Source organism: Pseudonocardia sp. (genome assembly GCF_029263155.1).
GTDB lineage: Bacteria > Actinomycetota > Actinomycetes > Mycobacteriales > Pseudonocardiaceae > Pseudonocardia.
The window spans coordinates 1-56,251 of record NZ_JAJCYB010000008.1 but is presented as its reverse complement, the minus strand read 5'-3'; the positions used below and the strand labels follow the sequence as shown (position 1 = coordinate 56,251).

Below are 56,251 nucleotides of genomic sequence, written 5' to 3'. Positions count from 1 at the left end.
CACCGGTCTTCGTCCCGGTTCCGGCAAACATCGGCGCGCGACTGCATCCCGCAGACAGGTTCGCGACGGCGCTCCGGCGGCGGCTGTCCGCCCGGGCCGCGCCACGGGCGGCCGTCGCGTTGGTCGGACAGGACAAGGCCGTTGTCCCGGCGGGCCAACAAATCTGCTGACCTGCGCCCAACGGGACTAGCTTCCGTTCCAGGTCACTGCTGTGACCGGCCCCACACCGCTGTGTCGGTCGGGAGCCGTCCAAGAGGATCGAGGAAGGGAATCAGATGAGGGTCGGAGACCAGGAAATCCTCATTCCTACATCGATGGTCGGGAACTATCCGAACCCGCGCTGGTGGGACGCAGGACCGGTCCGCAACTGGACGGGTGATCAGGAGCCGCCCGACTCGTTCAACCAGGAGGCGTTCCAGGACGCGATGGCCTCACTGGTCGCCGACCAGACGATGGCCGGGCTGGACATCATCACCGACGGCCGCCTGCACGGCGACAACTACGCCGACCAGGCCCTGTACTACTACTACCGGCGGCTCGGCTACGACCTGAAGGGCGGCTACCTCGGCTTCCCGATCTACTCCCGGCTGCACGCAGGCACCGCGACCCACGAGATCAGGCGCCACGGCGCGATCATGGTGGAGCAGGCTCGGGCGCTGAAGCGGGCCACGAACAAGCCCACCAAGGTGCAGTACACCGGCATCCAGGTGCTCGCCCAGGCCACCAACGACCTGCACTACGACAACGGCAGGGACCGCGCGCTGGCCATCGCCGCCGCGATCAACGAGGACATCCTCGAGGTCGACGCGATGGGCGTCGACTTCATCCAGCTCGACGAGTTCACCTGGCCCTACTTCTACGAGGACTGGGCCATCGAGGCCTTCAACCGCGCGGTGCAGGGCGTGCAGCACGCGCAGATCATCTGTCACGTCTGCTGGGGCAACTGGGGTGGTACGCCCGCCTACATGCCCGACGACAGCGCGGCGGCCGGGGAGATCTTCGACCTGACGCAGCGGAAGGGTGAGGCGCCGTCGGCCACGGCGTCGATCATCCCGAAGGCGTATGAGGGCAACATGAACGTGTTGAACCTGGAGAACTGCGGCCGTCGCTCCGACGACCTCTCCGGGCTCGACGTGATCAAGAACCACCCGCTCCCGGAGAACATGATGTTCTGGGCCGGAGTGATCGACGTGAAGTCGACGATCACCGAGACCGCCGAGCAGGTCGCCGACCGGATCCACCGGTTGCTGGAGTACATCCCCGCCGAGAAGCTGGGGGTCACCACCGACTGCGGCCTGATCCTGCTGCAGCGCTACATCGCCATCGACAAGCTGCACGCGCTGGCGGCAGGCGCCGAGATCGTCCGGAAGCAGCTGGGAGGCTGATCCCGTGCCGGTGCTGGAGCTGTGCTGCCCGGACTGCGGGCACGAGTTCCGGTCACTGGTGATGGAGGGGGCGAAGGTCCCCACGGTGTGGGTGTGCTCGGTGTGCGGAAGCCGCCGGGCACACCCACAGCGGACCGTCGAGGTCACCGATCACCCGTGGTCGGGCGGGCAGTCGTGCCGGTGCTGCGGCTGATATCCCGCTTGTCCGAACGGGATCAGATCAGCACCATCACCTATCCCGCCGGGACAGCAGCCGGGGTGAGGTGAACGGGTAGCGTTCGGGCGGTCGAAAGGGGTCAACGATGAGTCTTCCGGTCGCCGCGGACGACAGGTACATCGAGCTGTCGCTCGAGTCTGTGCTGCTGCGCGTCGCCGACCACGTCGGGGTCTTCTACCGGGGTGACGAGGAGCGTGACGCTTTCGTCACGCCGCTGGTCGCCGCGGCGCTGGCCGCGGACTGCGGCGTGATCTACGTCTGCGACCGGAGCGCGCCCGATCAGGTCGCGCAGCGGCTCATCGGCGCCGCGGTGGACGTCGAGGAGGCCCGGCGGCGGGGCCAGATCCGCATCGTGGCCTCCACCGAGGTCTACCTCGCCGGTGGGTGTTTCGACCCCGCGCGCACCGTCGACTTCTACCAGCGGGCGTCGGTGGGCAGCGACCAGCGGGGATATCCGGTCGTGTGCGTCATCGGTGAGATGAGCTGGAGCCTGCGCGGCTGTCCGGGCACCGAGCGCCTGCTCGAGTACGAGGCCCTCTACGCGCGCGAGTTCGGCACCGCGGCGGCCATCACGCTGTGCCTCTACGACCTGGAGCAGACCCGCGGGGAGCAGATCTTCGACCTGCTGCGGCTGCACCATCGCGTGGTCCTCAACGGCATCGAGATGCAGAACCCGTGCGTCGATCCGGGGGTTCTTCTCGGCGGCGCGGCGCCCTGACCGCCGGCTGCGGATATGGAGCTGTCGTGACACCCGACATCCGAAGTGCCGCGGCCGGCGGGGACGAGGGCCTGCAGGGAACGGTCGCCGGGCTCAACGCCGTGGTCATGCTCGGGTCGTTCATGCACGCCGCGCCCAGCGCCGAGAAGACCGCCGAGCTGTCCGCAGGCGGGCTCGCGGCGCTGACCCGCCTCCCGCTGGCCGCGGTGGCCTGGTACGCCGACGGCCCGGACGGCCTGCTGCGCGTCGCGGGCCGCTGCGAGGGCGGCCCGGGCATCAGCGCAGGCGTGGCGACCGCCCTGCGCCGGATCGGCACCGACCTTTCGGTGTTCCGCCCTACCCGGCGGACCGCCGCCGAGCTGCCGCGGACCCTGCGCCGGGCCGGGGTGGAGGAGCTCTTCGCGCTCCCGTTGCGGGTCTCCACCGACCACTTGGGTTTCCTGCTGGCCGGCGGCGAGCCGGGCTCGCTCCCCGGCGATCTCACCCTCATCCAGGCGCTGGGCGCGCAGACCTCGACGGCGTTGTACGTGGCACGCCTGCACGAGTCCGAAGCGCTGCGCCTGCGGGAGCTGCGAGACCTCGCCGCCGAGCTGCGGGCGCAGGGGGAACTGCTGTCCCGCGCGTTGCGTCTGCAGGAGGAGCTGATCGCCCTGGTGCTGCGGGGCAAGGACGCCCATACCATCGTCGACCACGTCGGTCGGCAGCTCGGCGCCCCCGTCTGGCTGCTCGACTCCGAGCGGAACACGATCGCCCACGCGACCGGCGACGGGGCGACCGCAGGCGCGTTGCCCCGCCCCTCCGAGCTCGCGCGGGCGATCGGAACGCACCACCCGGACCGTGACCCTCGCACGGTCGAGATGGCCACCGCGACCGGGACGCGGTCCTTCCTGGTGCAGAGCGTCGCCACGGACCGGGAGGCGTTCGGCTACCTGCTGGTCGGCTCGACGTCGCTCGGTGCCGTGGACCGCACCACGTTCCAGGGCGGCAGGCTGGTGCTCGCGCTGCGGCTGCTCATCGAACGCAGCGTGGCCGACGCCGAGGAGCGGCTGGGCCGCGATCTTCTCCAGGACGCGCTGCTGCACCGCGGCGGGAAGCTCACCTCGGCGGGTCTGGCCGGCCGGCTGGGCTACGAGGTCGACGGGCCCGCGGCCGTGATCGCGATCAGGACCCGTTGCCGCGCAGGAAACACCGCCGCGCCGGACGCCTCGACGCGCCGGGTCGCCGCGGAGGTACGGGAGCAGCTGCGCAACGGCCCCCGCGGCCTGGCCGGGGTCATCGGGGCCGAGACGATCGTGATCGTGCGGGCCGACGCCGTGCAGGAGTGCGCGCGCCGCCTGCTGGAGCGGATCCGGGCGTCGGTGCCTGCGCTGCACGTGGCGATCGGGATCAGCGACACCCGTCCCGGTCTCGACGATCTCGAGCCCGCATACCGGGAGGCGCTGGTCGCCGTGGCGATGGCTCAGCGGTCGATGACGGAGCGGTCCGGGGCAGGCCTGCTCCGGTTCGCGGACCTGGGGCTGCACCGGATGCTGTTCGACGTGGATCATGTCGAGCGGGTGGAGGAGCACGTCGAGCGCTGGATCGGCCCGTTGCTGCGCTACGACGCCGACCACCGCGCCCGGCTGGTCGAGACGTTGAGCGCCCACCTGATGGGTGACGGCCAGCAGTCGATCGCCAGGGCGTTGTGGATCCACCCGTCCACGCTCAAGTACCGGCTGCGGCGGATCCGGGAGATCCTCGGGGCCGACTTCGCGCAGTCGGACATGCGGTTCAACATCGAGCTCGCCCTCCGCCTCAACGAGGGACTGGTCACCATCCGCAACGGCGCGCCCCCGGATCGCTGACCGGGATGCAGCCGACCCGCTCCCATCTGGGGTTGCTGCAGTCCGCGTCGTTCGTCAGCAGCTATGACCGGTTCGCCATGGCACCGCTGCTGCTGGTCATCGCCGCTGATCTGGGCGTCTCGCTGGGTGCTGCGGCGGCCGCGGCGAGCGTCTACTACCTCGCCTACGGGCTGATGCAGCCGGTGTGGGGGACCCTGAGCGAGCGGATCGGCCGGGTGCGGACGATGCGGTTGGGCCTGGCCGTCGGCGTGCCAGCCGGGATCGCGTCCGCGGTCGCCCCGGACCTGATCACGCTGACGCTGACCAGGGGCGTGGTCGGTGGCTGCTTCTCGGCGGTGATCCCGGCCGCGCTCGTGTACGTCGGGGATTCATGGCCTGCGCACGTGCGGCAGCGACCGCTGAGCGACGTGCTGGCGGCCACCGCGCTGGGCACCGCGGGCGGCACGGTGGGCGCAGGTCTGATCGCCGACGTCTCCACGTGGCGCCTCGCACTCGCGGCCTCGGCGGTGGCCGGTGGTGCGCAGTGGATCGCGCTGCGCAGGCTGCCCGAACCGGCCGGTCAGCGCACGGCCGACCGGCCGCGACTCCTGGTCGCCCGGGTGCTCACGCGACCGTGGGCGGTCGCCGTTCTGGCGCTGGCGTTCGCCGAGGGCATCGCGATGGTGGGGATGTTCGTCTACCTCGCGCCCGCCCTGCAGTCCGCGGGCGCGACGGTCGGGGTCGCCGGCGTCGTGGTCAGCCTGTTCGGTGTCGGTGTGCTGGCCTCTTCGTGGCTGGTGAAGGCACTGGTCGGGCGGCTCCCACCGGCCGGCCTCGCCGCGATCGGCGGAGTCCTGATCATGTTGGGCTGGGCCGTGGTGTCGGTCGAGGTCGGCCTCGCGACGGTGCTGGCCGCGTGCGCGCTGCTCGGTGCCGGGTGGGCGTTCTTCCACTCCACCCTGCAGGGCTGGGCCACCGACGTGGTGCCGACGGCGCGCGCGACCGCCGTGTCGCTGTTCGTCGCCGCCCTGTTCGTGGGTGGTGCGGTCGGCACCGCGCTTGCGGCGCCGCTTGCCGACGCGCGCGCCTTCGTCCCGATGTTCCGGATCGCGCTGGTGCTGGCCCTGCCGGTGACGGTGGCGGTGGTCTGGGGCCAGTCCCGGTACGAGCGGGCCCGTTCCGCGGAACGGCGTTGAACGGCACCACGACGCTTCGTCCCGGGCGTGCTAGTCGGAGCCCCGGCTTCGCACGGCCAAGACCAAGACCCGCCGCTCACCCCCTCCCTACGATCGAACCCGCTGTAGTCGCCTTCGACACCGGCGCCCGCCGACGCGGCAGGCGCCGGTCGACGGCTGCCGGATCGTCGGTGAGCGCCCGTCACCCGAGCTAGCGAAGGAGTCAACGATGAAGGTCCGAGGCCAGGACGTCCTGCTGCCCGCCACGCTCGTCGGGGCCTACCCCCGGCCGATCTTCATGGAGGGCAAGGTCTTCCCCGTCGGCGTGCACGAGCCCGAGTACGTCAGCTACCGGATGCGCGAGCTCTACCAGCACGCCGTCTCCTCAGCCGTGCACGACATGCTCGACGTCGGCCTGGACATCGTCACCGACGGCGGCCAGTACTACGAGAACGAGACCGGCTACGAGTACGCCGAGCTGTTCCACGCGATGGCCCACAAGCTGGGGGGCTACGCCGGCTACGGCGACCGGATCCAGGTCGGTGCGTTCGACTTGCCGATCTACAAGCCGACCGTGCTCGGCGACGTCGCATGGCGGCGCCCGGTGTTCAAGCCGGTCGCCGAGGCCGTCCGCGAGGTGACCGATGCCCCGTTGAAGATCAACGCGTCACTCGGCCCGGCCACGCTGGCCGCACTATCGACCGATCAGCACTACCACGACCTCAAGGCGCTGTCCCAGGACGTCGCCAAGGCCTACAACGCGGAGTTCAAGGACCTCGAACGCCGGGGCGTCGACATCATCCAGATCACCGAGCCGCTCACCTTCTTCGAGCCAGAGGACTGGATCATCTCCGCCATCAACACCGCGTTCGACGGCGTGAACGCCTACAAGCAGGTGCACATCTGCTACGGCCACGAGGAGGGCCAGCCCGGCATCCTCGACCTGAAGGCCGACCGGCTGTTCCCCTGGGCGTTCGACCTGAACTGCGACCAGATCCACTTCCAGATGGCCAGCCACGAGTTCGCCGAGGTGGACTCGCTGCGGGGCTGGCCTGCCGACAAGGACCTCGGCGTCGGGGTGGTGGACATCGAGCTGCTCCGCGTGGAGACGCCGCAGCAGATCGCGGGCTGGCTGCACCGGCTCTTCGACGCCGTCCCGCCCGAGCAGGTGTCGGTCTCCACCGACTGCGGCATCGCGTCCATGCGGCGCAACGTCGCCAAGGCCAAGCTCGGCGCGATCGTGGCAGGGCGCGATCTCGCCAGGGCGCAGCTGACCGGGAGCTGATACCGGGCGGCCTCGACGCTATTGGCCTCGATCCGGTCCTGGGTGGGCGGGCCACGGCTCGGGCTGCAGCAGGTGCATGGCGCGTCAGTTGCCGGCCGACCAGCCGGGTCGGGTGACCGCTCGTCCGAGTTCCAGCCGGTGCCCGGCCGATCCCCGACCATGATCATCGGCCACACGGAGCTGCTTGGAGTCGGTGCTGCCAACGGGTTTGCCTCCGCGCGGTGCCGGGCCACGAGAACATCGCCGTCTCGGTACCGGGAGCCGCGGTTTCGAGGGCTTGATCATCGGCCGGGTACCGGGGCCCGCGTATTTCGCGGTTCGGGCCCGAGCTGGTGATCAAGGGGGCCGCCGGCATCCATCGGCGACGGGTCCCGCCTGCGCGTCGCGACCGGGCAACGCGCTCGGATCGCGGTCCGGCGGCCCCGATCGTTGATCATGATGCTTGGTCGGGGCACCGACCCGAGGAGACACCACGGACGTCGACCTGGGTGGCGAGCACCGCGAGGCGGTCGGCGACGGTGCGGTCGCCGAAGCAGACCGCGGTGGGCAGCGCGACCACCTCCACCGCGGGCTGGGCCTGGGAAGCGGCCAGGTTGGCGGCCTGCCTGGCGAGCGTGGTCGCCTCGCCGGTGGCGCCTTCGGCTGCGGCGACCCACGCGCGGGCGAGCACCAGGTCGGGCTCGCGGAACACCAGTGACGGGTGTCGCTGGGCCTCCATGTCGGTGGCGGCTTCTCGGGCCGCAGCAGCGTCACCGGCCATGCCGAGCGCGAGGGTGAGGCTCAGGGCGCGATGTAGGACCAGGCCGGTTCCTTATCCCGCAGTTCGGCACCGGCCTCCCGGAACCAGCGCGCTGCGGTGCAGCAGCTCGGCCAGCCCGGGCGTGAGCTGCGGGCGGCCCGACCACCGCCACACCCCGCCCACCTTCTCCAACCGGCCGGCGTCCAGCTCGCCGTCGACGAGCTGCTGCAGGTACGGCGTGTTGCCGCGGGTGATCGTCCACAGGTCGTGGGCGGCGGCGCTGCCCACCGGCCCGCCGAGCACGCCTTCCAGCAGGGAGGCGGTCTGCTCGGCCGCCAGCGGGCGCAGCTCCAGGCGGTGCAGGTGCCCGTCCTTCCACAGCCCGGTCACCGCGTCCGGTGCCGGCTCGCCGCTGCGCAGGGTGAGCACGACTGTGGCTTCGCGGCGCAGTACCAGTTGGTGTACGAGCGTCGCGGACAGCTCGTCGAGGAGGTGGGCGTCGTCCACCCCCAGTACCGCGCCGCCCCGCCCGGCGCCGGACAGCAGCGCCTCGCCTGCCTGCCGGAGCAGCAAGGTCGGGTCCGAGCCGACCGCGCCCAGCGTCGCGGCGAAGGCGCCCAGCGGCAGCCCGCGCGCCGAGGCCGTCGCAGCCGCCCACCGGGTGACCGCCCCGCGCTGCTCGGCCGCGGCCAGTGCCGCGCGGGCCAGGCGGGTCTTGCCCACCCCGGGTGCCCCGGCGAGCACGACCCCGGACGGACCGTTCCCGCGAACGGTGAGCCCACCGATGAAGCGCAGCTCCTCGGCCCGCCCGATCAACGGCCACCCCGCGGGCACGCGGCCATCGTCAGCCGGAAGGCACCCGCTCGGGGAGAGCTCGGCGCAGGGGCTCCTCGGGACCCCGGGCCCCGGACAACTGACCACGGAGCTCAACGGGACCCAGGATTTGGTCTGGATCGGACGACGCCGCTGGCCTGGAGGCGTTCCTACGATCGGCGGAGCCGACTGCCGGGTCGGGAACCGCCCGGGACCGATGGGGAGCTGCGGATGAGGACACTCGACCTGTCGACGGAGGAACGCGTCGTTCCCGGTGACCTCATCGCGACGCTCGACGCGCGCGCTGCGGACGAGGGACCCAACCCGACCGAATGGCCCGGCCTCACCGTGTACCGCTTCACCCGCCCGACGCCACCGCAGTGGGACGACGTGGGCGGCCTGTCGCTGTGCGTCGTGGCGCAGGGGCGCAAGGCGGTGACGGTGCACGACGTCGAGCACCGCTACGACCCGTTCAACTACCTGGTGCTCAAGCGGGGGCTGCGGTTCCAGGCGCAGATCCTCAGCGCCACTGCCGAGCTCCCCTTCCTGTCCTTCGTGCTGCAGATCGACCCCGCGATGGTCCGGCGCGTCTGCGCCGACATGCTCGAACGGACGGCCACCACGTTCCACCGGCCGGTGGCCCACGCGTCCGGCGACGCCTACGTCTCCCCGCTGGACCTCGACCTGGTCGGCGCGGCGCTGCGGTTCGTCAAGGCCGTCGGCAGGGGCACAGACCGCCGGGTGCTCGCACCCATCTACCTGCAGGAGATCGTCTACCGGCTGCTGCAGTCCGAGCAGTGCGACCGCCTCGTCCGCGCGGCCGCCGAGGAGAGCGGGAAGAACCCCGTCGCCGACGTCATCCAGTACGTCACCGAGCGGATCTCCGAGCCACTGACCATCGCCGACCTTGCCGAGCACGTCTCGATGAGCCCGTCGACGTTCGCCCACCTGTTCCGGGAGGTCACCGGGATGTCGCCGTACCAGTTCGTGAAGCGGCTACGCCTCGACCGCGCCCGCACGATGCTCGTGGAGGGCGACAGGAACGTCAGCGAGGTGGCCCGCGGGGTCGGGTACGCGAGCCTGTCGGCGTTCATCACCGAGTTCAAGCGGCACTTCGGGGTGACGCCGCGGGCCTACACGGAGGCGCAGCGCGGCGGGGTTGCGCTCCGCGTGGACCGGGCGACCGCCCCGATCTGAGCAGGCCGCAGGAATCGGCAACTTCTCCGCAGGAATCCCGGTAACCCGCCCGCCGCGCCGTTCCTAGTGTTCCCGATCACATCGCCACCCAGTGACGGGAGCACACCATGCCGCGACTGCTCTACCTGGTTACCAGCGCCCGCGAGATGCGACTCGCGGACGGGACACCGCACGAGACCGGCTTCTTCGCCGAGGAGGCGGCCGTCCCGTACCGGCGGTTCGTCGCGGCCGGGGTCGACGTCGTCGTCGCGACGCCGGACGGTCGGGCGCCGCACGCCGACTCGTACGGCCTGCAGCCGATCTTCCACATGCCCGACGAGGACGAGGACTTCCTCGGCTCGATCACCCGGACCTTCGCGCCGGACGTCGACGACATCCGGCTGACGCTGCGCCAGCTCACCGGGCTCGGGCTGGGGGCGTCCCGGCGGATCGTGCTGGCGATGCGCGATGCCGGGACGCCGGTCGAGGAGGCTCGCTCCCTCGTCGCCCGGGCCGCCCGCACCGCGTGGCGCGAGGACCGCCAGCTCGCCGACGTGCTCACCGACGACGGCTTGGGCAGCTCGCTGACCCGGGCGGAGGTGGATGCCGCGGTCGCCGCGCATCATGCCGCGAGCCAGGCGATCTCCGACTCGCTGGCCGCCGAGCTCGCCGCCATCCCGGGATTTCAGGCGCCGGTGGACCTCTCGACCATGTCCGACGCGGAGATGGGCACCTTCGACGCCGTGTTCGTCCCCGGCGGTCACGGCCCGATGATCGATCTCGCCGACAACCCCGACGTCACGCGGCTGCTGCAGATCCTGCACCGCCGGAATGCCACCGTCGCGTCGTTGTGCCACGGGCCGGCCGCGCTGCTTGCCGCGGGGGGTCGCGACGACGGCCAGTGGCTCTTCGAGGGCTACCGCCTCACCTGCTTCACCGACGAGGAGGAGGACCAGACGGTGGCCGGGCAGCTCGGTATGCCCTGGTACCTCGACACCGCGCTGAAGAACGCGGGCGCGGTGTTCGACGACGCCCCGTCGGCGTGGGTGTCGCACGTGGTGGTCGACCGCAACCTGATCACCGGGCAGAACCCCGGCTCGTCCGACGCCGTCGCCGACGCCGTCCTCAAGTCACTCGCCGCGCTGTGACCGTTCTCGACGCACTCCGCCGGCTCGTGAGACGGCGGACCACCACTGAGGAGCCGACGCCCATGCCCACGCCTGCCGACGTCGTCAGCAGCTTCTTCCACGCTCTCGGCGCCAGGGACACCGGCGCCGCGCTGGCCCTGCTCGCCCCCGACGCCGAGGTGGAGGTGCTGCCCGCCGCAGGGCAGACCTCGATGGACCCGGCGGCGTCGGGCCGCGCGTTCTTCGCCGCCACGGTCGAGGCGTTCCCCGACCTGTTCGTCACCGTGCACCGCACGTCCGACCTCGGCGACGGCGTCGTGCTCGCCGAGATCTCGGTCGAGGGCACCCAGGCCGCCGACTACCTCGGCGCCGTCAACCAGGAGAAGCACCTCGACCTGCGCCAGGCCTGGCTGCTGACCGTGCGCGACGGCCTGATCCACACCGTCAAGGGCTTCTGGGACGAGAACCAGCTCTTCCGGCGCCTGGCCGTCAAGCGCCTCGACCGGATCGCGATCGTGGCCATCACCGATCGACAAGGAGCCCCGGCATGACCACTGCCATGACGACGATCGAGGTGCGCATCCCCACCCAGACGGTGGAGGCGTTCTTCGACGCCTACCGCCGCCACGAGGTGGACGAGATGGTCGACCTCTGCACGCCGAACGCGGATTTCTCCTACGTGCCCGTGGAGATCTGGGGCCGCCAGCGGGTCGTCCGTGGCGAGGGCAAGGTCGCCACGATCGGCAAGACGCTGTGGACCGGGCTGATCACCTCGTTCCCGGACCTGTGGAACACCGTCGCGTCGGTGCGGGCGGGCGCATCCGTGGAGGGTGGCAGCGTGGTGGCCGTCGAGGTGACCATCGGCGGCACCCAGGCCAGCGCGTGGGCCAACATCTCCGCCCGCGGTGGCAGCTTCGCCGAGCCGCACCTGTTCGTGTTCCGGTGCCACGACGGGCTGATCGACGGCATCACCGCCTACTGGAACAACGCCAGCATCAGCCGCCAGCTCGCCCACCTCGAGATCGACTGAGGAGTACAGATGACCCTGTTGAAGCGCGAGGAATGGCAGCACCTCGTCCGTGACGTCGACTGGACGTTGTCCTATGTGGATGACGAGGCGGTCTATCCGGAATGGATGTCGGGCACCGGCAAGGTGCCGCGCGAGGCGTGGGCGGCGTGGGAGGAGGACTACAAAGTCTCCTACCCGGAGTACGTCGCCACCCAGCGGGAGAAGGAGAGCTCGGCGTACGCCGTGAAGGCCGCGCTGCAGCGCTCCACCGCGTGGGAGAACCTGTCCGAGGGCTGGAAGTCCTCGACGAAGATGCACTTCGGCGGCGTGACGCTCGTCGAGTCGGAGGCAGTGCTCGCCGAGCTGAAGATGGCCCGCTTCGGGCTCAACGGATCGTGGCGCAACATGGCCACGTTCGGCGCGCTCGACGAGATCCGGCACGCACAGATCACGCTGTTCTTCGGCCACGAGTTCGTCGGCAAGGACCCGCAGTACGACTGGACCCAGAAGATGTTCCACACCAACGACTGGGTGGCCATCTCGCTGCGGAACCTGTTCGACGGGATGTGTGTGACGTCCAACGTCGTGGACATCGCGATCCAGCTCCCTCTGACCTTCGAGACCGGGTTCACCAACCTGCAGTTCATCGCGCTCTCGGCCGACGCGCTCGAGTCCGGCGACGTCAACTTCGCCAACATGATCAGCTCGATCCAGACCGACGAGGCCCGGCACGCCCAGCAGGGCGGCCCGACGCTGGAGATCCTCGTCGAGCACGATCCGGTCCGCGCCCAGTGGGTGATCGACAAGGCGTTCTGGGGTTCGGCCCGCGCCTTCGCCGCCCTCACCGGACCCGCGATGGACTACTACACCCCCGTCGAGCACCGGAAGCAGTCCTACCGGGAGTTCATGGAGGAGTGGATCATCGACCAGTTCGTCCGCACCATCGAGGACTACGGGCTGAAGAAGCCGTGGTTCTGGGACGAGTTCATGAAGGGCCTCGACACCTGGCACCACGCGCTGCACATGGGCCTGTGGTACTGGCGCCCGACGCTGTGGTGGAAGCCGACGGCCGCGGTGAGCAAGGACGACCGGGACTGGCTGCGCAGCAAGTACCCCAACTGGGAGACCGTCTACGGCGACAAGTGGGACGTGATCATCGACAACGTCAACGCCGGCAACATGGAGGCGACGCTGCCGGAGACGCTGCCGTGGCTGTGCAGCATGTGCCACCTGCCGTGCTGCGTCGCGACGCTGGGGTACGACAACCGGTGGCGGGTGCGCGACTACCCGCTGAAACACAACGGCGTCACCTACCACTTCTGCACGGCGGGCTGCCGGCAGATCTGGTGGAAGGACCGCGACAACCTCAACCACCCCACCGTGATCGACCGTTTCGTGGCAGGCGAGATCCAGCCGATGGACGTCGGCGGCATCCTCGGCTACATGGGGCTCACCCCCGACGTCATGGGCGACGACCCGGACTACAGCTGGGCGGCGGACTACAAGGACCGGCTGATCGTGCCCCGCGTCGCGGTTGCGGGGTCCTGACGATGACGACAACCGAGCCCCAGCTGGTGCCGCTCAATGCGATCTTCGCCGAGGACTTCGTGCAGATCCTCGTGCCCGTCATGTCGAACAACACGATCGCCGAGCTGGCCGGAGCGGTCGCGCACCACACCGAGGGCAGGCGGGTGCCCAAGCGCGACCTGCCCCACGTCGTCTTCCACAACGGGAAGCGGCTGGACCCGTCCCTGACCGTGGCCGAGGCCGGAATCGGGCCCCTGGACCACGTCCGCGTCGAGTATGAGGAGACCTGATGGATCACCCCGTGGGGCCGGTGCTCCGCATGTGCGACGAGGTCGAGTCGGTGATCGCGGCGATCCGCGACGACAACCCCGACATCGACATCGACGTGGTCGATCGCGGTTCCTACGTCCGGGTGCAGGGCCCGGGCCGGGTGCGGGTGACCGAGGCGTCGTTGCAGCGCCACCTCGGTCCGGCGTTCGAGCTGCGCTCGCTGCAGACGATGCTCTCGTCCTTCGCGGGCCGCATCCACACGAGCAGCGACGAGATCTCCTGGGAATGGGCCACCAAGCGTGAAGGAGCGACGGCATGACAGCGACCCCGAAGCGACGGCGGACCTGGAGCGCGTTCGGCGAAACCCGCCGCGTCCCCAGCGAGTACGAGGTGATGACCCACGAGACGAACTGGACACTGCGGGAGGGCCGGAAGGTCCCGTTCGAGCAGAACCCGTCGTCGCCGGCGAACCTGTGGTTCCTGACCTACCGTGAGGGCTCGCCGCTGAAGGTCGAGGACTGGAACGCGTTCCGCGACCCCGACCAGCTGACCTACCGGACCTATGTCGGGCTCCAGGACGACGAGGAGACCAAGGCCGAGGGGCTGCTCACGCAGTACGCCGAGGCCGGCGCCGACGCGACCCTGTCCGAGGGGTGGGTGTCCGTCCTCGGACGGGTGTTCGCCCCGGCGCGATACCCGCTGCACGGCGCCCAGCAGGTACAGGCCTACATCGGCCACATCGCGCCGTCGTCCTACATCACGAACGCGTCCGCGTTCGCGACCGCCGACCTGCTGCGGCGGGTCAGCCGCATCGCCTACCGCACCCGCGAGCTCCAGCTCGCGCGGCCCGGCAGTGGGATCGGCGAGCGGGAACGGGCGATCTGGGAGGACGACCCGGCCTGGCAGGGCGTCCGCAGGGCCGTCGAGACCGCGCTGATCGCCTACGACTGGGCGGAGGCGTTCACCGCGATCGACCTCGTGCTGCTGCCCACCCTCGACGACGTGCTGCTCACGCAGTTCGGCAGGGTGGCGCGGGCCAACGGTGACGAGCTGGCCTGGCATCTGTCCAGCCTGCTCGCCGCCGATGCGCGGCGCCGGGAGCGGTGGAGCGCCGCGCTCGCCGCGTTCGCGATCGACCAGCGGTCGGGCAACATCGACGTGCTCCGCAAGTGGATCGACCGGTGGTCGGTTCGCGCCGACGAGGCCGTCGCCGCGCTCGCGCCGGTGCTGGCGTCCGCGCCGCAGGGGGCCCCGTCCGTCGACGACGTCCTGGCCTCGGCGCGGGCGGCCAGAGCACGGGTGCTCGACGCCGCCGGCCTGGGTCTGCATCCGGCTGTCCCCGCCGCGGTGGTGTGAGGTGGAGGCGGTGACCGCGAGCTGGCTGCCCGCGCTGGCCCTCGACGAGCTCTGGGAAGGGGAGATGATCGCCGTCACGGTCGCGACGACCAGCGTGCTGCTCGTCAACGTCGACGGGGACGTGCGGGCCTACCGCAACCGCTGCCCGCACCAGGAGTGGGCGCTCGACGAGGGCGACTTCGACGGCGAGGTCATCACCTGCTCCCGGCACCTGTGGGAGTTCGAGGGGTGCAGCGGGCAGGGCCGCAACCCGGCCACCGCCTCGCTGACCGGATTCCCGTGCCGGGTGACCGAGGACGGGATGATCCAGGTCGACGTGGGGCCGGGATGACCCGGCGGTTCGTGATCGTCGGAGCGGGGGTCGCCGGGGCGACGGCCGCGGCGACCCTACGCAGCGAGGGGTTCGCCGGCGAGGTTCTGCTCGTCGGTGACGAGCCGGACCTCCCCTACGAGCGCCCGCCCCTGTCGAAGGCATGGCTCGGCGGGAAGGCCCCGGACATCGCGGTCCACCCGGCGGAGTTCTACGCCGAGCAGTCGATCGAACTGCTCACGGGCACCCGGGCGACGGACCTCGACTGCGCGGCGCGGCGCGTCACGGTCGGTGGCCGCAGCGTCGGCTACGACGCGCTGCTGCTCGCGACCGGCGGGCGGGCCCGGCGGCTGCCGGGGCTGGCCGGGAACCGCGTGCACCACCTGCGCAGCCGCGCCGACGCCGACGCGCTGCGTCGGGCCATGGTGCCGGCGGAGCGGCTCGTCGTGCTCGGCGGCGGGTTCGTCGGGTGCGAGGTCGCGGCCACGGCGCGCGGGCTCGGCGTCGACGTGACGGTGCTGGAGATGGGCGCGGTCCCGATGGAGCGGGCGGTGGGCACCGAGATCGGGCAGCTGTTCGCGGACATCCACCGGGCCGCCGGGGTGGATCTGCGCTGCGGGGAGCGCGTCGAGGCCGTGCAGCAGATCCATGGCGGGCTGCTGGTCCGCACCGACCGGGACGTCATCGAGTGCTCGGTCCTGCTGGTCGCGGCCGGCGTGGTGCGCGAGACGGCGCTGTTCGAGGCGGCCGGAGTGGGCTGCTCGGACGGCGTGCTCGTCGACGCAGGCTGCCGTACCGCGGTGCCGGGCGTGTTTGCGGCAGGCGATGTCGCCGCGCACGCCCATCCCCGCTACGGGCGGCTGCGGGTCGAGCATCACGACAGCGCCAAGCGGCAGGGTGCGGTCGCGGCCCGCGCCATGCTCGGCGAGGACGTGGCCCACGACGAGCCGCACTGGTTCTGGTCGGACCAGTACGAGCACACCTTGCAGAGCTGCGGGCACCCCGGCGGCGCCGGAGCCGACGAGGAGGTCGTCCGCGGCCGGATCGACGAGGCGTCCTTCGTGCGGTTCGGGCTGCGCGACGCGCGGGTGGTCTCGGTGCTCGGTCTCGGCAGGCCACAAGAGGTGATGGCCGGGCGGAGGCTGCTGCGCGCCGGGCATCCGGTTACCGCCGACCAGCTGCGCGACGAGTCGATCGACCTGCGCCGGGTCACCCGACCGGCACCGGCGTGACGGGGAGGACGCGGTGGAGATCAACATCGGACCGGGGCTCGTCGTCGCCGAGGCGCCGCAGGCCCGGATCGCCAAGGCCGCGGCGGCGCGGGCGCTCGACCGGGTTCACGGGATGTCCGCAGCCGAGGCACTGGCGGTGCTGACCCGCCAGGGCGCCGCCACGTGCGAGCCCGTCGCGCGGGTCGTGCAGGGTGCGGTGTCGGCTGCGGCGCACCGGTTCGGATCACCGGCGGGGGACTGGGTGCTGCACGGCGGCGAGATCGGGGACGGCGAGCCGGTCGTCAGGGTGCGCCGGAAGGCACACGGCCTGGCCACCTGGATCACGACGGAGACGACCCGGATCCGGGTGGAGCTACGGGTAGCGGCGTACGACGGAGGAGGTACGGTCGGATGACAGCAGTACAGGCGGTCGAGGTCTCGGAGGCCATCGTTCTGGAGGCGCTGCGGGAGGTGATCGACCCCGACCTCGGGGTCAACGTCGTCGACCTCGGGTTCGTCTACGAGCTGGACCTCGCGGGGGCCCCTGCCGTCCTCACCATGACGCTGACCTCGCCGGCCTGCCCGCTCACCGGGGTGATCGAGGACCAGATCCGGACAGCACTCGGCCCGATCCTGACCGCCTACGAGGTTCGCTGGGTCTGGCGCCCGGCGTGGACGCCGGCCCGGATCACCGAGGACGGCCGCGAGCAGCTGCAGGCGATCGGGTTCACCCTCTGACGGCCGGCGTCAGCCGGGATCGGGGCGCCCTGCCCGCATGTCCAGGATCTCCAGCGCCATCTGGGCGTTGAAGCGGTCCTCCTGCCTGGCCACCGTGATGCCGGTCAGTGCCTCGATCCGGCCGAGCCGGTAGCTCATCGTCTTCGGGTGGATGGAGAGCGACCCGGCGGCGCGCTGCACGTGGCCGTCGCACCGCAGGTAGGCGCGCAGGGTGTTGACCAGGTCGGCGTCGTGGTCGCGGTCGTAGGCGAGCAGCACGCCGAGCTGCTGCTCCGCGTAGCGGTCCAGGTCCTCGCCGTGTGCGGGTTCCAGGAGGAACTGCACGGCGCCGAGATCCTCGAACACCGCGACGGGTGCGTCCGGCGGACGGGTCGCCGCCTTCGCGTAGCCTGCCTGGCGCCCGGCGACCAGGTACTGCGAGATGGTCTGGACGGGCGCGCTGACGCCGAGGGAGAGCTCCCGGTCCAGCTCGGGGCCCAGCGCACAGAGCTCGTGGCCCCACCGGCGGGCGACGTCGGGTGCCCGGTCCGGGACGAGCACGGCCAGTGTCTCGCCGCGCCAGCCCATCGGGGCGTGCACCCCGTGGCCCGCCAGCAGGCGTGCGGTGCGCCGGGTCAGCTCCGTGCGAAGGCGTTCGACGCCCTCCGGCGAGCCGACTCGGGTACCGGTCGCGGACATCAGGATCACCCGCGCCGGGGCCGGCAGCTCGCGGGCCAGCTGGCGGGAGCGCACCATCGCGTCCGCCCCGTCGACGATGCGGCCGTCGAGCAGGTCCCAGACGAACTCCGACTCCAACCGCCGCCCGGCCCCGGCCACGGCGTCGCGCTGGGACAGCAGCAGCGCACACGCCACCGCGGCCTGCTCGGTTGCGACCACGTCCCGGGTCGCGACCGGCAACCGGGTGGCGACGGCCAGCTCACCCCAGCGCAGCGCCGCGGACCGCACCGTCACCGAGATCGCGTGCCGGCCCGCGGCGTCCGGGCCGAGCAGCACCGCCTCGGCGCCGAGCTGCTGCGGTTCCCTCGTCCGGGGCATGGCCAGCAGCGCTTCGAGCCGGCCGCCGGACCCGACGGAGGTGCCCTCGACGCCCGCGAACCGGACCTCCTGGTCGGTGATGCCGTGCAGCGCTTCCACCACCGACTCCAGGTCGGCGCCGTCGGCCACCAACCGGACGAGCCGCTGGTGGATGTCGAGGGTCTGCCTGGCGTCGTCGTACCGTTGCGACAGCTCGTCGTTCGCCGTCAGCAACTGGTCCGAGAGCTGCCGCAGGCGTTCCTCGGCGAGCGTGCGCTGCACGCCGAGCGCGGCGAGGTCGGCCAGTGTGCCGATCAGCTCGACGTCGTCGTCGGTGAAGTGCGACCGCCTGCGCCGCCAGGCCGCGAGCACGCCGGACGTCGTGCCGTCGACCCGCATCGGTGCCCCGATCGCGCCCTGCGTGCCCTCGACGGTGGCGATCGGGACCAGCGCCTGGCTGATGACGGGATCGGTCGTCCAGTCGTCGGAGCGGTAGACCTCGCCGCTCTCGAAGATATGCCCGACCATGCTCTCGCCCCTGGCCAGCCGCAGCCGCGCGGTGCCGATCGACCGGTTGCCCACCACGGCCTTGGCCTCCACCCCCGATCCGTCGGGGGTGGCGAGGAAGACCCCGGCGATCTCGGCACCCAGTACGTCCGCGGTGGCCGTCGCGAGGCCGAGCAGCATCTCTTCGCGATCGACCGAGGCGAGCAGCTGCCGGGCGACGCCGTAGAGCGATGACAGGGCCGCGCGGGCCCGCCGGGACGCCGCCGCGGCGAGCGCGGCGAGCAGCCGCAGCTCCTCCAGGCGCTCCGCGCTCGGCGTGTCGCCGCCGCCCCACCACACGACCAGATCGGTCTCACCGCGCACCACGAACGAGGCCACCGACCTGTCGGCCGCAGCGGTGACGCCCTCGGCGATCCGGCGGGCAGGCAGCGGCAGCGCGGCACCGCTGACGGCAAGCGGCGCCGGACCCGTCGGCTGCCAGTGGACGACGCTCGCGCCGTCGGCGCCGGTCAGCCTGCGGGCGGCGCCTGCGAGCAGCGCGAACACGCGGTCGGCACCCTCGGCGCCTGACTCGAGGATCTGCAGGCAGGTGGTGGCCCACTCGGCGGATCCGTCGGCGGCCACCGGACCATCCTGGTCGTCCGGCTGCCGCCGCGACAGGTCAGGGGTCGACAGTTCAGGGCCGTGCATGGGACGGCCACCGCGCACGGGTCCTCTCGCGTGCACGGTGGCCGGTCGGTGTGCCTCGCCCGACGCGGGGCTCAGAGGTGGATCAGCTTCGACTTGCCCGCCCGCAGGCGCGAGAGCTGCACGAAGTGCTCCGGGTTGAGGAACAGCTCGTTCATCCAGCCCAGAGTGTCGATGGTCAGGCCCTCGGGGCGGTGGATGAGGTAGTCGAGGTACTGGAACGCGTCCTTCGCCCCGTAGCCGACGTGGTGCGCGCCCACCACCTTGCGGGTGGCGCCGTCGATGACGAGCTTCTGGAAGCCGGACAGCTCCGGCTTGCTGAACGCGTAGAGCATGGTGCCCTCGGCGCAGGGCAGCGGCAGGTTCGGCGTGTCCAGGCCCTCCACGTACGGCGGCATCTGGATGATGATCACCTCGTCGAGGGCGGCCTTGGCCTCCTCCTCGGTGAGCCCGACCCAGGTGACCTCGTAGGTGGTGTGCAGGAAGTCCGGGTACTCGGAGAAGTCGAACTCCAGGTCCTCGCCCATGATGTTGCGCGACGCGGTGACGCCGGACTTGCGGGCCTTGAACATCTCCATCGGGCCGTCGATCATGTCGCCGATCGCGTAGACGCCGGGGACGTTGGTCTGCATCCGCTTGTTGGCGATCACCCGGCCGTAGTCGTTGACCTCGATGCCGAGCACGTCCTGCGCGTGCGCGGTGTTCGGGCGCTCGCCGGTGCCCATGAACACGAAGTCGGTTTCGATGTCGATCTCCTCGCCCGACTCCAGCCGGACGGTGACGCTCCGCACGCGCTCGTCGCCGTTCACCGAGACGGGGTGGGCGCCCTCCAGGATCTCCATGCCTCGCTTGCGCATGCCGCCAACCACGTACTGGCGCAGGTCCTCGTCGACGTGGTGCAGCGCCTTGGTCCGCATCAGCTGCGAGCGCGAGACGATCGTCGTGTCGCAGCCGGTGGCGTGGAAGAACGCGCCGTACTCCATGGCGACCTTGCTGCCGCCGATGATCACGCAACGGGTGGGCTCGTAGTCGAGCTCCTCGACGAGGCTGACGAAGTCGAAGACGCCGTGGAGGTCCAGGCCGGGGATGTCGATGTCGATCGGGCGGGCGCCCATGCCGAGCACCAGGTTCTTCGCCTTGAACGTCTTTCCGGCGGCCTGCACGGTGTTCTTGTCGATGATCGTCGCGCGGGCGTTGAGGACGTACTCGACCTCGAGCTGCTCCTTCGTCTGCCAGTTCATGAACGCGTGCGCGCTGCCGCGACCGGCCAGGAACAGCTTCACCATCTCCAGGATGCTGGCGCGGGACGCGTCGAACTTCGGGTAGAACAGCTCGTCGGAGAACCACCGGGCCCGGTCCAGCTCCTCGGCGGCCTCGGAGAACAGGTGGTGCGGCACGCAGGCCTGGTGCGGGCACGACCCGCCGAGGAACGGCCACGCGTCGATGATCAGCGGCCGGCCGCCCATCGCCTTCATGTACGCCGCGCCGAACCGCCCGCCCGCCCCGCCGCCGACGAACACCGCGTCGTAGACGGGGTCCTCGTCGCGTTCGAGGTTCAGGATCGGTTCGGAGTCGGGATCGGCGAGGGATCGCTCGATCAGCTCGTTCCACTCACCGAGGTTGAGATGCATGTCCCGGATATCCACGTGCCCACCGTCCTCATCGCTCCAGCTCGTGCGTCGACGATAAGGCTGGACGTCCGCTGGAACGTCATCTAGCAGGATGAGATGTGGACTGTTCGTTATCGTCCCTGGACAACTGCTGGACGCCAACCTCGGCGACCCGGCCGACGTGGCGATCAGCCCGCCGGAACCGTCTCGGTGATCGGCATCGGCTGGGCGGCCCGAGCCCTGACTGCGCCACCGGGACAGGAAACGGCCCGAAGTTTGACCGTCCGGACATGCCCCGGCCCACGCCGCCGGTGGTTCACTGGCCCAACGGCGCATCGAGACGGGCGTCACAGCGCACCCGTCGAGCACGAGGGTGTGGGCGCACATGAGCGAGCTTGCGAGCGGATCATCGGCAGAGCGCGACGTCACCGTGGCGGTCCGTCAACTCCGCGGCGAGCACCGTCGACGGGTGCGATGGCCCCGGGTGATCGTCGACATCGCCACCGCGGCGGCGGAGGGATCGCACGCGGTCGCGGAGGCCGGGATCCGGGCGGCCCGCCCGCTGCTCGGCGCGGATGTGGCCGTGGTGGTGCGCTGGCAGGACGGGCATCCGGTGGTACTCGCGGCAGGAGGCGACGTCGGCGGGATGCTCGAACGCCGGCCCCCGGAGGGCGCGGGCTGGGTGGACGGTCGGCCGGTCGCGGCGGTGTCGATCGATCCCCGCACCGACGTCGTCGTCTCCCGCTCGGCGCCGATCGGGTTCGAGAACACCGACCTGGAGTCGCTGCGGGCCCTCGGCGAGCTGATCAACTGGGCGGGTGGTGGCCGGCGCCCGGACGCGCTCCTGCGGGGGTTCGCCACCCGGGTGGTCGCCTCGCTCGACCCCGACGAGGTGCTGGTGTGCACGGCGGACGCCGTGGTCCAGATGCTGCGCGCGGAGATCGCCGGCGTGCTGCTGCGCGACGCGACTGGTGAGTACCTGGAGATGCGGTGCGCGATCGGCAACACCAAGCGCGACACCGCGCGGCTCCGGATCCGGTCGGGTCAGGGCCTCGCGGGGCGGGTTCTGCGGTCGGGGCGCCCGGAACGTATCGACGACTACTCCACCGATCCACGATCGGCACCGGAGTTCATGGCGCTGTCCGACGTCGAGGGGACCTGTTCGGCGATCGCCGTTCCGCTGCACTGGGACGGCGAGGTCACCGGTGTGCTGTGCGCATGGCGCCGCCGCCGCGAGCCGTTCACCGACGAGGACGAGAGCCTCTTCGCCGCGTTCGCCGAGCTCTGCGGGACCGCCATCGCCAACGCCGGGCGGCACGAGACGGAGCGCAGGCGGTCCGAGCGGTCGGAGGCCGCCCATGCCGTCCTCACGGAGCGGCACCGGGCGGCCGAGCGCGACCTGCACATGTACGCCGAGCTCGCCCGGATCGCGATGGAGGGCGGCGACGTGGACGCCGTCGTCCGCACCGTGGGGCGGTTGACCAACAGTGTGGCCGTGGTCGTCACCGAGGACGGGCGCACCCTGGGGCCCCCGTCCTCGGTGAACGACCGGCGCGCCGATGTCCCGCTCGAACTGCCGTTCGCGGACGTCGGGCCGGAGCCCACGGTGTGCCAGCGGGACGACGGATCGTGGCTGCTGGTGGCTCCGGTGCACGCAGCGGGGGTGGCCTTCGGACACCTCGCGCTGGTACTCGACGCCGCGCCGACGGCCGGGGACCGGCTCGCAGCCGAGCAGGCCGCGGTGGTCAGCGCGTTGCTGCTGGCGCGGGAGGAGGCGGTCGTCGCGGCCGCCCGCAGGCTGCAGTCGGAGTTCGTCTGGGACCTGCTCGACGGCCGGCTGCCGGACTCGGTCGAGGCGAGCGTGCGGGCGCGGCACCTCGGTACCGGGTTCGCCCTGCCCGCGCGGGTGGCGGCGATCATGGTGCACGGCCTGGCCTACGACGCCACAGCGACCGGCGGCAATCCCGAGCACCTCGAACGGGCACGCAGCGCCTGCGCTCGGCTCATCGGCCAGGCCCTGGACGGCGCCGGTGCGTCCGGCACGGTACTGGCGCGGCGGGCGAACCTGTTCGCGGCGGTCGTTCCCTGCGGCCCCGGCGAGACGATCGTGACCGCCCGGCGGCTGGCGCGGGCTCTCGCGGCGATCCAGTGGCCCGGCGGGATGAGCGCCGCGGTCGGCGTCGGCGGGCCGGTGAAGCACGTCGCGGGATTCCCCGAGGGCTGGCGCGAGGCCCGGCTGGCCCGCTCGGCCGCCGCGGAGTCCGGCGAGCCGGGAATCTTCGAGGACCTCGGCGTGCTGCAGTTCCTGCTCGCCCCCACCTCCCGGGAGGACCTCGACGGCTTCGCCCGCCGCCAGCTCGGCCCGCTCCTCGACTACGACGCCAAGCGCGGCACCGAGCTCACCCGCACCCTCGACGTCTACCTGACGGCCGGCTGCAGCACCCGGCGCACCGCCGCGCTGATGTGCATCCACCACCGGACGGTGGCCTACCGGATGCAACGCGTGGGTGACCTCACCGGGCTCTGTCTCGACGACCAGGAGGACCGGTTCCGGGTGCAGCTCGCGTGCAAGATCCTCGCGCTCGGGGGAAAGGGCGTCGAGGCCGAGCGGGGTGTCGAGGTGACGGCCCGAGGCTGACCCGTCTGATGATTGCGGTCCGGACCCCAGCCGACGGGCCCCGACGCTGTGCGTCGGGGCCCGCGCTGGCGCCCGGGGTAGCGCCGGGGCAGCGGCGCGCGGGAGGCCCGCGCGCCGCGAGGTCAGCCGCCGTGCTCGGCGCGGACGATCTCGGTGCCCTCGACCAGGGCGGCGAGCTTGGCCTTCGCGATCCACCGCTTCAGGTTCGGCAGGCCGCAGTCGGTGGTGACGCCGAGACGCTCGATCGGGACGTACTCCGCGACGGCCCGGATCCGGTCGGCCACCTCCTCAGCGGTCTCCACCGTGACCTGCTTGACGTCGATCACACCGGCCACGAACGGCTTGTCCCAGTTGTTGTCGACCAGCGGCTTGAGGTCGTCGGGCCCGAGCCTGCCCACCTCGTAGTTGAGCACGTCGATGTCGGCGCCGAGCACCTTCGGGAAGATGTTGCGCGCCCGCTCGGTGGTCTCGGTGGCGTGCCGCGGCCGCCGGGCGACGTCGTAGACGCCGAGGTCCTTGTGGGCCTCGTCGCCCTCGTAGGGCAGGTAGGCAGGCGACGAGCCGAGGTTGCCCCAGCAAACGTGCAGCCAGATCTGCGCGTCGACGTCCTTGACCGCCGCGTTGAGGCAGTCGATCTCCCAATCGCCCATGCCGTAGGGCCAGACGAACTCGTCGAGCTGGAAGATGTCCACGCCGATCCCGGCGAGCTCCTTGAGGTCCTCGTTGACGGCCTTGGCCAGCGCCATCCCGAGCTCTCTGATGTCGGAGTAATGCAGGTTGTTCGACGCGGCGGTCATGGCACCGACACCGGTGTAGGAGATCTTGATCGGCTTGCTCGTGGACTTGCGCAGCGCCTTGAGGGTTTCCAGGTGGAACGGGTAGCGGCGGCGGACCTCACCGACGACGGTGGGGGCGTAGAGCATGCTGTAGATCGGAACGGGCAGGTTCGGGCCGTCGAGCTCGTAGCCGGTGAGGCGTTCGATGTAGTGGTAGAGCAACTGGCCGTAGGAGTCCTCACCGTCGAACACCCTGCCGTCGGCGACGATGTCGAGGCCGACGCGCTCCTGGTCGCGGGCGATGCACTGGATGACGTCGTCGTAGGCCTCTTCGGAGATGGAGTCGAACACCACCTTGCCCGGCCGGCCCGGATACCGGGCGAACGCCTGCCCCCTCCACCACCGCGGTTCCGGGTATTTCCCCACCATCGTCGCGGGTAGCAGCATCTCCTGATTGCCGACGCGCATGCTTCCTCCTCCTGGTCGCTTCGAAACCGCGAAATGAACTGAACCACCCGCCCGGCCCCGATCGACATGTCCGGGTGGGCAAAACGATCGCGCTCGACTTGCGCGGTCGTGGCTCGTTCTACGGCCAGACCTTCGGGAACATGTCGCACGCGATCGGATCGCCGACGTTCAGATCCGGTGCGGTGACGTGCCCGGTGAGGCTCTTGTTGTTGAACATGTTCGCGACATGCGGATTCCACACCGCCTGGTCGCCAACATAGAAGCTGGTGATGGCGCGCCGGAAGTTCTTCGTCCGGTTGCCCAGCGAGCCGTGCACGGTTCGCGGGTGGTGCAACAGCAGGTCGCCCGGCTCGGCCTCGGCCACCAGCCAGTCGTACTTGCCGTAGTCCGCCTCGAAGTCGGGCATGTCCTCATACGGGGAGTTGACGTAGGTGTCGGTGATCGCCGGGATGTTCTTGAAGCCGACCGGGTGGTAGATCACGCCCCACTTGTGCGATCCGCGCAGGTAGTGGATCGCCCCACCCTCGGGGGTGACCTTGTCGAACGGCACCCAGATCCGGATCTGCTGGTCGCCCTTGACGGGGAGGAAGGGCAGGTCCTGGTGCCACGGGGTGGCCTTGGTCGCGCCCGGTTCCTTCGCGAAGATCTGGTCGTAGAAGAAGATGATCTCCTTGGCGTCGGTCAGCACCTGCCGCGCGACGTGCTTCAACGGTCCGTGGATCGCCCACGCCTTGAACGCGTCGTCGAACATCCAGGGAAAGGTCAGGGAGAAGAACCGCGGGTCGCCGTCGTCGGCGTAGTTCTGGGAGGACGGATCGGACTGCTCGAGGATCCGGGTCACGGCGTCCCGCATGAAGTCGACCCAGTCCAGCGGGATGACTCCTTTCACGATCGCGGCGCCATCGCGCTCGTACGCGGCGCGTTCCTCGTCGGACACGGGACGGATCAGTCCGGAGGTCGGGTAGTCGACGTCGATGTCGAGGATCGCGGAACTCATTCGGCACTCCTTCGCGCGGTGAAATGATCGGGTGACGCCATGCAACCAAGGCTCTTTCCGCCCGCACATGTGCGGATGGGAAAAGCTGGCGTCCCGCGTTTGCCGCTTCGGCCAGGGTCCGCCGCAACGCCCGGCGATAGGCTGAGCAAAGTTGACCAAGGGAGTGCGCGTTGAACGTTGCCAACCTGCTCCTCACCGGCGCAGCCCGCGAGCCGTCCCGCCCCGCCTGGACGTTCGGCGGTCGATCGGCGACGTATGCGCAGCTCACGGACCGGGTGGCCAGGCTCGCCGCGGGCTTCTCCCGGATCGGGCCGGCACCTGGCGATCGGGTGGTACTGCTGCTGCCGAACGCCCCGGAGCTCGTCGAGGCCCTGCTCGCGGCGATGTGGGGCGGTTTCGTCGCGGTTCCGTTGAACTGGCACCTCCATCCCCAGGAGGTGGCCTATGTCCTGCGCCACTGCGGCGCCCGCGCGGTCGTCGTGGCGGACGAGACCGAGGGCGCGGTGTCGGCCTTCGACGGCGAGGTGTCGGTGTTGCACGTGCGCGGCGCCTACGAGGGCCTGTTCGGCGAGGCCCCTGCCCCGCTCGCCGACGTCGGCGCGGACGACCCGGCGTGGCTGTTCTACACCTCCGGCACGACCGGACGCCCGAAGGGCGCGACGCTCACCCACCGCAACCTGCTCGCCATGGCGCTGAACTACTACGCCGACGTCGACCGGATCGCGCCGGACAGCGTTTTCGTGCATGCGGCGCCCCTGACCCACGGCAGTGGCCTCTACCTGCTGCCGGCGCTGGGTCGCGGCGCGGTCAACGTGATCTCGACGGCCCGCAGCTTCGACCCGGCGGACTACCTGTCCCTGCTCGCGGAGCACCGCGCGACGCACGCCGCGTTCATGGCTCCGACGATGCTCAAGCGGCTGCTCGTCGCGGGCGATCAGGCGAACCACGACCTGTCGGGTCTGCGCAGCATCGTGGTCGGCGGCGCCCCGCTCTACCGCACCGATCTCCATGCGGCCGTGGCGGCGTTCGGCCCGATCGTCACCCAGATCTACGGGCAGGGCGAGTCCCCGATGACGATCACCGTGATGCCGCCACGTGAGTGGGAGCGGTCCGGTTCGTGCGGGCGCGCGTTCGTCGGCGTGCAGGTCCGTATCGTCGACGCCGACGGCACCGAACTGGCGGCGGGGGCGGACGGGGAGGTGTGCGTGCGCGGTGACGTGGTGATGCGCGGTTACTGGGACGATCCGGGCGCCACCGCGGCGGCGGTGCGCCGTGGGTGGCTGCACACCGGCGACATCGGCCACCTCGACGGCGAGGGCTACCTCCACCTGACCGACCGGGCGAAGGACGTGATCATCACCGGCGGGTCGAACGTGTACCCGCGGGAGGTCGAGGAGGTCCTGCTGTCACATCCTGCGGTGTGCGAGGTCGCCGTGATCGGGCGCCCTGATCCCGAGTGGGGCGAGTCGGTCTGCGCGTTCGTCGTCCCGGTTCCGGGCGCCGATGTCGACGCGGCCGAGCTCGTCGAGCACAGCCGGGGGCAGCTGGCGTCGTTCAAGAAGCCGAAGGAGATCGTGTTCATCGACGCGCTGCCCAAGAGCGCCGCCGGGAAGATCCTCAAGCGCGAGCTCCGGGGGGAGCCGCCACGCCGATGAGACCGTTCCGCATCGACATCGGGGACGACGTGCTCGACGATCTCCGCCGCAGGCTCCGCGCCACCCGCTGGCCGGACCGCGAGACCGTGGACGACTGGTCGCAGGGCGTGCCGCTGCAGTATGTCCAGGACATCTGCGCGTACTGGGGGACCGAGTACGACTGGCGGGCCCGGGAGGCTCTGCTCAACCGATTCGACCAGTTCACCACGACGATCGACGGGCTGGACATCCACCTCGTCCACCAGCACTCGCCCGTCCCCGGGGCCATGCCGCTGGTCATCACGCACGGCTGGCCGGGGTCCGTCGCCGAGTTCGCCGCCGTGATCGGCCCGCTCACCGACCCGGTGGCCCACGGCGGCGACGCGGCGGACGCGTTCGACGTCGTGTGCCCGGCGCTGCCCGGGTTCGGCTTCTCCGGCAAGCCCGACCGGCCCGGCTGGGGTGTCGAGCGCGTCGCCATGGCCTGGTGCGAGCTGATGGACCGGCTGGGCTACGCGCGGTTCGGCGCGCAGGGCGGCGACTGGGGCGGCCACGTCACCACGCTGCTCGGGGCCAACCATCCCGACCGGCTGCTCGGCATCCACGTCAACCTCCCGATCGTACGGCCCGGGCCCGGCGAGGCCGCCGACCCGGACGGCGCCGAGCAGGCCGCCCTCGCGGCGCGGGAGTACTACGACCGCGAGGACTCCGGGTACTCGAAGCAGCAGAGCACCCGGCCGCAGACCCTCGGCTACGGGCTCACCGACTCTCCCGCGGGCCAGGCGGCCTGGATCCTGGAGAAGTTCGCGCGCTGGATGGACGAGGTTGTCCCGGAGCTCGTGGAATTTGAGGTGGCGGTCCCCCACCTGAGTCCTGCCGTGCGGTAGGTACTCGGGTGAACCGCCAAGAACACCACGAGGAAGGCCCTAACGGACCGCCGTGCGCAAGCACTACCAGAACCAGGAGATCGACACGAGCCAGCCCGCCGTGCCCGACACGGTGAGCGTGGCGCTGGCCGAGCTGGCCGGTGAGATGCGCGAGGGCCTGCTGGCTCTCGCGGTCGGGACCGGGCTGCAGGTGATGGCCGCGATCATGGAAGCGGACGTGACCGCGGCGTGCGGGCCCAAGGGCCGCCACGACCGCGAGCGGACCGCGACGAGGCATGGCCACGGCGCCGGGTCGGTGAGCCTGGGCGGGCGCCGGGTCCCGGTGCAGCGGCCGCGGATGCGCGCGGTCGACGGCTCCGGTGAGCTGACGGTCCCGGCCTATGAGCTGTTCTCCGACACCGAAGTCCTCGGGCGAATGGCGCTGGACCGGATGCTCGCCGGGCTGTCGACGCGGCGCTACGGCGTCGGGCTGGAGCCGGTCGGAACCCGCACCGAGAAGACCGCCACCGCCACCTCGCGCTCCGCGGTGTCGCGGCGGTTCGTCGCGCAGACCGAGACCGCCCTGGGCGAGTTGCTCGCCGCGGACCTGTCCGGGCTGGACCTGGTGGCGTTCATGGTCGACGGTGTGCACTTCGGTGAGCACCTGTGCGTGGTCGCTCTCGGGATCGACATCGACGGCAAGAAGCACCCGTTGTCGCTGGTGGAGGGCTCGACCGAGAACGCCACGCTGGTCACCGAGCTGATCGTGGGCCTACGCGAACGCGGCCTGGACGTCACCCGTCCGGTCCTGGCGATCCTGGACGGGTCCAAGGCGCTGCGCCGCGCGGTGCTCGACGTGTTCGACCGGCCGGTGATCGGTCGCTGCCAACTCCACAAGATCTGAAACGTTCAAGATCACCTCCCGGAGAAGCTGCGGACCACCGTCACCTCCAGGATGCGCCGGGCCTATCACGCCGACTCCGCACTCGCCGCCGAGGCCGAGCTGTGCGCGCTGGCCGCCGAGCTTGACCGTACCCACCCGGGTGCGGCGGCGAGCCTGCGCGAGGGCATGGCCGAGACCCTCACCGTGCTGCGGCTGGGCATTCCGCCCACCCTGGCGCGTACGTTCCGCTCGACCAACGCCGTGGAGAGCATGATCTCGATCTGCCGTACGCACGCGAGCAACGTCAAGAACTGGCGCGATGGCGCGATGGCGCTGCGCTGGTGCGCCGCGGGATGGTCGAGGCCGGCAAGCAGTTCCGCCGCGTCAACGGGCACATGCACCTGCGATCGCTGCGCGACACGCTGGAGCGCATCACCCGACCGGTCGCTACGACCGGCCATACTGACACCGTCACAGCCGCCTGATGATCACCGGGCCGCCACCGAAGTTCCACGGAACTCGGGACATCCTCTGGATGGACTGCGACGGGCGCCCCGAGAACGTCCTGAGCCGCGACGAGCTGCTCGACGCCGTGATGCTCTACTGGGTCACCGGGTCCGCGGCGTCGTCCGCGCGGCTGTACTGGGAGAGCTTCCGCAAGGTCGTCCCCGGCCACGTGTCCGTGCCCACCGGGGTGGCCGCGTTCCCGAAGGAGATCATCCCCGCGGCGCCGCGCTGGGTCGCGAAGCGCTACAACCTGGTGCACTGGACGGACATGCCCCGTGGTGGCCACTTCGCCGCGCTCGAGCAGCCGGAGCTGTTCGTCGCCGACGTTCGCGCCTTCTTCCGCCGGCTCAGGTAGGGCGTCAGTATGACCCCATGGCAGCGCCGCCTTCGCCGTTCTCCGCGTACGGCTCCGAGATCTACCTGGGCGGGCTGGCCGACGACGTGCCCGCCCTGCCCACCGACCCGGACCGGCTGGAGGAGGCCGCCCGCGCGGTGCTGGCCGACAAGCCGTTCTGGTACGTGGCGGGCGGCGCCGGATCCGGCACGACGATGCGGGCCAATCGCGCGGCGTTCGACCGCTACGGCCTGGTGCCCCGGGTGCTGCGCGACTGGTCCGTGCGCGACTGGTCCACCACCGTGCTGGGCACCGCGATGCCGGCACCGCTGCTGCTCGCCCCGATCGGCGTGCAGTCGATCCTGCACCCCGACGGCGAGCTCGCCACCGCCCGCGCGGCCGCGGAGCTGGGCGTACCGATGGTGCTCTCGACGGCCGCGTCGCACACCATCGAGCAGGTCGCCGCCGCCGCGGACTCCATCCCACCCGGCCCGCGCTGGTACCAGCTGTACTGGCCCGTCGAGGACGCCGTGACGGTCAGCCTGCTCGACCGGGCCCGCACGGCAGGCTTCACGGTCCTCGTCATCACCCTCGACACCTGGCTGCTCGGCTGGCGTCCGCACGACCTCGACAGCGCCTACCTGCCCTTCCTGCGCGGGGTGGGTGCGGCGATCCCGTTCTCCGACCCCGCCTTCCGCGCCGGGCTCGCGCAGCCGCCCGAGGACGACCTGATGGCCGCGGTCCGGCATCGCCAGCGGATGTTCCAGGGCAACGCCAAGCACTGGGACCGGCTCGACCTGATCCGCGAGCACTGGGACGGCCCGATCGTGCTCAAGGGCGTCCAGCACGTCGACGACGCGCGGCGCGCCGTCGACCGGGGGATGGACGGTGTGATCGTCTCCAACCACGGCGGCCGGCAGGTCGACCGCGCGATCGGGTCGCTGCACGCGTTGCCCGGGATCGTCGGCGCCGTGGGCGGGCGGGCGGCGGTGCTGTTCGACTCCGGCATCCGGACCGGTGCCGACGCGGCCGTCGCGCTTGCCATGGGCGCCGACGCGGTGCTGCTCGGGCGACCGTTCGCCTACGGCCTCGCGTTGGGTGGCCAGGACGGCGTGCGCCACGTCGTCCGCACCGTTCTCGCGGAGCTGGACATCACGCTGACGCTGGCCGGCTACGCCGATCTCGCCCAGCTCCGCGCGACGAAGGACGCGATCTCGAGGCTCGACCGAGGGACGGGCTCGGGGTGAAGATCGCCGCGAGGTGGGCGTCGACGTTGATCGAATCGCGAATCCCCCCGTCTCGCGGCGATCATCACCGCGGCGGGAGGCCGCCGCAGAGCTCGTCGAAGGCGTCCTGCTCGAACGGGTTCGACCACACCTCGACGATCTTGCCGTCCTGGACGTGGTAGACGTTCACGTGGCGCCACTCGAAGCTGCGGTCCGGGCAGTCGACGCGGTTGGTGCAGATGCCGACCGCGTGGGCGTCGGATCCCAGCACGTCGTGGACGTCGGCGGTCGGGAGGCCTCCGGTCAGCTCCTTGATCGCCCGGCCGAGGGCGCCCCGTCCGCGGAGATCACCGGCGAGCCTGCTCCGGCCGGGGACGTGCACGACGACGTCGTCGGCGATCACGTCGGCGAGGGCGTCCGGGTCACCGGCCGCGATGGCGTCCAGCACCTTCTCGTTGCTGTGCATGCCCGTCCCGTCCGAGGCCCGCCCGGGCCCGTCGCCGACGAGTGTCGTGCATCGCCGACGGCGCCGGCATCGGTTCCGCGGGGCAGTCCAGGTCGCCCGGCTCGGCCTGGCGGGAAGACGACGGTCGGTGACGGCCGGGACACCCGATGGGCATCGTCCAGTTCGCGCCGGAGTGCGGGCCCGCCCTTGTCCGGGATGTACTACCGACGGTGAGAACCTTCAGCCTCGTTGGCCGAAGAGTGTGATCCGGCTCACCGCTAGCGTCGGGCCGTGACCCGAGTGCCCGTGACCCAGGTGACGGCCGAGCCGAGCGCGGCGCTGCACAGCTACCGGCAGATGGTCGCCATCCGGCAGTTCGAGACCAAGGTCGACGTGCTCTACCGGCAGGGCCGGGTGCGCGGGCCTGCCCACCTCGGTATCGGCCAGGAGGCGGTCGCGGTCGGAGCGGCCTCGGTTCTCCGCGACGGCGACTACTCGATCGGCACCTACCGCGGGCACGCGCACGCGCTGGCGAGGGGGGCGCCGCCCGAGGCCGTGCTGCTCGAACTGCTGGGCCGGGCGGGTGGGATCTGCCACGGCAAGGGCGGCTCGATGCACATCGCCGACGTCGAGCACGGCTACTACGGCTCCTACGCGATCATCGGCGCCCACCTGCCGATCGCGACCGGGCTGGCGTGGGCCAGCCGGGTCCGCCGCGACGACCGGGTCACGGTGTGCTTCTTCGGCGACGGCACCACCAACATCGGCGCCTTCCACGAGGCGCTGAACCTGGCCGCGGTGTGGGACCTGCCGATCGTCTTCGTCTGCGAGAACAACCACTACATGGAGTACACGTCGATCGCCGACGTCATCGCGGTCAAGCAGCCCGCGGCCGACCGCGCGTCCGCTTACGGCCTGGCGTCGATCGTGGTCGACGGCAACGACGTGAACGCGATGGCCGAGGTGGTCGGCGCCGCCGTGCGGCGCGCGCGGGACGGAGCCGGCCCGTCGCTGGTGGAGGCCGACACCTACCGGATGTGCGGGCACTCGGCCGCCGACCCCGCGACCTACCGGACCAAGGAGGAGGTCGCGGGCTGGGCGGAGCGCGACCCGCTGCTGCGCCAGGCCGAGGTGCTCACCGCGTCCGGGGTGTCCGCCGAGGAGCTGGAGGCGATCTCGGTCGAGATCCGGGCGGAGATCGACGCGATGGCGGTCCGCGCGTTCGCCGCGCCCGCCCCGGAACCGGCGACGGCATGGACGGACCTGTGGTCGGACGGGAGCTCCCAGTGGAGGAACTAGTACCGTGGCGGAACTGACCTACCGGCAGGCGGTGGCGGCCGCCATTGCCCAGGAGATGGAGCGCGACGACCGGGTCGTCCTGCTCGGCGAGGACGTCCGCCCCGGCGGGGTGTTCAAGACGACCGTGGGACTGCTCGACCGGTTCGGGCCCGACCGCGTGTGGGACACGCCGATCTCCGAGACGGCGATCGCCGGCGCGGCCATGGGTGCTGCCATGGCCGGGCTGCGACCGGTCGCGGAGATCATGTTCTCGGACTTCTACGGTGTCTGCTGGGACCAGGTGGCCGTCGAGATCGCCAAGACGCGGTACATGACGGGCGGGCAGGTGACCATCCCGCTCGTCATCCGCGGCGCGAACGGCGGCGGGTAGGCTTCGGCGCCCAGCACAGCCAGGCCGTGGAGAACTGGGCGCTGTGCGTGCCCGGCCTGAAGATCGTCTCCCCGTCGCACCCGGCGGACATGGTCGGCCTGCTCGCCGCGGCGATCCGCGACGACGACCCGGTGCTGGTCTTCGAGCACAAGGCGCTGTTCGGCAGCAAGGGGGAGTGCCCCGACGGCGAGCACGTCGTGCCGCTCGGGCGGGCCGCCGTCGTCCGCGAGGGCTCCGACGTCACCCTGATCGGCCTGTCGATCACGGTCGGGATGTGCGTGCGGGCCGCGGAGGAGCTCACGGCACAGGGGGTGTCGGCCGAGGTGATCGACCTCCGCACGCTCGTCCCGCTCGACGCCGCGGCCGTGCTCGCCTCGGTGCGCCGCACCGGGCACGCGGTGATCGTCGAGGAGAACCCCGGCCAGCTCGGCTGGGGCGCCGCCGTCGCGTCGATCCTCGGCGAGGAGGCCTTCGACGACCTCGCCGCACCGGTCACCCGCGTCAGCGGCGGCAACATCCCGCTGCCCGTCGCCGCACCGCTGGAGGCCGAGGTCAGCGTCTCGGCGGACAAGGTCGTCACCACGGTGACGAAGCTGCTCGACCGGCCCGACCGTAGGGCCGTCTGATCCCTCGAAACCGAAGGTGGGCAAGCGATGGAGATTCGCGGCGAGGAAGTTCTGCTCCCGATCAGTGCGGTGTCGGCGTTCCCGCGGCCGCACTGGCTGCAGGGCCGGGTGTTCGGCAGCCGGGAGGAGCCCTACTACCGCAGCCACAACCTGCGGGTCACCTACGAGGACGCCGTCGCCCTGTGTGCCGCGGAGCAGGAGAAGGCCGGGCTCGACGTTCTCACCGACGGTGCCCAGTACTACGAGTGGGAGGCCCCCGGCTTCCAGCTCGAACCGATCTTCCACTTCATCCCCGAGATGCTCGGCGGCATCACTCCCTACGGACCGCCCGGTGACGGCGTCAAGTACGCGCCGTTCTACAAGGGCATCGTCCACGACAAGGTGACGTGGAAGCGCTCGATCTTCGAGGGCGTGGTCTATGCCATGAAGCGGGCCACCGACAAGCCGTTCAAGGTGGCCATGCTCGGCCCGGCGCAGCAGAGCGTCATCCTCGACGACCAGCACTACGGCGACCAGATCGAGATGGCCTTCGACATCGCCCGTGCGCTGAACCAGGAGCTGAAGTTCCTGGTCGGGCAGGGGCTGGAGGCCGTCCAGCTGATCGACGTGCTGCCGCCGTACTTCCAGGACGGCTGGCAGATCGAGGCGCAGAACATCATGTTCGACGGCGTGGACGCGATCAAGTTCTGGCACATCTGCTACGGCAGCGTGGACGGCCAGCGTGACGTGTTCGAGGACAAGGCCGCGGAGATGATGCCGCTGTTCGGCCAGTCCCCGTGCGACGTCATCCACATGGAGTTCACCAGCAAGGGTCTCCTGGAGCTGAGCACGATGGCGAAGTTCCCCACGAACAAGGTGCTTGGCATGGGCGTGGTGGACGCCAAGAACGTTATGGTCGACACGGTCGACGACATCGCCGGCCGCATCCGCCGCGGCCTGGAGTTCCTGCCCCCCGACCGGCTGCTGATCGCCCCGGACTGCGGTCTGGGCTACTTCAGCCGAACCGTGGCCTACGGGAAGCTGCGGAACATGGGCGCCGCCGTCGAGCAGGTCCGCGCCACCCTGTAAGGCGGACGAACCCGGGCGGGGCGATCGTTGCCGGTCGCTCCACCCGGGTGCCATGCTGCCTTGTTCGCCAATGACGGCGGGAGCCTGCCATGTTCGATACCGCGGTGAGCGGGTCAGCGCTGCGGCTGGCGCCCGGCGACCACATCTGCGCGTTCTACCGGCAGCCCGAGGAGCGTGACGAGATCCTGCTCCCGTTCCTGCGGGACGGCCTGCGTGCCGGGCACAAGTGCGTCTGCGTGGTCGACAGCTGCGACCCCGAGCACGTCCGGGGGCAGCTCGACGCCGAGCCGAGGGTCGACGACCAGCTCGAGGTGCTCGACTCGGGTGGCACCTACCTGGCCGGCGGCGGCTTCCTCCCGGCGGAGATGCTGACGTTCTGGAACACGAAGACCGACGCGTGCCTGCGCGACGGCGGGTTCAGCTTCGTACGCAACGTCGGTGACATGACCTGGGCGCACACCGAGAAGCCGGGCGTGGGCGAGCTCATCTCCTACGAGTCCGAGCTCAACCGGCTGATGAGCTGCTACCCGCAGGTGAACCTGTGCCTCTACGACCTCGGCCGGTGCAGCGTCGAGCTCGCGCTCGACGTGCTCAAGACCCACCCGAAGGTGCTGATGGGCGGGATGGTGCTGGAGAACCCGTTCTACCTGGAACCGGACGAGTTCCTCGCCGCCCGGGAGAGGAAGAGCCATCAGCGAACGCGGTGACCCCGAGACGGTGCGGCTGCGCGAGCGGCTGTCCGACCTGCGGGCGCTGCTCCTGCTCTCGAACCTGATGACCGACGGGGACGAGCAGCAGGTCCTGCGCCTGGCCGCGGCGTCGGCGCCGTCGTTGGGGGACTGGCGGATCGAGGGCTTCGTGCTCGACGGGGTGTTCCGGCCAGGCGGGTCCAACGGCGACACCAGCTCCAACGGACACGGCAGCTCCAACGGACAGGGCAGCTTCAACGGACACGGCAGCTGGACGGCACGGCTGATCGAGCAGGTCGCGGCGCTCGGTGCGCCGGGCGGCCCGCTGACCCTGCCCCAGCGTGGCTGGGCGTGGGCGCTGCCGCTGCCTAGCGGGTCCGGCCGGACGCTCGGCCACCTGGTGATCTCCGCGGTCGGACCCCCGTCGTCCGACGACGAGTTCCTGCTCCAGGTCCTCGCCCAGCAGACCGGCGTCGCGCTGTCCAACGCCCGGCTGCACGAGCGGGACCGGCTCGCCGCCGAGCAGCTGCTGGCGGCCAACACCAAGCTCTCGGCGACCGTGGCGACGCTGCGCCACCACACCGAGGTCCACGACCGCCTCGCCAGGGCGGCGGCCACCGGAGCGGGCCGGTCCGGGATCGCCGAGGTGCTGCACGGGCTGACGGGCAGGCCGGTCGCGATCGAGGATCGCTACGGCAACCTGCGCGCCTGGGCCGGTCCCGGCCGCCCGGACCCTTACCCGAAGCAACCGTCCGCGAGACGCGAGGCACTGCTGCGCCGCATGCAGCGGGAGGTGCGCCCGCTCCACGACCGGGGCAGGCTGGTGGCGTTGGCGACGGCCCGGCCGGACGTGGTGGGTGTGATCGCGCTGATGGATCCGGACGCCACGGCCGCCGAGTCGGAGGTGATGGCGCTCGAACACGCCGTCACCGTGCTCGCCGTCGAGCTCGGCAGGCTGCGCGGCCTGGTGGACGCGGAGCTGCGGCAGCGCGGCGAGCTCGTGAACGACCTGCTCAACGGGATGGACGACGAGAGCGCCGCGCTCCGGGCCGAGGTGCTCGGACACGACCTTGGCCGCCCGCATCGCGTGGTGCTCGTCGAGGGGGAGGCGGCCGGCACCCCGTCCGACGGCGAGGACTTCCTGCACGCTGTTCGCAGCGCGGCACGCGACCGGCAGCTACCAGCACTGATCGGCTCCCGCTCCAACGCGGTCGTCATCGTGACCGGCGACGATCCGGACTGGGCCGCGCTGCGGCATGCCACCCTGCGCGAGCTGGGGGGCGGGACGTGCCGGATCGGGGTCGGCGAGCTCTGCGACCGCCCGTCGGGGCTGTCCCGCTCCTACCGCGAGGCGGAGCTCGCGCTGCGGCTGCAGGCGTCGGCGGCGGTCGCCGACCAGGTCAGCGAGTACGCCGCGCTCGGCGTCTTCCGCCTCCTCGCCGCGCTGCCCGATCAGCGTGACGTGCAGCGGTTCGTCCGGCAGTGGCTCGGCACGTTGATCGACTACGACGCCCGGCGCGGCACGGAGCTGGTCCGCACGCTGGCCGAGTACCTCGAGCAGGGTGGGAACTACGCGGTGACGTCTCGGCGGCTGTTGGTGCACCGCAACACGCTGAAGTACCGGATGCAACGAATCCGTGAGCTGTCGGGGCTCGAACCCAGCCATCCCGACGTGCGTTTCAACTTCCAGCTCGCCGCCCGCGCCTGGGCCACCCTGCGCGCACTCGACGACGAGGAGCACACGTGACGGACACCGATCTGGTGCGGGCCGTGCGGGCGTACGTGGCGGCCTGGAACACCGCCGATGACGGTGCGCGGCGGCGGTTGCTCGCCGAGTCCTTCGCCGAGGACGGCTGCTACCTCGACCCGTCGGCAGCCGTCGTCGGCCGGGAGGCGCTCATCGCGCACACCCGGGCTTTCGGGCAGCGGTGGCCGGGTGCCGTCATCGAGCTGACCAGCGGCATCGACGAGCATTCCGGATCGGCCTGCTTCACATGGCGGGTGCGCGGTCCCGGTGGCGAGACGCTGCATGAGGGCCTCGACGTCGTCAGCGCGGATACCGACGGCCGGCTGTGTCAGGTGATCGGCTTCTTCGGCGGGTACCGCAGCCCGCACTTGGCCCTGTCCCTCTAGGCTAGGCGAGCACACGGACGAAGGTGCTCCCGTCGCCCCGTGGGCGGTAGATCTGCTTGAAGTCGAAGGCGTAGTCGAAATCATCCTTCTCGGACTCCTGTGCGCCCTTGAGGTCCACGTTGTGCACGATCAGCAGCTCCTCGCGCACGTGCGAGGCCTGGATCAGGCAGACCCCGACGGCGCCCAGATTCCCGAGCCGCCCCAGAAGGGCGCACCGGTCACCCCGTGGCTGCCCACGGCGTTGCACGCAATCGTCCAGACCTGGTTCGTGGCGGAGGCGGCCGGCAGCACGTAGTCCCACAGATCGTCGTAGTAGCGATCGGTGCGCAGGTTCATGCCGGGTAGTCACGGTTCCCCGCGGCCCGCCACGACGCGATCTGCACGATGGCGTCGACCTCCTCGACCATCGAGTACTCACGCAGCAGCTCGCTGAAGAGGTAGTCGTAGCACGTGGTGAACCCGAGCCGACCGTGCCGGGTCGCCATGACCAGCCGGTCGTCGCGGCCGCTGTCGGTGTAGTCCTTCTCGATCCCCGGGAGGAAGACCTTGTCGTAGGTGTTCTCGTCGGCCAGATGGTCGGGATCGCGCCCGACGGCGAACGTGCGGTTGAGGAAGCGGTCCTTCGTCGTGGCCGCGGTCAGGCCGTTGAGCAGGACCGCCTCGAACCCGTTTCCCAGCAGGGGCTGCAGCTCGTTCTCGATCCAGTCCGTGTGGTTCTCGACGGCCGCGCCGCTCATGTAGGCCAGGCAGTCGTCCCGCTGGTCCCAGAAGTACCCGGACAGGCAGAACTCGGGGAACACGGCGATGTTCACACCGCGCTCGGCGAAGATGCTCGCGGCTCGCAGGATCTTGTCCTTGTTCGCCTCGAGGCCCGGCACCTCGGCGTGGATGTTGGCCATGCCCACCGAGAGCATCGACTCGTCGTCGCTGTAGCTCCGCTCCGCGATCAGGAACTCGTCACCGTGCACCATCAGGGCGACTGGGTCCGGCCCAGCTCGCCGAACGGGGTGCGGGACCCGTCGACGAGCGCGACGGCGCGCCGCAGCACCGCAGACTCGGCGGCGTCGAACCCGGCGCGCCGCGCCCGGACGGCGGAGAGCGCGAGAGCCGCAGCGTCGAGGCATTCCTTCGCCATGCCGCGGACCACGTCCGGTGAGGCGCCGCCGCGGGAGAGCCGGGACCGCACGATCGCGCGCGGATCGAGCACGTCGCTCAGGTCGCTGCCGGCGAACACGGGGGTTCTGAGCCACCACTCCGGATCCGCGGTGGCCAGCTCGCGAGCGGCCGCGTCCAGCATCTCCCCGGTGATGTCGACGCCGCGCAGCCCGTCGATCGCCGCGCGCCGGACACAGGCCCCGACCAGCTCGTACGCGGAGCGGTAGTCCATCCCTGAGGAGATCATGAGATGCTCGGCGAGGTCGGCCGCCTGCGAGAAACCGCCTTCGAGCGCGGCGTACATCCGCTCCGCGTCGACCGTCAGCCCGCCGACCACGCCGGTCATCAGGCGGGTGGCCCTGAGGGCCAGGTCCAGCGCACGGGGCACCTCCCCGTAGGCGAAGATCAGGTTGTCGCTGCGGGCGGACGGGCTCTTGGCCACCGCGAGCATCCCGGTCAGCCGTCCGATCAGGACGCCGGCCTCCCCGCGGATCATCGTGAGCGCATACGGGTTGCGCTTCTGCGGCATCAGGACGCTCGTGCGGGTGTGCCCGTCGGCGAGGCTCACGTAGCCGAACTCGCCGCTGCACCAGATCTCCAGGTCCTCGGCGAGCTTCGCCAGCGTGGTGACGAGCCCCGTGGCGGTGCCCACCACCTCGGTGAACCCGTCGGCCTGCCACATCGCGTCGCGGGTGTGCTCGATGACGTCGTCGAAGCCGAGCAGCTCGGCCATCCGTTCCCGGTCGCCGGTCAGCGGGCTGCCGTTGACGCCGCCCGCGCCTGCCGGGCTGCGGTTGACCCAGTCCAGATTCGCGGTGAGCCGCTCGATGTCGCGCAGCACCGGGTAGACCATCGCGAGCAGGTAGTGACCGAAGGTGGACGGCTGGGCGTGCTGCAGGTAGGTCTGCTCGGCCATCAGGGTCTCGGCGTGCTCGATGGCCCGCTCGCAGGCCGCGTGGGCGAACTGTGCGGCCGCCTCGATGAGGTCGGCGGTGTCGCGGCGCACCCGCAGCCGCATCGCGATGCGCACGGCCTCGCGGCGTGGCCGTCCGGCGTGCAGCCAGCCTGCGTCGCGGCCGATCTGGGCGGCGAAGCGGCGCTCGCGGCAGTTGTAGACCTCCCCGTGGGCCGGGTCGTAGCCGAACTCCGCCACCGGTGTGCGCACCGCGTCCATCAGCGCGCCGAGCAGCCTGCGGGCGGAACCGTCGGGCACGACCCGGCGTTCGCGCAGGACGAGAACGTGGGCCATGTCGGCGACGTTGAGGCCCTCGTGCAGCACGGGGGCGTCGGCCACCTCGATGGCGAAGCCGCCGTCGACCAGCTCCTCGGCGTACCGACTCACGTGCGTCCTCCCAACGCGATGAGCAGTGCGCGGGTGCGCTGGACGCTCGCCGCGGCGTCGTCGCCGACCGGGTAGACCACGGGCCACAGCTCGGTGACCCCGACGTCGGCGTAGCGCTGCAGCTGCTTCTCCACCTCGGACTCGGTGCCGACCACCGCGAGCGCACCGACCGACGTGACGCCCTCGCGCTCGAACACCCGCAGGTAGTTGTCCAGCCCGCCGTAGCGGGCAAAGGTGATCTCCGCGACCGCCCTCCCCTGGTCGGGATCGTCGGTGACCGCGACCGGCATGCCGGCGATGATCCGTGGCCGTCGCCTGCCCGCAGCGGCCGCCGCGTCGGCCAGCGTGGGCACGATCGAGTCCTCCAGGGTCCGCGGGCCGGCGAGCCAGGTGACGGTGCCGTCGGACAGCTCGCCCGCGACCTGCACCATCCCGGGGGACAGCGCACCGACGACGATCGACACCGGCGACGTGCCTGCGACGACGAAACCGCCCTCGACCTGGTAGTACTCGCCCCGGAAGCTCACGTCCTCGCCGCGCAGCAGCGGCCCGAGCACCGTGAGGTACTCGCGCATGTGCTTGGCCGGGCTGGTGAAGGTAAGCCCGTGCAGGCCCTCGATCACCGGCTTGTGGGAGACGCCGACGCCGAGCGTGAGCCGCCCGCCGCAGAACACCTGCGTGGTGGCCGCCTGCTGGGCCAGCGCGAGCGGATGCCGCGGGTAGGTGGGGACGATGCCGACCCCGAGCTCGATGCGCTCCGTCGCGGCGCCCGCAAGCGCGAGGGTGGTCAGCGCGTCGTACGCGCGGGAGAAGTGCACCGTCCAGGCCGAGGCGAATCCGTCTGCCTCGGCGCGCCGGGCGTCGTCCACGACGTCGGGCGGGGAGCTGGGACTGCCGAGGACGTCTCCTCCGAGATTCATCGCAATACGCATGGGAACCTCGCCGCTGATCCATCCCGAGGGTTTCGCATAGTAGGAGGATCACCGATGCACGGGTGGGCGGACCATGTCCGGTAAGGACAAAAGGTGGGCCCGTTTCTGCCCTAAGAGGAGCGCGCACCCGCGGACATCCGCAGGAACACCGGCCCGAAGATCGTTACGAGATGTGCGTCGTCGCTGCTGTTTGATCAACGTCGGCGCACACTTCGTCGCGATCACTCGATGTCAGCCTCCCGCGCGCACCGCCGGTCGGCCCCGGCGGCCTTGCGCCCCACCGAGCTCCGGGTCGTAGACCTCGATGCGCCGGACCTGGGAGCCCTGCGTGATCTTGATCAGCTTGACCACGCCGCCGTGCACAACGACGCGCCCGTCGGGCAGCGTCGTGGCGGCCGGGTACCAGCGGCCGAACGTCATCGAGGTGGTGGCGTCCCAGCGGTCGGTCCGGTAGTCGAACGTGCGACGCGGGGCCTCGCTGAGGCAGTCGCCCTGGTGCGGCCCTCGACGGTGCGGGTGTTGGAGCCGTCGGAGGTGTCGTTCTCCGGGATCGACCACTCGGGGGTGCCGTCGCGGAGGTCCAGGACGCGGGTGTGGCTGTCGCGCGACTCCGCGACACGCTCAGCGCTGTGCCCTCCTCGGTGACGGCGGCCGGCTTGCAGGAGCGCTGGCTGGAATGGCAGAAGGCTCAGCGAACTCCCGACCTGAGCGGGAAGGCAGGGCTCCGGCAAGGTCGCGATAAGCGGGTGTTGACCTGCGGCGACACGCCGGCGGAGGTGCGAGTGCGGGCACGGACCCGACGTGATCATCAGGGTGTCTAAGTCCTTGATCACGTCAGGAAGCCCGTGCCCGCGCTGTCATCTTCGCCGATCGTTGCTGCCCTTGACCACGTGGAGGTCGACCTCGATGAGGTGACAGCCCTGCCCGGCGCCGGGCTGATCACCTTGTCGCTGGTCGAAGCCCTGTCTGCGGTCCCTGATCCACGGTCGGCCCGGGGTGTGCGCCATGGCGTGCTCGGTGTGTTGCCGATCGGGGCGTGCGCGGTGCCGGCCGGAGCACGGTCCTGGGTCGCGATCGCCGAGTACGCCCACGACGTGGGTGAGGTCGTGCTGGGCGCGCTCGGGGTCGGCGCGGTGGTGCCGCACGAGTCGACGATCCGCCGGGTCCTGCAGCAGATCGATGCCGTGGCGTTGGGGGCGGCGTTGTGGTCCTGGACGCTGAGCCGCCTCGCCACCCGAGCGCCGGACCCGGCCGTGCCGGGGCGCGAGCAGCGGCCGGTGTGGGCGCTGGATGGCAAGGCCCTGCGTGGCGCCCGAACCCACAGCGCGGACGGGACCGACCCGGGTCGTGCAGCAGGTGCACCTGGTGTCCGTGCTGGACCAGGCCGGCGGGGTCGTCCTGGCCCAGGTGCAGGTCGATGCGATACGCAACAGTCGATGGGTTCTCCGCTGGCGGACGTCCGCAGCGGACGCTGCTCCGCACCTGTACCTGGGCCTGTGTGTCGAGCAGGCCGGATGGGGCCGAGTTGAAGACTGCCGGGCTGGACTGACAAGATCACCGCTGTGCTGATGTTCTTTCATCACGAGTGAACAGCGAGGGCGCGAGTTGACGCTCGCGGTGGTGCGTTCGCTGCGGGAGCCGCGGGCGCCGGCGACGGAGGACCGAGTTGAACCATAACCCCACCGTCGTGCACCGCGCTGACCTGCAGCTTCGCAACGTCGACATGGCGTGATACGACGGGTGTCAGGGCGGATGTCGGTCGGTGCCACGGGTGTCGAAGACCCGAACACCGGTGCGGGTGACGCTGGCGAGCCAGGGCGCAGGCTGCTCGATCACGAGGCTCTCGATGTCGTCCCAGTACCGCAGCCACAGCCGAAGCTGGGAGAACAGGTCGAGGCTGCCGCCACTGGTGAGGAAGCAGGCGCGGACGCCGTGGTCGAGCAGGGCCTGGCGTTCGAGCGGTCGGCGGCGCCGGCAGGGACAGGCCCATCGGGTGCTCCGGGCCAGGTGATGTCGCCCCGGACGTAGGCGAGCGCCTTGGCCACTCCGAGGCTGTTCTCGTCGACGAACCAGCGCGAGGACTGTGGGGCTGCGGGCACGTGGTTAGGCGACGCGGTCGTGCTCGTACCGAACCGCGGCGTCGACATCGTTTATGCCGATGTCGTATACCTCTGCGACCCGTTCGCGGGATTCGCCGGCAGCGACGAGCTCGGCGACCGTCTCGGTGCGGGCACCGCTGGTCAGGGTGGGTTCGCCGAAGCCGTGGTCGGGGTCGAGGACGACGGGGACGGCGCGGCCGAGGGGGTAGAGGCGGCGGGCGTCGCGGGTGCCGTCGTCGGCGAAGTCGACCTTCTCCAGGAACGCCGCAGCGGTACCGGTGAGCTGGAGCGTGCCGTCGCGGCCGAGGACGACGATGTTGAGAGAAGGGTCGAGGCCGACCTGCTTTTGCACCTTGAGTGCGAGGCTTCGGCCCGACGTGTAGGGCTTGAGGGTCGCGAGCGGGTAGCGGACGCCGAGTTCCTCGCGGAGGATCGCGATGACCGGGCGTAGGTACTGGAGGGTGACCTGCTTGGCGCGGTACTCGCGGAGGTAACCGGCCTCGACGAACTCGCCCCAGGTCACGGCGTCGTCGCCGGTGGACTCCTCACGGATGACCGGGGCGTAGGTGGTGCCGGAGCGCTGGTAGCCGTCGATCCAGCGGCGCAGCGCGTCGGTGCGCAGGCCGAGCAGGCGCGCGGCCTGGCTCATGCCGTAGACCGGGCGCGGCAGCGGCAGCACGGACGTGGTCACGTCGACAGTGTGCCCCGATCGACACGCCGGCCACCAGGCGACCTCGGCGGCGTCGCTCTCGATACCGTCAAGAGGGTGAGCTGATACCAGGGCGCGGCCGTGCATCGGCTGCTGGGCGACCGCGGGATCGACAGGCTGCGCCGGGCGTCGGCGCGGGCGTACGTCCAGCGGCTCGGGTGCGCCGGGCTGTGACGGGATTGCGGTTCTCCTCACCCGAGGCCGAGTTGGCGGCGCTGCGGGCGGAGAACGCGCGACTGCGGCGGCTGTTGGACCTGACGCCCGAGCAGGTGCGCCCGCCCGCTGCCGCGCAGACGGGACTGTTCCTCGACCGCCCCGGGCCGGTGACCGCATCGTCTTCCGGGCCGGACAAGGTCCGGTTCTTCCGCACGCTGTTCGCCGCCCGCACCGACGTGTACGCCATCAGGTGGGACAGCGCGGGGACGGGCCGTTCGGGGTGGTCGCCTGCGGTCGAGGGCGGGTGGCGCAAGGGCACCAACCGGCCGTACCTGCGCCTGACGGACCGGGTGGTCGAGGCGCATCTTCAGAGCTTCCCGGCGACGAGGTCGGTGAGCGCGACGAGCCGGTTCGAGTAGCCCCATTCGTTGTCGTACCAGCCAACGACCTTGACCTGGTTGCCGAGCACGCGGGTCAGTCCTGCATCGAGGGTGCACGCCGCCGGATCGCCGACGATGTCGGAGGAGACGATCGGTGCGTCGGTGTAGGACAGGGTGCCCTTGAGTGGACCCTCGGCTGCGTCCCGGTACGCCGCGTTGATCTCCTCGACGGAGGCCTGCGCGCGGACCTCGACGGTGAGATCGGTGGCCGATCCGGTGGGGATCGGCACCCGCAGCGCGTACCCGTCGAGCTTGCCATCGAGATGTGGCAGTACCAACCCGATCGCCTTCGCGGCGCCGGTGGAGGTCGGGACGATGTTCAGTGCGGCGGCGCGGGCGCGGCGGAGGTCCTTGTGCGGGCCGTCCTGCAGGTTCTGGTCCTGGGTGTAGGCGTGAATCGTGGTCATCAGACCCTTCTCGATCCCCAGCAGGTCGTCGATCACCTTGGCCAGCGGCGCCAGGCAGTTGGTGGTGCACGAGGCGTTCGAGATGATCGACTGCGATCCGTCGTAGGCGTCGTCGTTCACTCCCACCACCACGGTGAGATCCGCGCCGGTTGCCGGCGCCGAGACGACGACCTTGCGGGCACCGGCATCGAGGTGCGCCGCCAGGTCCGCACCTGCGGTGAACCGGCCGGTGGATTCGACGACGACGTCGACGCCGAGCTCCTTCCACGGCAGCTCGGCGGGATCCCGCACGGCCAGGCCCGTGAATCCCGTGCCGTCCACGACGATCTCGCCCTCGGTGGAACTCACGGAGTAGGGCAGGCGACCGAGGATCGAGTCGTACTCGAGCAGGTGTGCCAGTGTGGCGTTGTCGGTGATGTCGTTCACCGCGACGATCTCGATCTCGGTGTCGCCCGCGCGGCGCGCCGCGTCGACCGCCCGCCAGAAGTTGCGCCCGATCCGCCCGAACCCGTTCACGCCCACGCGCACCGTCATGTCAGTTCTCCCTTGCTCGTCAGCTCTTCCTCGTTGCTTCGGGCGGCCCACCACACCCGGTGCGCTGCCCGGCACTGCCCCGCGTCCAGCGGTACCGGCCCGTCGTAGGCGGTCAGTACGGCCGCGGCCCCGGTGAAGTCCTGCCCCGCGGTGTAGCCGTTGGTCACCACCACCGTCGCCAGGCCCGCCCCGGTCGCGGCACGCAGCCCCACCTCGGAGTCCTCGACGGCCAACGCTGCGCACGCCGGCACGCCGAGGCCCGCGAGGGCGCGGACGTAGACCTCGGGATCGGGCTTGAGCTCCGCCACGTCGTCGCCGGTCACGACGACCGCGACCGAGTCCCGGCCCAGCAGCCGCCCGACGAGCGGCTCGACCCACGACCGGCGGCCCGTGGTGGCCACCGCCAGGCGGATGCCCGCTGCGGCGAGGTCGGCGGCCAGCTCGGGCAGCCCCGGGCGGGCGGTGATCTCGCCGGCCGTGACCATGGTGCGGAACAGGGTGGTCTTGGTGCGGTGCACGCCGTCGGCGAGCTCGTCGGCCCCGTCGATGCCGCGCGCCCGCAGGTCCGCCGCGATCCGCCGGCGGCCGCCGGTGATCCCGAGCAGGCGCCCGTACGCGGCGACGTCCCACTCGACGTCCACCCCGTGCCGGGCGAACGCGGCATTGAAGGCCGGCCGATGGCCGTCGCGTTCGGTGTCGGCCAGCGTGCCGTCGACGTCGAAGATCACCGCACGCAGCGACGGCGGCATCCCTACGGACTCTCGAGTGTCCCGATGGCAACGTCGGCCACCGCCTCGGGCGTCAGCCCGAGATGCGCGGCGACGTCAGGCCCGGGCCCGCACTCGCCGAACCGGTCGATCCCCACGACGCGGTCACGCGGCCCGGCAACCGCGCGCCATCCCGTCGACACCCCGGCCTCGATCCACACCACCGGGGTGTCGGGCAGCCGGACCGTGCCGGCGCGGATCGCCTCCTCGAACCGCTCGCGCCACATCACGGACACGACGCGCGTCCCGACCCCACGTCCCGCCAGCACGTCCGCCGCCGCCAGCGCCAGCGCCACCTCCGAACCGCTGGCGGCGAGCACGACGTCCGGTGTCGCCACCTCCGCGACGGTCCGGGCTCCGTACCGCCGGACGTCGTCGATCCCGGCACCGCCGAGCACCGGCACGTCCTGCCTGGTCAGCACGAGCGCGGTGGGTCCACCGAGGTCGGCCGCCGCGAGCTCCCACGCCAGCGCCGTCTCCGCGGCGTCGGCCGGGCGCAGCACGGTGAGGCCCGGGATCAGACGGAGCGACTCGACGTGCTCGACGGGCTGGTGGGTCGGCCCGTCCTCGCCGATGTGGATCGAGTCGTGGGTGAACACGTAGACGACCGGGACCCGCATCAGGGCCGAGAGCCGCAGCGCGGGCCGCAGGTAGTCGGAGAACACGAGGAACGTGCTGCCGAAGGGCCGCAGGCCGCCGTGCAGGGCGATGCCGTTGAGCGCCGCGGCCATCCCGTGTTCGCGGATCCCGAAGTGGATGGTGCGTCCGGCGAAATCCCCCGGTGCCACGTCCCCCCCGGGGATCGTGGTGTTGGTCGACGACGCGAGGTCGGCCGAGCCGCCGACCAGCGCCGGGTACTCCGCCGCGAGCGCGTGGAGCGCCAACCCGGAGGCCTTCCGGGTCGGGGTCGCCCCGCCCGCCTCCGAGGGGTCGGCGAGCGGGGCGAGAACGGGGAGCTCCGGCGGCCCCGGAACCCGGTCGAGCGGGAAGTCGGCGGCCGGTTGCGGGTGCGCGGCCCGCCAGCCGGTGTGCGCACGCTCCCACTCGGCGCGGTCCGCGGCCCAGCGCTGCCGGAGCTCGGCGACCCCGCGGCGCACCGCGGACGGCACGTGGAACGGGGTGTCCGGCCAGCCGGACCGGGCCCGCATCGCCGCGATCGTGGCCTCGCCGAGCGGGCTGCCGTGCGCCTTGGACGTCCCCTCGACGCCCGGCGCGCCGTGTCCGATCGTCGTGCGGACGGCGATGAAGGTGGGCCGTCCGTCGTCGACGGCTGCCTCGGCGTAGGCGCGGTCGATGGCGTCGAGGTCGGTGCCGTCGTCCACCCGCAGGGTGTTCCAGCCGTAGGCCCGGAACCGGGCGGCGGCGTCGTCGGCGCAGCTGCGCGTCGCCGATCCGTCGATCGTGATGTCGTTGTCGTCGAACACGACGGTCAGCTTCCCGAGACCCAACCGGCCCGCCAGTGACGCCGCCTCGTGGCTGATCCCCTCCATGAGGCAGCCGTCGCCGACCAGCGCCCACGTGCGGTGGTCGACGACCCGACGACCCGCGACGTTGCACCTGGCCGCGAGCATCCGCTCGGCCAGCGCCATTCCCACCGCGTTGGCCAGGCCCTGGCCCAGCGGACCGGTGGTCGTCTCGACACCCGGCGTCATGCCGTACTCGGGATGCCCGGGGGTCCGCGAGCCGAGCCTGCGGAACCGGCGGAGCTCGTCGATCGGCAGGTCGTACCCGGTGACGTGCAGCAGCGCGTACAGCAGCGCGGAACCGTGCCCTGCGGACAGGACGAACCGGTCCCGATCGGGCCACTCGGGGTTCGCCGGGTCGTGCCGCAGGTGCCGCGACCAGAGCACCCACGCCGCCGGGGCCGCACCGAGCGGGAGCCCGGGATGGCCGCTGACCGCGGCCTGCACGGCGTCGACGGCGAGGAATCGCAGCGTGTCCACCGCGAGATCGTCGAACCGCGGCCCGGCGACGGCCAGCAGGTCGGGATCGTCGGCGACGGCCACCGGCTCGATCCGGCTGGTCATGCGATCTCCCGTTCCGCCGCGGTGCGCATCGCGAGCACGCGGTCGGCCATCCGGCCCGGCCCGTCGAACAGCGCCGACCCGGCGCAGAACACGCGGGCACCGGCCCGTGCGGCCGCACCGATCGTCGACGCGCCGATCCCGCCGTCGACCTCCAGCTCGATCTCCAGCCCGCGCCGGTCGATCTCGGCCCGCGCTGCGGTGATCTTCGGTTCCATCCCGGCGATGTAGGACTGGCCGCCGAAACCGGGGTTCACGGTCATCACCAGCAACAGGTCCACCAGCTCGAGCACGTGCTCGACGGCGGCCAGCGGCGTGGCGGGGTTGAGGGCCACCCCGGCACGCGCACCGAGCTCGCGGATCCGGCCCAGCGTGCGGTGCAGGTGCCTGGTCGTCTCGGCGTGGACGATGACGATCCCGCAGCCCGCCTCCACCCAGCGCGACAGCATGGGATCGGGATCGGCGACCATGAGGTGCGCCTCGAATCCCATGTCGACCTGGTCCCGGCACGCAGCGATGACGTCCGGACCGATGGTGATGTTCGGGACGAAACAGCCGTCCATCACGTCCCACTGGATCCGGTCGACGCCCGCCTTCTCGATCATCCGTACCTGGCTGCCCAGTTCTGCGAAGTCCGCGGGCAGTACCGACGCGACCAGCAAGGGCGAGGTGATCTCGACCATCACAGCACCTCCTTCGACATACCGACGCTAGGAGGAAGATGCGAGTCCGCTTGCCCCCGATGCGGGGGAACCGCGGGGGGATTGCACCCGCGCGGCCGGTTCGGCCTACTCTCCGGAGGATGGTGACACCGGATCGCACGCCCGTCCGGGTCGTGCTCGTCGACGACCACGAGATGGTCATCGAGGGGCTCAAGGCGATGCTCGGGTCCTTCCGCAGCCGGGTCCGGGTGATCGGTCAGGCGGTCGGCGCCGAGAGCGCGATGTCGGTGATCATGGGACTGTCGCCCGATGTCGTGCTCTGCGACGTGCGGATGCAGGGATCGAGCGGGCTGGACCTGTGCCGGGCGGTGCGCGAGCGCGACGCGCAACGCAAGGTCGTGCTCCTGTCGGTCTACGAGGACGAGCAGTACCTGTTCCAGGCGATGCGGGCAGGCGCGTCGGGCTACCTCCTGAAGCGGATCACCGGTGCGGAGCTCGTGGCGCAGATCGAGCGCGCGCACGCGGGGCAGATCGTGATCGACGCCGGGATGGCGGCGAGAGCGGTCGACACCGCCGCGCGCATGCAGGGCGACGAGTACTGGCCCGGCGTCCGGCAGGGGCTGACGCAGCGCGAGAGCGAGATCCTCTCGTACATGGTCACGGGGCTGTCCAACCGGGCGATCGCCACCCGCCTCGTGATCGGCGATGAGACCGTCAAGAGCCACCTGCGGTCGATCTACCGCAAGCTGGAGGTCCGGGACCGGACCGGTGCGGTGGCGACCGCGCTGCGCGAAGGGATCTTCCAGTGACGGAGCGCAGGCCCAGCACGGTTCACGGGCTGGTCGACAGCGACGGCGAGGTCGCGCTGCTCCTCGACGTCATCCACCTCACCGCCACCGGACCGGACGTCGAGTCGCTCGCCGCCGAGGTCGCGCACCTGATCACGACCGCCACGGCGACGGACGTGTGCTTCGTGCACGTCCTCGACGACACCGAGAACGCGCTGACGCTCGCCGGGGCCACCCCTCCGTTCGACCGGCAGGTCGGCCGGGTCCACATGCAGCTGGGGCAGGGGGTGTCCGGGTGGGTCGCGAAGCATCGCACCCCGGTCGTGCTCCCCGAGGGCAAGGCCAGTGATCCGCGGTACGTCCCGATCCCCGGGCTGCGCGGCGCGGAGTTCACCTCGATGGCGTCGATCCCGATGGAGATCGATTCCAGCGGGCTCGTCGGCGTGCTGAACGTGCACACCGTGGCGCGGCGGGAGTTCACGCCGCGCGATGTCGAGCTGCTGCTCGTCATCGGCGGGCTGGTCGCGGGCGCGCTGAACCAGGCCCGCCTGCACCGCCGCCTGGCGGCACGGGAACGGATGCACGAGCAGTTCGTCGAGCGGGTGATCGCGACGCAGGAGGCCGAGCGCCGTCGCATGGCCGGGGACATCCACGACGGGATCTCGCAACGGCTGATCAGCCTGTCCTACTACCTCGACGCCGCGACGCACGCGGCCGGCCGCGACGGCGACCCTGCCGAGATCGCTCCGCAGCTCAGCAGCGCCCGCGACCTGCTCGGGCTCGCACTCGACGAGGCCCGTGCGGCCATCGGGGGGCTGCGCCCGCCGGTGCTGGACGACCTCGGGCTGGCCGGCGGGCTCGCCAGCCTCGCCCGTTCCACGCCCCAGATCGACACGGACGTGGACCTGGCCGACTACCGGCTGCCCGAGCACGTCGAGATCGCGCTGTACCGGATCGCGCAGGAGTGCCTGCAGAACATCGTCAAGCACGCCCGTGCGAGTAGGGCCACGCTGCGCTTCGCCGTGCAGGGCGGTGACGCACGGCTGGAGGTGTCCGACGACGGCATCGGTTTCGACATGTCGCGAGCAGCCGAGTCCGGCCCGGCCGAGATCCGCGGCTACGGGATGCAGTCGATGGTGGAGCGCGCCGAGCTGGTCTGTGGACACCTGGAGGTCCGTTCGGCGCCCGGCGCCGGGACGACCGTCACCGTCACCGTCCCCGGCCGATGATCACCTGATGGGAGACGAGACGACACCCGTGTCGCCCCGGCTCCCCGGCACGCGAACATCGGTCATCGCGCGTCGACTATGCCGGCCGCAGCTGCGCCGCTAGCCGCACCGCGGCGGCGTTGGCTGCCACGCGCTCACGCAGGGCTGCCTGCCCGGCCCCGACCCGCGCCGGGTCGCCGTGCCATGCGGCCAGTGCGGGGTCGACGAGCGCGCGGCCGAACGAGAACGTCAACGGCCACGGCGTGCGATGGTGCTGCATCGCCGCGAGGTTCGCGGTCGCGCGCTCCGGCGGCTGCCCTCCGGAGAGGAAGGCAACCCCGGCCAGGTCGTCGGGCCAGGCCCGCAGCACCTCGACGGTGGCCTCGGCGACCCGCTCCGGCGACGAGGGCTCCGGGGCATCCCGACCTTCGATCACCATGTTCGGCTTGAGCACGATCCCTGCGAGATCGACGCGGAGGAGTTCGAGCGCCTCACGGACCGCGGCATGGACGGCGGCGGTGACCTCGGCGCACCGCTCGATCGAATGGGCACCCTCCATCAGGACCTCCGGCTCGACGATCGGCACGATCCCGGCCTCCTGGCAGGCCGCCGCGTAGCGTGCGAGCCCGTCGGCGTTGGTGCGCACCGCACCGTGGGTGGGCAGCTCGTCGGTGATCCGGTAGACGGCGCGCCACTTCGCGAACGCCGCCCCGAACTCCGCATACTCGGCCAACCGGGCCGGCAGGCCGTCGAGGCCCTCGGTGACCTTCTCGCCGGGCAGACCGGCACACGGCTTGGCACCGGTGTCGACCTTGATGCCCGGGAGGATGCCCAGCGCGTGCACCGCCCGGGCGAACGGCGTCCCGTCGGTGAAGGTCTGGCGCAGCGTCTCGTCGCAGAAGATGATCCCGGAGGCGCCGTCGGCCAGCCCCGGCATCGCCGCGAGCAGTTCCCGGTAACGGCGCCGGTTCTCGGCGGTGGCCTCGACCCCCGCCTTGGCCAGCCTGTCCGACATCGTGGCGATGCTCTCGTCCGCGGCGAGGACGCCCTTGCCGGGTGCCACCATCTGCGTGGCGATCTGCCTGAGCGAACCCATGTCGCCTGCTCCTTCTCCGTCGGCCAACGTCACCGGCGAACGTACGGACCGGCGTCATGGCCGGACCTCACCCAGGTCGGGGAGACGCCCGGTGAATCATGATACTTAAGTAAAAGGCGAACTAGTCTCGGCAAAGTCTCGATAGACACCAAGGTATCGATCCGCGACGGTGGGCCCATGACAGACAGATGGAACGCCGGGGTCATCCCCTATGCAGAGATGGGCTACTGGCAACCCGACTACGTCCCGAAGGACACCGACGTCCTGTGCGCCTTCCGGATCACCCCGCAGGAGGGGGTGCCGCCGGAGGAGGCGGGCGCCGCCGTGGCGGGCGAGTCGAGCACCGCGACGTGGACGGTGGTCTGGACGGACCGGCTCACCGCCCACGACCACTACCAGGCCAAGTGCTACTCGGTCGAGGCCGTGCCGGGCACGCCAGGGCAGTACATCGCGCGGATCGCCTACGAGATCGACCTCTTCGAGGAGGGCTCGATCGCCAACCTGACGAGCTCGATCATCGGCAACGTGTTCGGGTTCAAGCCGCTCAAGGCGCTGCGCCTGGAGGACATGCGGATCCCCGTCGCGTACGTGAAGACGTTCCAGGGTCCCGCGCACGGCATCGTCATGGAGCGCGAGTACCTGAACAAGCACGGGCGCCCGCTGCTCGGCGCCACCACCACGCCGAAGCTGGGCCTGTCGGCCCGCAACTACGGGCGCGTCGTCTACGAGGCGCTGCGCGGCGGCCTGGACTTCACCAAGGACGACGAGAACATCAACTCGCAGCCGTTCATGCGGTGGCGGGACCGCTTCCTGTTCTGCATGGAGGCGATCAACCGCGCCCAGGCCGAGACCGGTGAGATCAAGGGCCACTACCTCAACGTCACCGCCGGCACGATGGAACAGATGTACGAGCGGGCGGACTTCGCCAAGGAGCTCGGCTCGATCGTCGTCATGATCGACCTGACGGTCGGCTACACCGCGATCCAGTCGATGGCGAACTGGGCCAGGAAGAACGGGGTGATCCTGCACCTGCACCGCGCAGGACACGGCACCTACACGCGGCAGAAGTCCCACGGCGTGAGCTTCCGGGTGATCGCCAAGTGGATGCGGTTGGCCGGGGTGGACCACATCCACGCCGGCACGGTCGTCGGGAAGCTCGAGGGCGACAAGAACACGACCCTCGGATTCTACGACATCCTGCGCGCGGACCACATCCCCGCCGACCCGGTCAAGGGCCTGTACTTCGACCAGGACTGGCAGTCGCTTGCCCCGGTCATGCCGGTGGCCTCCGGCGGGATCCACGCCGGGCAGATGCACCAGCTGCTGGACCTCTTCGGCGACGACGTCATCCTGCAGTTCGGTGGCGGCACGATCGGTCACCCCATGGGGATCGCGGCCGGTGCCGAAGCGAACCGGGTGGCGCTGGAGGCGATGGTCAAGGCCCGGAACGAGGGCCGCGACTACGCCGCGGAGGGCCCGGACATCCTCAAGAAGGCGGCCGCGAAGTGCCGGTCCCTCGACATGGCCCTGGCCACCTGGGGCGACATCACCTTCGACTACGAATCCACCGACACCGCCGACGTCGTCTCGACGCCGACCGCCCTCTGAGGAGCCAGAACATGCGTGTCACCCAGGGCACCTTCGCGTACCTGCCCGACTTCACCGACGAGGAGATCACCAAACAGATCGAGTACTGCATCGACAACAACTGGCCGCTGTCGGTCGAGTTCACCGATGACCCCCACCCGCGCAACGTGTACTGGGAGATGTGGGGCCTGCCGATGTTCGACCTCAAGGACCCTGCCGGGGTGCTGATGGAGGTCAACGCCTGCCGGGCGGCCAAGCCCGGCCACTACGTCCGGCTCAACGCCTACGACGCACGGCTGGGGCGCCAGACCACCGCGCTGTCGTTCATCGTGCAGCGGCCGGCGCAGGAGCCGGGCTTCCGGCTCGAGCGACAGGAGGTCGAGGACCGCCGGATCCGCTACACCACGCGCGCCTACGCCACCGACCGTCCCTCCGGGGACCGGTACCGGCCGGAGTGACGTGTCGACCGCGCAGAGCGGCACCCCACGACCTGCCTTCGGACCGGCCGTCGAGGACGAGGAACCCGTCGAGCTCCTGCCCCCGGGCGCCGTGGTCGACCTGGCTGCGGCGCGCCGGGAGTCCGGTATCGACGACGTGCTGGAGCGGCTGGACGCCGAACTGGTCGGCCTGGCGCCGGTGAAGACGCGCATCGCGGAGGTCGCGGCCCTGCTGCTGGTCGACCGCGTGCGCGAGCGGTACGGGATCGTGGCCACCCGCCCGACCCTGCACATGTGCTTCACCGGCAACCCGGGCACCGGCAAGACGACGGTCGCGCTGCGGATGGCCGATCTGCTGCACCGGCTGGGCTATGTGCGCCGCGGACACCTGGTGAGCGTCACCCGCGATGATCTCGTCGGCGAGTACGTCGGCCACACCGCCCCGAAGACGAAGGACGTCATCAAGCGCGCCATGGGCGGCGTGCTGTTCATCGACGAGGCGTACTACCTCTACAAGGTGGAGAACGACCGCGACTACGGCTCGGAGTCGATCGAGATCCTGCTGCAGGTGATGGAGAGCAACCGCGACGATCTCGTGGTCATCCTGGCCGGGTACGCGGACCGGATGGACACGTTCTTCGCGGCGAACCCCGGCATGCAGAGCCGGATCGCGCACCATGTCACGTTCCCGGACTTCACCGTCACCGAGCTGGAACAGATCGCCGTCGGGATGACCGGCGAGCTGTCCTACCGCCTGTCCGATCAGGCGCGCGTGGTGTTGCGCGAGTACCTGGAGCGGCGCGTCGGGCAACCCTGGTTCGCCAACGCGCGCAGCGTCCGGAACGCCATGGAGCGGGCCCGGCTGCGGCAGGCGCGCAGGCTCGTCGCCCGGGCGGACCCCATGGTCGACCTCGCGGCGCTGACCACGATCGAGCCGGAGGACCTGCTGGCCAGCCGGGTGTTCGGCGACGAAGCCGCGGGCAAGACGGTGCGCTCGGGGTGACGCGCGGGTCGGGGCGTTCAGGCGAACGGGCGCCCGGCGGGTCGGGCGGGCGCGAGGCCCCGCACGGTGCGCTCGACACCCACCGAGAGCACCGCCTGCCCGAGGGCCACTCGAGCGGGTTCGCCGAGCCACGCCAGCAGCGGCGAGATGACGAGTGCGCCGCCGAAGGCGAAGGTGCGCGGCCACGGGGCGTCCACGCCCTGCATCGCGGCAAGGTTCGTGGCGGCGACCGCCGGCGGCAACCCGCCCGACATGAACGCCACGCCCGCCAGATCGTGCGGGACCGCGGCCACGAGAGTCCTGATGCAGCGCCGAGCCACCACGGCGGGGGAGCAGCTCCGCCTCGTGTACACGCCCGAGACCACCATGGTCGGCCGCAGCACGACGGCGCCCGCGTCCACGCCGGCGTCGCCCAGCGCGCGGAATGTGTGTCGCAGGACCTTCAGCGTGGCCTCCGCACACTCACTGTGGGAGTTCGCGCCGTCCACGAGAACCTTGGGCTCGACGACGGGCACGACGCCCGCGGCCTGGCTGGCTGCGGCGAAGCGCGCCGTCGAGTGCGCGTTCGCACGCAGCGCCAGCATGGTCGGCCGCCCCGCGCCGACCTGGAAGACGGTGCGCCACTTCGCGAACCGGGCCCCGAGCGCGGTGTACTGCGCCAGGCGCGGCCCGACGGAATCCATGCCCTCGGTGATCGCCTCGCCTGCGGTCCCGGCGAGCGTCCGCAAGCCTGCGGCGATGGCGACACCTGGCACCATCCCGAGGTCCCCGACCAGCCTCGGGAATGTCCGGCCGTCCGAGGCCCGCTGGCGGAACGTCTCGTCGCAGAGGATCACGCCGCTGATCCCCTCGTTCAGGTCCGGGGTCGTGACGAGGAGCTCGCGGAACGCTCGGCGGTTCCGCGGTGTCGAGGGCACACCGGCCTTCTCGAGGCGCACCGTCATGGCCGCGGGGCTCTCGTCGGCGACGAGGATCCCGCGCCCGTCACCGACGAGTAGGCGCGCGGTCCGGCGTAGCTGCTCGAGGCCGCGCGACGCTCCCGGCTCGACCCCCATCGGATGTACCTCCGGTCGGCAGCACGTCTGACACTCCGGGGCCGCGACCCCGGCCCGCGTTCCGCGTAATTCGGAAGGCCTAGAGCCGCGATGTGGGTCTTGACCTGGGGGGATGCGTCGAGACGCCCCGGAGGGGCGTGTCTCTAGACGGTGAGATCGCTGCTGGTCAGCGGCTTGCGGCGGCGAGTTCGATG

Annotated in this window: 56 protein-coding genes and 1 pseudogene; 37 read left to right on the top strand and 20 right to left on the bottom strand. The window is 71.2% G+C overall.

Annotation, left to right across the window (positions count from 1 at the left end; translation table 11 throughout):
• Positions 1-275 precede the first annotated feature (275 nt).
• The 5 genes from Q1K26_RS00970 (at position 276) to Q1K26_RS00950 (ending at position 6,603) form a co-directional block, all read left to right on the top strand.
• Positions 276-1,385: a cobalamin-independent methionine synthase II family protein gene (locus Q1K26_RS00970; protein WP_300007071.1), complete on the top strand. Its 1,110-nt coding sequence runs from the start codon at positions 276-278 to the stop codon at positions 1,383-1,385.
• A 302-nt stretch (positions 1,386-1,687) separates the two neighbouring features.
• Positions 1,688-2,320 carry an MEDS domain-containing protein gene (locus tag Q1K26_RS00965; RefSeq protein ID WP_300007069.1) on the top strand — a complete coding sequence of 211 codons (633 nt, stop codon included), beginning with the start codon at positions 1,688-1,690 and terminating at the stop codon, positions 2,318-2,320.
• 26 nt (positions 2,321-2,346) lie between these two features.
• A complete protein-coding gene (locus Q1K26_RS00960; protein ID WP_300007067.1) occupies positions 2,347-4,164 on the top strand; it encodes a helix-turn-helix domain-containing protein in 1,818 nt (605 codons plus the stop codon).
• A 5-nt stretch (positions 4,165-4,169) separates the two neighbouring features.
• On the top strand, positions 4,170-5,339 hold the full coding sequence (locus Q1K26_RS00955; protein WP_300007065.1) for an MFS transporter: 1,170 nt from the start codon (positions 4,170-4,172) through the stop codon (positions 5,337-5,339).
• Positions 5,340-5,547: 208 nt separating this feature from the next.
• On the top strand, positions 5,548-6,603 hold the full coding sequence (locus Q1K26_RS00950; RefSeq protein WP_300007063.1) for a hypothetical protein: 1,056 nt from the start codon (positions 5,548-5,550) through the stop codon (positions 6,601-6,603).
• A gap of 433 nt (positions 6,604-7,036) precedes the next feature.
• Here the strand turns inward: Q1K26_RS00950 and Q1K26_RS00945 are convergent, their stop codons facing one another.
• Both Q1K26_RS00945 and Q1K26_RS00940 read right to left on the bottom strand, forming a co-directional pair.
• Positions 7,037-7,321, bottom strand: a complete 285-nt coding sequence (locus Q1K26_RS00945; RefSeq protein WP_300007061.1) for a hypothetical protein — start codon at positions 7,319-7,321, stop codon at positions 7,037-7,039.
• Positions 7,322-7,414: 93 nt separating this feature from the next.
• Positions 7,415-8,176: an AAA family ATPase gene (locus Q1K26_RS00940; protein WP_300007059.1), complete on the bottom strand. Its 762-nt coding sequence runs from the start codon at positions 8,174-8,176 to the stop codon at positions 7,415-7,417.
• A 210-nt stretch (positions 8,177-8,386) separates the two neighbouring features.
• Here Q1K26_RS00940 and Q1K26_RS00935 point away from each other — a divergent pair, with 210 nt between their 5' ends.
• From Q1K26_RS00935 to Q1K26_RS00880, 12 genes are all read left to right on the top strand, one after another.
• Positions 8,387-9,352, top strand: a complete 966-nt coding sequence (locus Q1K26_RS00935; RefSeq protein ID WP_300007057.1) for an AraC family transcriptional regulator — start codon at positions 8,387-8,389, stop codon at positions 9,350-9,352.
• Positions 9,353-9,459: 107 nt separating this feature from the next.
• Positions 9,460-10,479, top strand: a complete 1,020-nt coding sequence (locus tag Q1K26_RS00930; protein WP_300007055.1) for a DJ-1/PfpI family protein — start codon at positions 9,460-9,462, stop codon at positions 10,477-10,479.
• 62 nt (positions 10,480-10,541) lie between these two features.
• Entirely contained in the window at positions 10,542-11,009 is a 468-nt protein-coding gene (locus Q1K26_RS00925) for a nuclear transport factor 2 family protein (RefSeq protein WP_300007053.1), read from the top strand.
• A complete protein-coding gene (locus Q1K26_RS00920; RefSeq protein WP_300007051.1) occupies positions 11,006-11,488 on the top strand; it encodes a nuclear transport factor 2 family protein in 483 nt (160 codons plus the stop codon). Before Q1K26_RS00925 ends, Q1K26_RS00920 begins: the two co-directional genes overlap by 4 nt.
• A gap of 9 nt (positions 11,489-11,497) precedes the next feature.
• Positions 11,498-13,015, top strand: coding sequence for a toluene monooxygenase (locus Q1K26_RS00915; RefSeq protein ID WP_300007050.1), 1,518 nt, complete (start codon positions 11,498-11,500; stop codon positions 13,013-13,015).
• A gap of 2 nt (positions 13,016-13,017) precedes the next feature.
• On the top strand, positions 13,018-13,284 hold the full coding sequence (locus Q1K26_RS00910; protein WP_300007049.1) for a toluene-4-monooxygenase system B family protein: 267 nt from the start codon (positions 13,018-13,020) through the stop codon (positions 13,282-13,284).
• Entirely contained in the window at positions 13,284-13,583 is a 300-nt protein-coding gene (locus Q1K26_RS00905) for an MmoB/DmpM family protein (protein ID WP_300007047.1), read from the top strand. Before Q1K26_RS00910 ends, Q1K26_RS00905 begins: the two co-directional genes overlap by 1 nt.
• Positions 13,580-14,620, top strand: coding sequence for a toluene hydroxylase (locus Q1K26_RS00900; protein ID WP_300007045.1), 1,041 nt, complete (start codon positions 13,580-13,582; stop codon positions 14,618-14,620). The genes Q1K26_RS00905 and Q1K26_RS00900 overlap by 4 nt, the downstream gene beginning before the upstream one ends.
• A 10-nt stretch (positions 14,621-14,630) precedes the next feature.
• Positions 14,631-14,951 carry a Rieske 2Fe-2S domain-containing protein gene (locus Q1K26_RS00895; protein WP_300007044.1) on the top strand — a complete coding sequence of 107 codons (321 nt, stop codon included), beginning with the start codon at positions 14,631-14,633 and terminating at the stop codon, positions 14,949-14,951.
• Entirely contained in the window at positions 14,948-16,162 is a 1,215-nt protein-coding gene (locus Q1K26_RS00890) for an FAD-dependent oxidoreductase (RefSeq protein ID WP_300007043.1), read from the top strand. Before Q1K26_RS00895 ends, Q1K26_RS00890 begins: the two co-directional genes overlap by 4 nt.
• A 13-nt stretch (positions 16,163-16,175) precedes the next feature.
• On the top strand, positions 16,176-16,556 hold the full coding sequence (locus tag Q1K26_RS00885; RefSeq protein ID WP_300007041.1) for an uL22 family ribosomal protein: 381 nt from the start codon (positions 16,176-16,178) through the stop codon (positions 16,554-16,556).
• Positions 16,553-16,879: a metal-sulfur cluster assembly factor gene (locus Q1K26_RS00880; RefSeq protein ID WP_300007039.1), complete on the top strand. Its 327-nt coding sequence runs from the start codon at positions 16,553-16,555 to the stop codon at positions 16,877-16,879. The genes Q1K26_RS00885 and Q1K26_RS00880 overlap by 4 nt, the downstream gene beginning before the upstream one ends.
• A 9-nt stretch (positions 16,880-16,888) precedes the next feature.
• Here Q1K26_RS00880 and Q1K26_RS00875 read toward each other — a convergent pair whose 3' ends face one another.
• Together Q1K26_RS00875 and Q1K26_RS00870 are read right to left on the bottom strand one after the other, a co-directional pair.
• Positions 16,889-19,024 (bottom strand): helix-turn-helix domain-containing protein, encoded by a 2,136-nt coding sequence (locus Q1K26_RS00875; protein WP_300007037.1) that lies wholly within the window; start codon positions 19,022-19,024, stop codon positions 16,889-16,891.
• Between the two features lie 137 nt (positions 19,025-19,161).
• Entirely contained in the window at positions 19,162-20,733 is a 1,572-nt protein-coding gene (locus Q1K26_RS00870) for an FAD-dependent oxidoreductase (RefSeq protein ID WP_300007035.1), read from the bottom strand.
• 433 nt (positions 20,734-21,166) lie between these two features.
• On the opposite strand from Q1K26_RS00870, the gene Q1K26_RS00865 reads away from it, so the two are divergent.
• Positions 21,167-23,335, top strand: coding sequence for a GAF domain-containing protein (locus tag Q1K26_RS00865; RefSeq protein ID WP_300007033.1), 2,169 nt, complete (start codon positions 21,167-21,169; stop codon positions 23,333-23,335).
• A gap of 122 nt (positions 23,336-23,457) precedes the next feature.
• Here the strand turns inward: Q1K26_RS00865 and Q1K26_RS00860 are convergent, their stop codons facing one another.
• On the bottom strand, positions 23,458-24,579 hold the full coding sequence (locus Q1K26_RS00860; RefSeq protein WP_300007031.1) for a cobalamin-independent methionine synthase II family protein: 1,122 nt from the start codon (positions 24,577-24,579) through the stop codon (positions 23,458-23,460).
• Positions 24,580-24,697: 118 nt separating this feature from the next.
• Positions 24,698-25,576, bottom strand: a complete 879-nt coding sequence (locus Q1K26_RS00855; RefSeq protein WP_300007029.1) for a phytanoyl-CoA dioxygenase family protein — start codon at positions 25,574-25,576, stop codon at positions 24,698-24,700.
• A 170-nt stretch (positions 25,577-25,746) separates the two neighbouring features.
• Here Q1K26_RS00855 and Q1K26_RS00850 point away from each other — a divergent pair, with 170 nt between their 5' ends.
• The 5 genes and pseudogenes from Q1K26_RS00850 (at position 25,747) to Q1K26_RS00830 (ending at position 31,047) form a co-directional block, all read left to right on the top strand.
• On the top strand, positions 25,747-27,231 hold the full coding sequence (locus Q1K26_RS00850) for a long-chain fatty acid--CoA ligase (protein ID WP_300007027.1): 1,485 nt from the start codon (positions 25,747-25,749) through the stop codon (positions 27,229-27,231).
• Positions 27,228-28,097, top strand: a complete 870-nt coding sequence (locus Q1K26_RS00845) for an epoxide hydrolase (RefSeq protein WP_300007026.1) — start codon at positions 27,228-27,230, stop codon at positions 28,095-28,097. The genes Q1K26_RS00850 and Q1K26_RS00845 overlap by 4 nt, the downstream gene beginning before the upstream one ends.
• 52 nt (positions 28,098-28,149) lie before the next feature.
• Positions 28,150-29,444, top strand: a pseudogene (locus Q1K26_RS00840) (IS256 family transposase).
• Positions 29,444-29,821: a hypothetical protein gene (locus Q1K26_RS00835; RefSeq protein WP_300007024.1), complete on the top strand. Its 378-nt coding sequence runs from the start codon at positions 29,444-29,446 to the stop codon at positions 29,819-29,821. The pseudogene Q1K26_RS00840 and the gene Q1K26_RS00835 overlap by 1 nt, the downstream one beginning before the upstream one ends.
• 17 nt (positions 29,822-29,838) lie before the next feature.
• Positions 29,839-31,047 (top strand): alpha-hydroxy-acid oxidizing protein, encoded by a 1,209-nt coding sequence (locus tag Q1K26_RS00830; protein WP_300007022.1) that lies wholly within the window; start codon positions 29,839-29,841, stop codon positions 31,045-31,047.
• Between the two features lie 64 nt (positions 31,048-31,111).
• Here the strand turns inward: Q1K26_RS00830 and Q1K26_RS00825 are convergent, their stop codons facing one another.
• On the bottom strand, positions 31,112-31,492 hold the full coding sequence (locus Q1K26_RS00825) for a nuclear transport factor 2 family protein (RefSeq protein ID WP_300007020.1): 381 nt from the start codon (positions 31,490-31,492) through the stop codon (positions 31,112-31,114).
• Positions 31,493-31,762: 270 nt separating this feature from the next.
• Between Q1K26_RS00825 and Q1K26_RS00820 the strand changes: the two genes are divergently transcribed.
• The 7 genes from Q1K26_RS00820 (at position 31,763) to Q1K26_RS00790 (ending at position 37,656) form a co-directional block, all read left to right on the top strand.
• Complete coding sequence (locus Q1K26_RS00820) at positions 31,763-32,770, top strand: thiamine pyrophosphate-dependent dehydrogenase E1 component subunit alpha (RefSeq protein WP_300007019.1); 1,008 nt, start codon at positions 31,763-31,765, stop codon at positions 32,768-32,770.
• A gap of 4 nt (positions 32,771-32,774) precedes the next feature.
• Complete coding sequence (locus tag Q1K26_RS00815; RefSeq protein ID WP_300007017.1) at positions 32,775-33,140, top strand: hypothetical protein; 366 nt, start codon at positions 32,775-32,777, stop codon at positions 33,138-33,140.
• A gap of 26 nt (positions 33,141-33,166) precedes the next feature.
• Positions 33,167-33,766: a transketolase C-terminal domain-containing protein gene (locus Q1K26_RS00810; protein WP_300007015.1), complete on the top strand. Its 600-nt coding sequence runs from the start codon at positions 33,167-33,169 to the stop codon at positions 33,764-33,766.
• Positions 33,767-33,793: 27 nt separating this feature from the next.
• A complete protein-coding gene (locus Q1K26_RS00805; RefSeq protein WP_300007013.1) occupies positions 33,794-34,834 on the top strand; it encodes a hypothetical protein in 1,041 nt (346 codons plus the stop codon).
• Between the two features lie 89 nt (positions 34,835-34,923).
• Entirely contained in the window at positions 34,924-35,541 is a 618-nt protein-coding gene (locus Q1K26_RS00800; RefSeq protein WP_300007012.1) for an MEDS domain-containing protein, read from the top strand.
• A 10-nt stretch (positions 35,542-35,551) separates the two neighbouring features.
• Complete coding sequence (locus Q1K26_RS00795; RefSeq protein ID WP_300007010.1) at positions 35,552-37,270, top strand: helix-turn-helix domain-containing protein; 1,719 nt, start codon at positions 35,552-35,554, stop codon at positions 37,268-37,270.
• A complete protein-coding gene (locus Q1K26_RS00790; protein WP_300007008.1) occupies positions 37,267-37,656 on the top strand; it encodes a nuclear transport factor 2 family protein in 390 nt (129 codons plus the stop codon). Before Q1K26_RS00795 ends, Q1K26_RS00790 begins: the two co-directional genes overlap by 4 nt.
• Before the next feature lies 1 nt (position 37,657).
• On the opposite strand, the gene Q1K26_RS00785 is transcribed toward Q1K26_RS00790, so the two are convergent.
• From Q1K26_RS00785 to Q1K26_RS00760, 6 genes are all read right to left on the bottom strand, one after another.
• Positions 37,658-37,804, bottom strand: coding sequence for a hypothetical protein (locus Q1K26_RS00785; protein WP_300007006.1), 147 nt, complete (start codon positions 37,802-37,804; stop codon positions 37,658-37,660).
• A gap of 14 nt (positions 37,805-37,818) precedes the next feature.
• Positions 37,819-37,992, bottom strand: a complete 174-nt coding sequence (locus Q1K26_RS00780; RefSeq protein ID WP_300007004.1) for a hypothetical protein — start codon at positions 37,990-37,992, stop codon at positions 37,819-37,821.
• Positions 37,989-38,627: a carbon-nitrogen hydrolase family protein gene (locus Q1K26_RS00775; RefSeq protein ID WP_300007002.1), complete on the bottom strand. Its 639-nt coding sequence runs from the start codon at positions 38,625-38,627 to the stop codon at positions 37,989-37,991. The genes Q1K26_RS00780 and Q1K26_RS00775 overlap by 4 nt, the downstream gene beginning before the upstream one ends.
• A complete protein-coding gene (locus Q1K26_RS00770) occupies positions 38,627-40,153 on the bottom strand; it encodes an argininosuccinate lyase (protein WP_300007000.1) in 1,527 nt (508 codons plus the stop codon). Before Q1K26_RS00770 ends, Q1K26_RS00775 begins: the two co-directional genes overlap by 1 nt.
• Positions 40,150-41,073: a TIGR03564 family F420-dependent LLM class oxidoreductase gene (locus Q1K26_RS00765; protein ID WP_300006997.1), complete on the bottom strand. Its 924-nt coding sequence runs from the start codon at positions 41,071-41,073 to the stop codon at positions 40,150-40,152. Before Q1K26_RS00765 ends, Q1K26_RS00770 begins: the two co-directional genes overlap by 4 nt.
• Before the next feature lie 243 nt (positions 41,074-41,316).
• Positions 41,317-41,505: a hypothetical protein gene (locus Q1K26_RS00760; protein WP_300006996.1), complete on the bottom strand. Its 189-nt coding sequence runs from the start codon at positions 41,503-41,505 to the stop codon at positions 41,317-41,319.
• A gap of 425 nt (positions 41,506-41,930) precedes the next feature.
• On the opposite strand from Q1K26_RS00760, the gene Q1K26_RS28640 reads away from it, so the two are divergent.
• Positions 41,931-42,614 (top strand): transposase family protein, encoded by a 684-nt coding sequence (locus Q1K26_RS28640; RefSeq protein WP_363320396.1) that lies wholly within the window; start codon positions 41,931-41,933, stop codon positions 42,612-42,614.
• Positions 42,615-43,188: 574 nt separating this feature from the next.
• Here Q1K26_RS28640 and Q1K26_RS00755 read toward each other — a convergent pair.
• Positions 43,189-43,875 carry a DUF433 domain-containing protein gene (locus Q1K26_RS00755; protein WP_300006994.1) on the bottom strand — a complete coding sequence of 229 codons (687 nt, stop codon included), beginning with the start codon at positions 43,873-43,875 and terminating at the stop codon, positions 43,189-43,191.
• A 188-nt stretch (positions 43,876-44,063) separates the two neighbouring features.
• Here Q1K26_RS00755 and Q1K26_RS00750 point away from each other — a divergent pair, with 188 nt between their 5' ends.
• Complete coding sequence (locus tag Q1K26_RS00750; RefSeq protein WP_300006993.1) at positions 44,064-44,468, top strand: hypothetical protein; 405 nt, start codon at positions 44,064-44,066, stop codon at positions 44,466-44,468.
• Here Q1K26_RS00750 and gap read toward each other — a convergent pair.
• Genes gap through rpe form a run of 4 tightly spaced genes read right to left on the bottom strand, consistent with a single transcriptional unit; the run spans position 44,417 to position 48,904 of the window.
• On the bottom strand, positions 44,417-45,430 hold the full coding sequence (gap, locus tag Q1K26_RS00745) for a type I glyceraldehyde-3-phosphate dehydrogenase (RefSeq protein ID WP_300006991.1): 1,014 nt from the start codon (positions 45,428-45,430) through the stop codon (positions 44,417-44,419). The genes Q1K26_RS00750 and gap overlap by 52 nt on opposite strands.
• Positions 45,427-46,179, bottom strand: coding sequence for an HAD-IA family hydrolase (locus Q1K26_RS00740; RefSeq protein ID WP_300006989.1), 753 nt, complete (start codon positions 46,177-46,179; stop codon positions 45,427-45,429). Before Q1K26_RS00740 ends, gap begins: the two co-directional genes overlap by 4 nt.
• Before the next feature lie 2 nt (positions 46,180-46,181).
• Entirely contained in the window at positions 46,182-48,224 is a 2,043-nt protein-coding gene (tkt, locus tag Q1K26_RS00735) for a transketolase (protein ID WP_300006987.1), read from the bottom strand.
• The gene (gene rpe / locus Q1K26_RS00730) at positions 48,221-48,904 is read right to left on the bottom strand and encodes a ribulose-phosphate 3-epimerase (protein WP_300007139.1); all 684 of its coding nucleotides are present in this window, start codon (positions 48,902-48,904) and stop codon (positions 48,221-48,223) included. Before rpe ends, tkt begins: the two co-directional genes overlap by 4 nt.
• A 119-nt stretch (positions 48,905-49,023) precedes the next feature.
• On the opposite strand from rpe, the gene Q1K26_RS00725 reads away from it, so the two are divergent.
• Both Q1K26_RS00725 and Q1K26_RS00720 read left to right on the top strand, forming a co-directional pair.
• Complete coding sequence (locus Q1K26_RS00725) at positions 49,024-49,692, top strand: response regulator transcription factor (protein ID WP_300006985.1); 669 nt, start codon at positions 49,024-49,026, stop codon at positions 49,690-49,692.
• Positions 49,689-50,900 (top strand): GAF domain-containing sensor histidine kinase, encoded by a 1,212-nt coding sequence (locus tag Q1K26_RS00720; RefSeq protein WP_300006984.1) that lies wholly within the window; start codon positions 49,689-49,691, stop codon positions 50,898-50,900. Before Q1K26_RS00725 ends, Q1K26_RS00720 begins: the two co-directional genes overlap by 4 nt.
• Before the next feature lie 76 nt (positions 50,901-50,976).
• Here Q1K26_RS00720 and Q1K26_RS00715 read toward each other — a convergent pair whose 3' ends face one another.
• Entirely contained in the window at positions 50,977-51,975 is a 999-nt protein-coding gene (locus Q1K26_RS00715) for a class I fructose-bisphosphate aldolase (RefSeq protein WP_300006983.1), read from the bottom strand.
• Positions 51,976-52,152: 177 nt separating this feature from the next.
• On the opposite strand from Q1K26_RS00715, the gene Q1K26_RS00710 reads away from it, so the two are divergent.
• From Q1K26_RS00710 to cbbX, 3 genes are read left to right on the top strand one after another with little or no spacing between them, the layout of a single operon-like run.
• Positions 52,153-53,583, top strand: coding sequence for a form I ribulose bisphosphate carboxylase large subunit (locus tag Q1K26_RS00710; protein WP_300006982.1), 1,431 nt, complete (start codon positions 52,153-52,155; stop codon positions 53,581-53,583).
• A gap of 11 nt (positions 53,584-53,594) precedes the next feature.
• Positions 53,595-54,020: a ribulose bisphosphate carboxylase small subunit gene (locus tag Q1K26_RS00705; RefSeq protein ID WP_094931758.1), complete on the top strand. Its 426-nt coding sequence runs from the start codon at positions 53,595-53,597 to the stop codon at positions 54,018-54,020.
• Position 54,021: 1 nt separating this feature from the next.
• Positions 54,022-55,002 (top strand): CbbX protein, encoded by a 981-nt coding sequence (gene cbbX, locus Q1K26_RS00700; RefSeq protein ID WP_300006980.1) that lies wholly within the window; start codon positions 54,022-54,024, stop codon positions 55,000-55,002.
• Between the two features lie 17 nt (positions 55,003-55,019).
• Here the strand turns inward: cbbX and Q1K26_RS00695 are convergent, their stop codons facing one another.
• Positions 55,020-56,057, bottom strand: coding sequence for a class I fructose-bisphosphate aldolase (locus Q1K26_RS00695; protein WP_300006978.1), 1,038 nt, complete (start codon positions 56,055-56,057; stop codon positions 55,020-55,022).
• Positions 56,058-56,251 lie beyond the last annotated feature (194 nt).

Coding starts and splice junctions, on each gene's coding strand:
- Q1K26_RS00765 (WP_300006997.1), bottom strand. CDS start 41,073: ATGAATCTCGGAGGAGACGTCCTCGGCAGTCCCAGCTCCCCGCCCGAC.
- Q1K26_RS00830 (WP_300007022.1), top strand. CDS start 29,839: ATGGCAGCGCCGCCTTCGCCGTTCTCCGCGTACGGCTCCGAGATCTAC.
- Q1K26_RS00715 (WP_300006983.1), bottom strand. CDS start 51,975: ATGGGTTCGCTCAGGCAGATCGCCACGCAGATGGTGGCACCCGGCAAG.
- Q1K26_RS00925 (WP_300007053.1), top strand. CDS start 10,542: ATGCCCACGCCTGCCGACGTCGTCAGCAGCTTCTTCCACGCTCTCGGC.
- Q1K26_RS00970 (WP_300007071.1), top strand. CDS start 276: ATGAGGGTCGGAGACCAGGAAATCCTCATTCCTACATCGATGGTCGGG.
- rpe (WP_300007139.1), bottom strand. CDS start 48,904: ATGGTCGAGATCACCTCGCCCTTGCTGGTCGCGTCGGTACTGCCCGCG.
- Q1K26_RS00835 (WP_300007024.1), top strand. CDS start 29,444: ATGATCACCGGGCCGCCACCGAAGTTCCACGGAACTCGGGACATCCTC.
- Q1K26_RS00855 (WP_300007029.1), bottom strand. CDS start 25,576: ATGAGTTCCGCGATCCTCGACATCGACGTCGACTACCCGACCTCCGGA.
- Q1K26_RS00945 (WP_300007061.1), bottom strand. CDS start 7,321: ATGGAGGCCCAGCGACACCCGTCACTGGTGTTCCGCGAGCCCGACCTG.
- gap (WP_300006991.1), bottom strand. CDS start 45,430: ATGACGGTGCGCGTGGGCGTGAACGGGTTCGGGCGGATCGGGCGCAAC.
- Q1K26_RS00955 (WP_300007065.1), top strand. CDS start 4,170: ATGCAGCCGACCCGCTCCCATCTGGGGTTGCTGCAGTCCGCGTCGTTC.
- Q1K26_RS00890 (WP_300007043.1), top strand. CDS start 14,948: ATGACCCGGCGGTTCGTGATCGTCGGAGCGGGGGTCGCCGGGGCGACG.
- Q1K26_RS00705 (WP_094931758.1), top strand. CDS start 53,595: ATGCGTGTCACCCAGGGCACCTTCGCGTACCTGCCCGACTTCACCGAC.
- Q1K26_RS00950 (WP_300007063.1), top strand. CDS start 5,548: ATGAAGGTCCGAGGCCAGGACGTCCTGCTGCCCGCCACGCTCGTCGGG.
- Q1K26_RS00905 (WP_300007047.1), top strand. CDS start 13,284: ATGGATCACCCCGTGGGGCCGGTGCTCCGCATGTGCGACGAGGTCGAG.
- Q1K26_RS00740 (WP_300006989.1), bottom strand. CDS start 46,179: ATGCCGCCGTCGCTGCGTGCGGTGATCTTCGACGTCGACGGCACGCTG.
- Q1K26_RS00775 (WP_300007002.1), bottom strand. CDS start 38,627: ATGGTGCACGGTGACGAGTTCCTGATCGCGGAGCGGAGCTACAGCGAC.
- Q1K26_RS00930 (WP_300007055.1), top strand. CDS start 9,460: ATGCCGCGACTGCTCTACCTGGTTACCAGCGCCCGCGAGATGCGACTC.
- Q1K26_RS00880 (WP_300007039.1), top strand. CDS start 16,553: ATGACAGCAGTACAGGCGGTCGAGGTCTCGGAGGCCATCGTTCTGGAG.
- Q1K26_RS00965 (WP_300007069.1), top strand. CDS start 1,688: ATGAGTCTTCCGGTCGCCGCGGACGACAGGTACATCGAGCTGTCGCTC.
- Q1K26_RS00725 (WP_300006985.1), top strand. CDS start 49,024: ATGGTGACACCGGATCGCACGCCCGTCCGGGTCGTGCTCGTCGACGAC.
- Q1K26_RS00760 (WP_300006996.1), bottom strand. CDS start 41,505: ATGACGTTCGGCCGCTGGTACCCGGCCGCCACGACGCTGCCCGACGGG.
- Q1K26_RS00825 (WP_300007020.1), bottom strand. CDS start 31,492: ATGCACAGCAACGAGAAGGTGCTGGACGCCATCGCGGCCGGTGACCCG.
- Q1K26_RS00780 (WP_300007004.1), bottom strand. CDS start 37,992: ATGAACCTGCGCACCGATCGCTACTACGACGATCTGTGGGACTACGTG.
- Q1K26_RS00915 (WP_300007050.1), top strand. CDS start 11,498: ATGACCCTGTTGAAGCGCGAGGAATGGCAGCACCTCGTCCGTGACGTC.
- Q1K26_RS00805 (WP_300007013.1), top strand. CDS start 33,794: ATGGAGATTCGCGGCGAGGAAGTTCTGCTCCCGATCAGTGCGGTGTCG.
- Q1K26_RS00845 (WP_300007026.1), top strand. CDS start 27,228: ATGAGACCGTTCCGCATCGACATCGGGGACGACGTGCTCGACGATCTC.
- Q1K26_RS00900 (WP_300007045.1), top strand. CDS start 13,580: ATGACAGCGACCCCGAAGCGACGGCGGACCTGGAGCGCGTTCGGCGAA.
- Q1K26_RS00710 (WP_300006982.1), top strand. CDS start 52,153: ATGACAGACAGATGGAACGCCGGGGTCATCCCCTATGCAGAGATGGGC.
- Q1K26_RS00920 (WP_300007051.1), top strand. CDS start 11,006: ATGACCACTGCCATGACGACGATCGAGGTGCGCATCCCCACCCAGACG.
- tkt (WP_300006987.1), bottom strand. CDS start 48,224: ATGACCAGCCGGATCGAGCCGGTGGCCGTCGCCGACGATCCCGACCTG.
- Q1K26_RS00910 (WP_300007049.1), top strand. CDS start 13,018: ATGACGACAACCGAGCCCCAGCTGGTGCCGCTCAATGCGATCTTCGCC.
- Q1K26_RS00800 (WP_300007012.1), top strand. CDS start 34,924: ATGTTCGATACCGCGGTGAGCGGGTCAGCGCTGCGGCTGGCGCCCGGC.
- Q1K26_RS00695 (WP_300006978.1), bottom strand. CDS start 56,057: ATGGGGGTCGAGCCGGGAGCGTCGCGCGGCCTCGAGCAGCTACGCCGG.
- Q1K26_RS00860 (WP_300007031.1), bottom strand. CDS start 24,579: ATGCGCGTCGGCAATCAGGAGATGCTGCTACCCGCGACGATGGTGGGG.
- Q1K26_RS00935 (WP_300007057.1), top strand. CDS start 8,387: ATGAGGACACTCGACCTGTCGACGGAGGAACGCGTCGTTCCCGGTGAC.